This is a genomic window from Flavobacterium notoginsengisoli (genome assembly GCF_014207905.1).
GTDB lineage: Bacteria > Bacteroidota > Bacteroidia > Flavobacteriales > Flavobacteriaceae > Flavobacterium > Flavobacterium notoginsengisoli_A.
Window position 1 is genome coordinate 1 of record NZ_JACHLB010000010.1, and the last position, 57,671, is coordinate 57,671.

49 protein-coding genes and 1 tRNA gene (1 of these 50 running past the window's edge) are annotated in these 57,671 nt (G+C 32.8%); 22 read left to right on the forward strand and 28 right to left on the reverse strand.

Features of this window, described 5'->3' with window-relative positions; translation table 11 throughout:
* Positions 1–136: 136 nt before the first annotated feature.
* A complete protein-coding gene (locus HNP35_RS22070) occupies positions 137–1,012 on the forward strand; it encodes a TlpA family protein disulfide reductase (protein WP_184167805.1) in 876 nt (291 codons plus the stop codon).
* Between the two features lie 48 nt (positions 1,013–1,060).
* On the opposite strand, the gene HNP35_RS22075 is transcribed toward HNP35_RS22070, so the two are convergent.
* The 5 genes from HNP35_RS22075 to HNP35_RS22095 all read right to left on the reverse strand — a co-directional run bounded on the left by HNP35_RS22075 (position 1,061) and on the right by HNP35_RS22095 (position 4,846).
* Positions 1,061–2,326 carry a MutS-related protein gene (locus HNP35_RS22075; protein ID WP_184167803.1) on the reverse strand — a complete coding sequence of 422 codons (1,266 nt, stop codon included), beginning with the start codon at positions 2,324–2,326 and terminating at the stop codon, positions 1,061–1,063.
* Positions 2,327–2,632: 306 nt separating this feature from the next.
* A complete protein-coding gene (locus HNP35_RS22080) occupies positions 2,633–2,809 on the reverse strand; it encodes a histone H1 (RefSeq protein WP_184167801.1) in 177 nt (58 codons plus the stop codon).
* Positions 2,810–2,885: 76 nt separating this feature from the next.
* Complete coding sequence (locus HNP35_RS22085) at positions 2,886–3,332, reverse strand: hypothetical protein (protein WP_184167799.1); 447 nt, start codon at positions 3,330–3,332, stop codon at positions 2,886–2,888.
* Positions 3,333–3,536: 204 nt separating this feature from the next.
* Positions 3,537–3,926 (reverse strand): secretion protein, encoded by a 390-nt coding sequence (locus tag HNP35_RS22090; protein ID WP_184167797.1) that lies wholly within the window; start codon positions 3,924–3,926, stop codon positions 3,537–3,539.
* Positions 3,927–4,516: 590 nt separating this feature from the next.
* Complete coding sequence (locus HNP35_RS22095; RefSeq protein WP_184167795.1) at positions 4,517–4,846, reverse strand: hypothetical protein; 330 nt, start codon at positions 4,844–4,846, stop codon at positions 4,517–4,519.
* A 524-nt stretch (positions 4,847–5,370) separates the two neighbouring features.
* Here HNP35_RS22095 and HNP35_RS22100 point away from each other — a divergent pair.
* Positions 5,371–6,942, forward strand: a complete 1,572-nt coding sequence (locus HNP35_RS22100) for a recombinase family protein (RefSeq protein ID WP_184167811.1) — start codon at positions 5,371–5,373, stop codon at positions 6,940–6,942.
* Here the strand turns inward: HNP35_RS22100 and HNP35_RS22105 are convergent.
* Positions 6,902–6,974: transfer RNA gene (locus tag HNP35_RS22105), tRNA-Met, on the reverse strand. The two genes, HNP35_RS22100 and HNP35_RS22105, sit on opposite strands and share 41 nt — an antisense overlap.
* Positions 6,975–7,091: 117 nt before the next feature.
* Between HNP35_RS22105 and era the strand changes: the two genes are divergently transcribed.
* The 3 genes from era to HNP35_RS22120 all read left to right on the forward strand — a co-directional run bounded on the left by era (position 7,092) and on the right by HNP35_RS22120 (position 12,487).
* Complete coding sequence (gene era, locus HNP35_RS22110) at positions 7,092–7,973, forward strand: GTPase Era (RefSeq protein ID WP_184167793.1); 882 nt, start codon at positions 7,092–7,094, stop codon at positions 7,971–7,973.
* A 280-nt stretch (positions 7,974–8,253) separates the two neighbouring features.
* Positions 8,254–9,567, forward strand: coding sequence for a ribosome biogenesis GTPase Der (gene der, locus HNP35_RS22115; RefSeq protein WP_184167791.1), 1,314 nt, complete (start codon positions 8,254–8,256; stop codon positions 9,565–9,567).
* Positions 9,568–9,736: 169 nt separating this feature from the next.
* Complete coding sequence (locus tag HNP35_RS22120) at positions 9,737–12,487, forward strand: outer membrane beta-barrel protein (RefSeq protein WP_184167789.1); 2,751 nt, start codon at positions 9,737–9,739, stop codon at positions 12,485–12,487.
* A 190-nt stretch (positions 12,488–12,677) separates the two neighbouring features.
* Here the strand turns inward: HNP35_RS22120 and HNP35_RS22125 are convergent, their stop codons facing one another.
* The 9 genes from HNP35_RS22125 to HNP35_RS22165 form a co-directional block, all read right to left on the reverse strand.
* Positions 12,678–13,418 (reverse strand): DUF2490 domain-containing protein, encoded by a 741-nt coding sequence (locus HNP35_RS22125; protein ID WP_221433488.1) that lies wholly within the window; start codon positions 13,416–13,418, stop codon positions 12,678–12,680.
* A gap of 149 nt (positions 13,419–13,567) precedes the next feature.
* Positions 13,568–16,114, reverse strand: coding sequence for a TonB-dependent receptor (locus HNP35_RS22130; protein WP_184167788.1), 2,547 nt, complete (start codon positions 16,112–16,114; stop codon positions 13,568–13,570).
* 251 nt (positions 16,115–16,365) lie between these two features.
* Positions 16,366–16,779 carry an RrF2 family transcriptional regulator gene (locus tag HNP35_RS22135; protein ID WP_026730483.1) on the reverse strand — a complete coding sequence of 138 codons (414 nt, stop codon included), beginning with the start codon at positions 16,777–16,779 and terminating at the stop codon, positions 16,366–16,368.
* A 10-nt stretch (positions 16,780–16,789) separates the two neighbouring features.
* Positions 16,790–17,569: a tetratricopeptide repeat protein gene (locus HNP35_RS22140; RefSeq protein WP_184167785.1), complete on the reverse strand. Its 780-nt coding sequence runs from the start codon at positions 17,567–17,569 to the stop codon at positions 16,790–16,792.
* Positions 17,570–17,604: 35 nt separating this feature from the next.
* Positions 17,605–18,438 (reverse strand): TPM domain-containing protein, encoded by an 834-nt coding sequence (locus tag HNP35_RS22145; protein WP_184167782.1) that lies wholly within the window; start codon positions 18,436–18,438, stop codon positions 17,605–17,607.
* Positions 18,439–18,441: 3 nt separating this feature from the next.
* Positions 18,442–18,879: a TPM domain-containing protein gene (locus HNP35_RS22150; protein WP_184167779.1), complete on the reverse strand. Its 438-nt coding sequence runs from the start codon at positions 18,877–18,879 to the stop codon at positions 18,442–18,444.
* Between the two features lie 54 nt (positions 18,880–18,933).
* Positions 18,934–19,518 (reverse strand): LemA family protein, encoded by a 585-nt coding sequence (locus HNP35_RS22155; RefSeq protein WP_184167775.1) that lies wholly within the window; start codon positions 19,516–19,518, stop codon positions 18,934–18,936.
* A 34-nt stretch (positions 19,519–19,552) separates the two neighbouring features.
* Positions 19,553–19,885: a MerR family transcriptional regulator gene (locus tag HNP35_RS22160; RefSeq protein ID WP_125722513.1), complete on the reverse strand. Its 333-nt coding sequence runs from the start codon at positions 19,883–19,885 to the stop codon at positions 19,553–19,555.
* 50 nt (positions 19,886–19,935) lie between these two features.
* Positions 19,936–20,913: a M23 family metallopeptidase gene (locus tag HNP35_RS22165; RefSeq protein ID WP_184167773.1), complete on the reverse strand. Its 978-nt coding sequence runs from the start codon at positions 20,911–20,913 to the stop codon at positions 19,936–19,938.
* Between the two features lie 277 nt (positions 20,914–21,190).
* Between HNP35_RS22165 and alaS the strand changes: the two genes are divergently transcribed.
* Complete coding sequence (gene alaS, locus HNP35_RS22170) at positions 21,191–23,830, forward strand: alanine--tRNA ligase (protein WP_184167770.1); 2,640 nt, start codon at positions 21,191–21,193, stop codon at positions 23,828–23,830.
* Positions 23,831–24,013: 183 nt separating this feature from the next.
* On the opposite strand, the gene HNP35_RS22175 is transcribed toward alaS, so the two are convergent.
* Positions 24,014–25,759, reverse strand: coding sequence for an ABC transporter ATP-binding protein (locus HNP35_RS22175; protein ID WP_184167767.1), 1,746 nt, complete (start codon positions 25,757–25,759; stop codon positions 24,014–24,016).
* A 378-nt stretch (positions 25,760–26,137) separates the two neighbouring features.
* Between HNP35_RS22175 and HNP35_RS22180 the strand changes: the two genes are divergently transcribed.
* Both HNP35_RS22180 and HNP35_RS22185 read left to right on the forward strand, forming a co-directional pair.
* Positions 26,138–26,920 (forward strand): hypothetical protein, encoded by a 783-nt coding sequence (locus HNP35_RS22180; protein WP_184167765.1) that lies wholly within the window; start codon positions 26,138–26,140, stop codon positions 26,918–26,920.
* Between the two features lie 188 nt (positions 26,921–27,108).
* Complete coding sequence (locus HNP35_RS22185) at positions 27,109–27,882, forward strand: hypothetical protein (protein ID WP_184167763.1); 774 nt, start codon at positions 27,109–27,111, stop codon at positions 27,880–27,882.
* Positions 27,883–27,919: 37 nt separating this feature from the next.
* Here HNP35_RS22185 and HNP35_RS22190 read toward each other — a convergent pair whose 3' ends face one another.
* Entirely contained in the window at positions 27,920–29,050 is a 1,131-nt protein-coding gene (locus HNP35_RS22190) for a matrixin family metalloprotease (protein ID WP_184167760.1), read from the reverse strand.
* A 250-nt stretch (positions 29,051–29,300) separates the two neighbouring features.
* Between HNP35_RS22190 and HNP35_RS22195 the strand changes: the two genes are divergently transcribed.
* The 5 genes from HNP35_RS22195 (at position 29,301) to HNP35_RS22215 (ending at position 39,531) form a co-directional block, all read left to right on the forward strand.
* Complete coding sequence (locus tag HNP35_RS22195) at positions 29,301–30,080, forward strand: hypothetical protein (RefSeq protein WP_184167757.1); 780 nt, start codon at positions 29,301–29,303, stop codon at positions 30,078–30,080.
* A gap of 87 nt (positions 30,081–30,167) precedes the next feature.
* Positions 30,168–31,118 (forward strand): GSCFA domain-containing protein, encoded by a 951-nt coding sequence (locus HNP35_RS22200; protein ID WP_184167754.1) that lies wholly within the window; start codon positions 30,168–30,170, stop codon positions 31,116–31,118.
* Positions 31,119–31,283: 165 nt separating this feature from the next.
* A complete protein-coding gene (locus HNP35_RS22205; protein ID WP_184167751.1) occupies positions 31,284–36,395 on the forward strand; it encodes a translocation/assembly module TamB domain-containing protein in 5,112 nt (1,703 codons plus the stop codon).
* On the forward strand, positions 36,379–38,694 hold the full coding sequence (locus tag HNP35_RS22210) for a BamA/TamA family outer membrane protein (RefSeq protein ID WP_184167737.1): 2,316 nt from the start codon (positions 36,379–36,381) through the stop codon (positions 38,692–38,694). Before HNP35_RS22205 ends, HNP35_RS22210 begins: the two co-directional genes overlap by 17 nt.
* A gap of 207 nt (positions 38,695–38,901) precedes the next feature.
* On the forward strand, positions 38,902–39,531 hold the full coding sequence (locus tag HNP35_RS22215; protein ID WP_184167735.1) for a DUF4230 domain-containing protein: 630 nt from the start codon (positions 38,902–38,904) through the stop codon (positions 39,529–39,531).
* A 119-nt stretch (positions 39,532–39,650) separates the two neighbouring features.
* Here the strand turns inward: HNP35_RS22215 and HNP35_RS22220 are convergent, their stop codons facing one another.
* Positions 39,651–41,414, reverse strand: a complete 1,764-nt coding sequence (locus tag HNP35_RS22220) for an aromatic amino acid hydroxylase (RefSeq protein ID WP_184167733.1) — start codon at positions 41,412–41,414, stop codon at positions 39,651–39,653.
* Positions 41,415–41,533: 119 nt separating this feature from the next.
* Complete coding sequence (locus tag HNP35_RS22225) at positions 41,534–41,944, reverse strand: group III truncated hemoglobin (protein ID WP_184167731.1); 411 nt, start codon at positions 41,942–41,944, stop codon at positions 41,534–41,536.
* Between the two features lie 379 nt (positions 41,945–42,323).
* Between HNP35_RS22225 and HNP35_RS22230 the strand changes: the two genes are divergently transcribed.
* Together HNP35_RS22230 and HNP35_RS24005 are read left to right on the forward strand one after the other, a co-directional pair.
* Positions 42,324–43,739, forward strand: a complete 1,416-nt coding sequence (locus HNP35_RS22230) for a glycoside hydrolase family 30 protein (RefSeq protein WP_246453647.1) — start codon at positions 42,324–42,326, stop codon at positions 43,737–43,739.
* Between the two features lie 48 nt (positions 43,740–43,787).
* The gene (locus tag HNP35_RS24005) at positions 43,788–44,738 is read left to right on the forward strand and encodes an RICIN domain-containing protein (RefSeq protein ID WP_411268082.1); all 951 of its coding nucleotides are present in this window, start codon (positions 43,788–43,790) and stop codon (positions 44,736–44,738) included.
* A gap of 81 nt (positions 44,739–44,819) precedes the next feature.
* Here the strand turns inward: HNP35_RS24005 and ilvA are convergent, their stop codons facing one another.
* The 5 genes from ilvA to HNP35_RS22260 all read right to left on the reverse strand — a co-directional run bounded on the left by ilvA (position 44,820) and on the right by HNP35_RS22260 (position 50,614).
* Complete coding sequence (gene ilvA / locus HNP35_RS22240) at positions 44,820–46,064, reverse strand: threonine ammonia-lyase IlvA (protein ID WP_184167729.1); 1,245 nt, start codon at positions 46,062–46,064, stop codon at positions 44,820–44,822.
* Between the two features lie 258 nt (positions 46,065–46,322).
* Entirely contained in the window at positions 46,323–46,862 is a 540-nt protein-coding gene (locus HNP35_RS22245) for a DUF4136 domain-containing protein (protein ID WP_184167727.1), read from the reverse strand.
* A gap of 23 nt (positions 46,863–46,885) precedes the next feature.
* Positions 46,886–48,865, reverse strand: coding sequence for a urocanate hydratase (locus tag HNP35_RS22250; RefSeq protein ID WP_184167724.1), 1,980 nt, complete (start codon positions 48,863–48,865; stop codon positions 46,886–46,888).
* Positions 48,866–49,437: 572 nt separating this feature from the next.
* Positions 49,438–50,415 (reverse strand): 2-hydroxyacid dehydrogenase, encoded by a 978-nt coding sequence (locus HNP35_RS22255; protein WP_184167721.1) that lies wholly within the window; start codon positions 50,413–50,415, stop codon positions 49,438–49,440.
* Between the two features lie 16 nt (positions 50,416–50,431).
* Complete coding sequence (locus HNP35_RS22260) at positions 50,432–50,614, reverse strand: DUF5522 domain-containing protein (RefSeq protein WP_184167718.1); 183 nt, start codon at positions 50,612–50,614, stop codon at positions 50,432–50,434.
* A gap of 114 nt (positions 50,615–50,728) precedes the next feature.
* On the opposite strand from HNP35_RS22260, the gene HNP35_RS22265 reads away from it, so the two are divergent.
* Genes HNP35_RS22265 through hemL form a run of 5 tightly spaced genes read left to right on the forward strand, consistent with a single transcriptional unit; the run spans position 50,729 to position 54,463 of the window.
* The gene (locus tag HNP35_RS22265; protein WP_184167714.1) at positions 50,729–51,064 is read left to right on the forward strand and encodes a hypothetical protein; all 336 of its coding nucleotides are present in this window, start codon (positions 50,729–50,731) and stop codon (positions 51,062–51,064) included.
* Positions 51,061–51,969 (forward strand): 1-aminocyclopropane-1-carboxylate deaminase/D-cysteine desulfhydrase, encoded by a 909-nt coding sequence (locus HNP35_RS22270; RefSeq protein WP_184167711.1) that lies wholly within the window; start codon positions 51,061–51,063, stop codon positions 51,967–51,969. Before HNP35_RS22265 ends, HNP35_RS22270 begins: the two co-directional genes overlap by 4 nt.
* Positions 51,962–52,861 (forward strand): glucosaminidase domain-containing protein, encoded by a 900-nt coding sequence (locus HNP35_RS22275; RefSeq protein WP_184167709.1) that lies wholly within the window; start codon positions 51,962–51,964, stop codon positions 52,859–52,861. The genes HNP35_RS22270 and HNP35_RS22275 overlap by 8 nt, the downstream gene beginning before the upstream one ends.
* A 23-nt stretch (positions 52,862–52,884) precedes the next feature.
* Entirely contained in the window at positions 52,885–53,136 is a 252-nt protein-coding gene (locus tag HNP35_RS22280) for a hypothetical protein (RefSeq protein WP_184167706.1), read from the forward strand.
* Positions 53,137–53,176: 40 nt separating this feature from the next.
* The gene (gene hemL / locus HNP35_RS22285) at positions 53,177–54,463 is read left to right on the forward strand and encodes a glutamate-1-semialdehyde 2,1-aminomutase (protein ID WP_184167703.1); all 1,287 of its coding nucleotides are present in this window, start codon (positions 53,177–53,179) and stop codon (positions 54,461–54,463) included.
* A 44-nt stretch (positions 54,464–54,507) separates the two neighbouring features.
* On the opposite strand, the gene HNP35_RS22290 is transcribed toward hemL, so the two are convergent.
* Positions 54,508–54,948, reverse strand: coding sequence for a hypothetical protein (locus tag HNP35_RS22290; protein WP_184167700.1), 441 nt, complete (start codon positions 54,946–54,948; stop codon positions 54,508–54,510).
* A 189-nt stretch (positions 54,949–55,137) separates the two neighbouring features.
* Between HNP35_RS22290 and HNP35_RS22295 the strand changes: the two genes are divergently transcribed.
* Positions 55,138–56,163 (forward strand): 2-hydroxyacid dehydrogenase, encoded by a 1,026-nt coding sequence (locus HNP35_RS22295; RefSeq protein ID WP_184167697.1) that lies wholly within the window; start codon positions 55,138–55,140, stop codon positions 56,161–56,163.
* Between the two features lie 15 nt (positions 56,164–56,178).
* Positions 56,179–56,775, forward strand: coding sequence for a hypothetical protein (locus HNP35_RS22300; RefSeq protein ID WP_184167694.1), 597 nt, complete (start codon positions 56,179–56,181; stop codon positions 56,773–56,775).
* A gap of 240 nt (positions 56,776–57,015) precedes the next feature.
* Here HNP35_RS22300 and HNP35_RS22305 read toward each other — a convergent pair whose 3' ends face one another.
* The 3 genes from HNP35_RS22305 to lysS all read right to left on the reverse strand — a co-directional run.
* The gene (locus HNP35_RS22305; RefSeq protein ID WP_184167691.1) at positions 57,016–57,321 is read right to left on the reverse strand and encodes a type II toxin-antitoxin system RelE/ParE family toxin; all 306 of its coding nucleotides are present in this window, start codon (positions 57,319–57,321) and stop codon (positions 57,016–57,018) included.
* Positions 57,306–57,539, reverse strand: a complete 234-nt coding sequence (locus tag HNP35_RS22310) for a hypothetical protein (RefSeq protein ID WP_184167688.1) — start codon at positions 57,537–57,539, stop codon at positions 57,306–57,308. Before HNP35_RS22310 ends, HNP35_RS22305 begins: the two co-directional genes overlap by 16 nt.
* A 99-nt stretch (positions 57,540–57,638) precedes the next feature.
* On the reverse strand, positions 57,639–57,671 hold the 3' portion of the coding sequence (gene lysS, locus HNP35_RS22315) for a lysine--tRNA ligase (protein WP_184167685.1). The gene runs 1,671 nt beyond the window's last position; the window shows 33 of its 1,704 coding nt (coding positions 1,672–1,704); its start codon lies off the right edge, out of view; it ends in the stop codon at positions 57,639–57,641.

Below are 57,671 nucleotides of genomic sequence, written 5' to 3' on the forward strand. Positions count from 1 at the left end.
GGTCAGTTTAAATTGAAAAGGAGTGGTCAGTTTGACCCGAAATCGGTGGTCACTTTATGCTGAAAAAGCGTGGTCAATTTGACCGCTTTTTCCAACCAATAACCTTAAACCTTCAAAAGGCAATACTTAAATCATCATGGCAAAATCTTGGAATAAAACAAATATAGCAGTCCAATATTTAATGTGGTCAAGTCTACTGATATTTACTTACTTTGTATCAGGAATTATCTTTGGTGGAAACCACATCTGGATGAGCTTAACAATACAGCTTTCCACAATTTTAGCAACGTACTGCTTCATTTATATTACAAAATGCAAAAAAATAGGTGTCGGTTTTCTATACGTCATTTTCCCTCTACTGGTTCTACTTATAATGCCTTTATTTTTCTTTAATGATGCGCTAAAATTTACCTGGATTTATCTTCTTACAGTTCCCTTTTTTTTTATGCTTACCTGGTTTTTATATCCGAGAAAAAAAATAGCACATTTAATTATATTTGTGTTACCAGTGATTTTTTCTTTTTATTTATTCCCAAATGTATTGACCTACATCAATAATTTAAATCCAAAAACAGGCAGTGAGTTTCCGGAAATAAAATTTACAGATATCAATAAAAGATCATTTAAGGTAGATCGTGACAAAATTGTGCTTTTAGATTTCTGGTCAACGAAATGTGGTATATGTTATAAAAAATTTCCAGATTTAGAAAAACTCTTTCTTAAATATCATGGGAATAAAAATGTTCAAATATATTCAGTACATGTACCATATCCTTACGATGATTTTCAAAAAACAAAATCTATGGTTATAAATTTAGGTTATAAATTTCCAACCATTTTTGCAGTTTCCAAAAATGAAACACTCAATAAATTGAACTTTAATGCTTTCCCTCATTATGTGATAATCAAAAACAACAAAATAGAGTATTCCGGATTTTTACAAATTCAGGATAATTTAATAGTGGGTAATGCAGAAAAAGAAATAGACAAGCTGTTGCTTATGAAAAACTAGATATAAAAAAAGAATTTCCAGTCATTTCAAATCAAATTGCACCATTGACTAAATTTTAGATTTTAATAATTTATTTAAACCGACTTTTTCAAATAAAATTCTTCCAACCTTAATATCTGACCAACCTTCTTTCAGTTTATAGGTAAAGGCAGGTGCATTATCAATTAATTCACAATCCAAATAGTAGGTTGAAACAGCAGTACTGGTAAGATCCTTTAGTCCCTGAATATGAGTAGATATAAAAAAATATGAATTAGGGTACAAAGTAAGCCCATTTATGGTAGTTAAACATATTTCGAAGGCATCTTCAATATTTGTTCCGCTAAAAAGTTCATCAAAAACTGCAAAACATCTTTTTCCTTCGGACGCTTTCAAAACAACATTTTTTAGGTTCATAATTTCTGTCATAAAATGACTGTAACCATTTAAAATATTATCACGCTTATTAATTCCTATCGAAAAATTAGTGCAAAATGGAATTTCCCCCTTTGATGCTGGAATTCCAAAACCAAGATTTCCCAAATACACACATAGACTAACCGACTTCAAGAAAGTTGATTTACCCGACATGTTTGGCCCATTCAATATAATAACGTTGGTAGAGGCAGCAAAGCTATTTTTGACCGGATTTTCAACTAATGGGTGGTAAAAATCAACAAGAGTTAAAGCTTTTTTTTCAAAAGTAGGAAAAACAAAATTTTTATCGACGATAGCTCTGCTAATAGACAAATAACTTTCAAACAAAAAAAGATCCTCCCAAAAAGGCTGGATCATATTATCTGACTTTAGTTTTAAAATTATAGCAATTAAATCTTTACTATCCTTATTTCTTAACTGCTTCTCTCTAATTATTTTTTCATATTTTTTTAATTGAAAACAAGAAAGGAAAGTTATAATTCTCTTTAAATCGGATCTATATGTCTCAGGGAAATCTCTTAAGTTAAGTCTTAAAAAGCAAATAGATTCAAGCCTGTGAAAAAATAATATTAATTGATTGATTTTATTATTCAAAAGTATTTCATCAGTACTAGGACCAAAAAAGAAATGGCGTTTGCTTTCAACTTGTTCTGATTTAAAATTATTTAGAAAGAAATGAACTTCATTTAAATATAGAACAGTATAGGAATATTTTTTTAGTATTTCTATATTGGAAATGAAGCCTTTTAAAATATACTGTCGCTCAATAATTTGACTTTCACTTTTTAGAGATGTTTCTAATATACTAAGGATTTTATTTCTGGTAAATGAATTTAAAGAATAATCAAAAATAGGTAATACTTCTTTTTTTATATTTAAATCCTCAATATTACTCATACTTACCCTTTTACAATTTTACTGCACTAAATATTTGAAATCACTTGGTAACATTATAGCTATGTCAATTAAATTGTAATTTATGTAAAATATTTTTATAAAGCAATATTGTTTTTTCCTAATACGAGCAATATTGTTATGATGGTACCAACATCCCCGAACTAGAAAAGATACTGAGCGACATTTTAGAAATATAATATTTCTAAAATCAGAAACGGCAGATATTTCCAATACACCAAATAACAGGTATGCAAAAGAAAACCCTCTTAAAATTTAAGAGGGCCTCCAACCAAAAAATAAAGCAAATTATTTTTTCGATTCCTCGATAGAAACTTTTCTGAACTCTTTTAATAATTTTTCAAGTTCTAAAGTAGATTTGCGTGCTCTTGGCCCGGCAGCTTTAATACCTTTCTCAATTAATGATTCAGATTCGCTTTTGAATGTTTCAAATTCTGCATTAATTTTTTCCAGCAAATTTTTCATAAAAAGTGTTTAATTAATTAAGCCGCAAAAGTATAAATTTTGATATTACATCTCCACAAAATATAAAAAACATACATTAACATTCAGCACAAAAAGAAATCTTGCGTGATAACTGATAAAAGGGATAAATAGAGGCCAGACCGATAATTAGTATCGGTTGAGCTGCTAGGCGAAACCCTTCATTCCAAACATTTTCGTAAGTATCCCATGCTGTTTCCCTATCTATAAATATTTCCATGTCTATTATTAAGCAGGAGGACATAAGAACAAATGCTGTTGTTGCGGTGCTCAAAATCCTATTAGAAGTTATTGCAAAGAATACAATATTCATTAGACATATAAAAGCCATAGACGGTATTGCAAAAAGAAACAAATCAATAAATATATCATAATCTAGCCATGCATAAGTCCCCTTTGACCGGTAATCCCATAAAGCCCATCCTCCCTGTATTAAAATAACAAGGGTTGTAAAAAGAAAAAGAAAAGATAGTTGCCAGATACTTTTAGGGAATCTTTTTTTCATATGATATACTGAAGTGAGTTTTTATTAGTTATAAATTATATTAGGATTACGAATAGCTAAATTTTGATCCGACAAATAATGGGAAAAAAATAATCTGCCATGCCTTATAAAAATAAAAAAGAAAAAGATAAAAAAAGCAGCTCATTGCAGAGCTGCTATTAGTCAACCCGGTTTTGAGCTGTTCTTAATTGTGGGGGCAAAAAATTAACGACGGAAAGACGGACTCTCGTTTACAGATTCGTCTATCCTAAGAGTTTTTATTTTTTTAGCAGGAACTTTAATTTCATGTTTGGCAATGCTGCCATTTTCCTTCACTTCTAAAAAGTAAGTTCCGGCTGCATAGCCCTCTAAACTTATTGTTTTTGAAACCTCTAATTTATTTATTGTTGATTCATAAATTAGATGGTGCTGGTGATCGTAAATGAATAAAGACGCTTCTTCGGCAGAACTTAGAATAATGCTGACTGTTTTTCCATTTCCAGTTTCAATTTTTAAGGTGCGGTCAGCTTTTCTGTTAGAGGCATATGTAAAAGATACCAGCATTAGAAAAACGGTAAGTAAAGTTTTTTTAGTTGTATTTATTTTTTTTGTCATTGGGCAATATTTTATTCTCTAGTTAAATTTGGAGTGCAAAATTATAAATAAATTATTGCTTTTTTTAACACAATTAGCTGAATTGCAAATAGTTCAACATTTCCTCCAAAACACAAATGCAAAATTTAATATTTATATATGTTTTTACGCATTTTTATCACAAAAACCACTTATTTCACTGATTATTAATATGGTAAAAAAGCATCGCTTACATTTTATTTCGTTAGAAAATCAACAAGATCATTACTAAAAAATCTGTATAACTCTATTTTGCCAATCAAATAAAATTATTTAAATTGCAGTTATCAATTCATCAATAAAATTTAATTTATGAATGATAAAATATATAAATACCGTGGTTGGTATTTATATAATACGCAGTCCTGTCACTCTCATGCAGGACTGCATTAAAATTATCATCTTAACTTGTATATATTTTAATTAAATTTTAACTTAACATTTAATTCTGTTTTTAAAATCCCTGCAAGAGACTGCAGGGATTTTTTTTGATTCCTTAATCCTAAAAACTCATTTGGATTCTATTCCAATAAATAAAGTCAGGCTTAACCAGCTATCTGTAATTCCGATCTTCATTCATATAAAAATGCAATAAAAATCAAATTAATCTTTACAAGATAGTGCAGATAATATTTATTGACATCCTCGGTTTCGGGAATAAAATCATTAAGCTTTCCTAAAAAATAATTACCCTGATCAAATTCTAGAAACATCAATTCCATTTGAGATCTGATGTTTTCTAGTTCAGACATAAGTGTAAAAAAATCCTCGTGCCATTTTTCAAGAGATTCCATATAGAAATCATCCTTAAAATCCCTACTTTGAATGGGAACCAATTCAACTGCGGAAAGCTCTTCTAAAAAGGATTCTGATTTTTGAATAAAAAAATCGGTTGCTTTCATAATTGATGTGGCTTATTAATAATTATATAATCTTTTTCCTGTTTAAAATAAGAATAATACGTCGTTAGTCTAAGATAATAATATTTTTCATCCGTGCTGTATAATGCATACATCTATAATCTTAATATTCGATTAAAATTAAAATGATATCCAAAAAAAACTAATAAACCAATTCTATTTTGGAAGGGGAGAGAAAGCCACTTAATGCCAAAAAAGTCTTAGGAGAGCCATGCGGATAGTTTTGAAGTGATACTGCAATAAATTCGACAATTGATCTATGTCGAACTATTAATATGCAGAGTGATGAATGAATTTGAATTAGAAAAGATTACGGTAGAAGATGCTTTTCAGAGATTGAAAGATGCAGGAATAGACGTAACACATGAAGACGTAGTGTTAATAATGGAATTCTTACACTATTTAACGTATTTTGTCATAAAAAAACACTTTAAACTTCCTTAAATGTTTTACCTTTATCTTCTTAAAATCCTATGTTTACAGTACTTTAACAAAATTTTGATGCTATGAAAAGCGCAATTTTATACATCCGCGTGTCAACTGATGAACAGGCGGACAAAGGATATTCACAGCGTGATCAGGATGAGCGCCTGCGAAGATACTGCAGCACACAAAATATGCAGGTTGACAAAGTTATTTTTGAGGACCATTCTGCAAAATCTTTTAAACGTCCGGAGTGGCAGCGACTTCTTGCTGGATTAAAAAAAAGTAAGGCAAGAGCTGACTATATTCTATTTACTAAGTGGGATCGTTTCAGTAGAAATGCGGGAGATGCTTATCAGATGATAAATATCCTTAATGGTTTGGGGGTTGAACCACAGGCGGTAGAACAGCCGCTTGATCTAACCATCCCAGAGAATAAAATGATGCTTGCAATTTATCTTGCTGCCCCGGAAGTTGAAAATGACAGGCGAGCCTTGAATACGTTTTACGGTATGCGGCGTGCAAGAAAAGAAGGAAGGGTTTTGGGACTGGCGCCATATGGCTATATAAACCGCACAAAAGAAAATGGTAAAAAGTACATTGCCGTTAAAGAACCTGAAGCGGGCAATATACAATGGGCATTTGAGGAAATTGCTAAAGGGATTCGTTCTGCGGATCAAGTCCGTCTTGCTGTCAATAAAAGAGGGGGACGAAAAATAAGCAAGAGCGCTTTTCACGTATCGCTCCGTAATGCTGTTTATTGTGGAAAGGTTTTCATCAGAAAATTCAAAGATGAGGAAGCTCATTTTGTACCTGGTCTGCACGAACCATTGATTTCAGAAGCAATGTTCTATAAAGTACAAAGTATAATAGATGGAAATGTAAGGCATGCTCGCCCTAAGGCAAAAATATTATCAGATGATAACTTACCATTGAGAGGATTTCTTGAATGTCCTGACTGCGGTAGAAATTTGACGGGAAGTGCTTCAAAAGGATCAAAAGGAGGATACTACTACTATTATCATTGTATCCCTAAGTGTGGATTTAGAAAAAGTGCTGTTAAAGCAAACGCAATATTTGAGAAAGATTTAGAAAAATATGAATTTCCTACCGTCATTCAAGAGATATTACATGACGTTATGATGCTTAATTATAAAAACTTTGGTTCAGTATTTGAAAATAGGAGAAGCAAAATTGTTGCAGAAATTGATCGCTTCACAATTAAACTGACAAAGGCAAGGGAGTTGCTTTTAGCTGAAAAAATTGATGCAGAGGACTATAAAGAAATAAAGGAAGAATGTAAAAAGAATATTGAGGGTTTAGAAGATGAATTATCAACTTATATGGCTGAACAAAAAAATCGTAATATAAAGAGAAGTCTTGATGACGCTTTAACTTGTCTTTCAAAGCTCTCAAACCTATATAAACAGGGTGATATCGAGATAAAGAGAAGAGTAATAAGTTCGATATACCCCGAAAAATTGGTTTTTGACGGAACCACATATCGAACCCCAAGAATCAACACTATTGCTGAGAGCATTTTACTGATTAACAACAGTTTACTGGATAAAAAAAACCGAACAAGTAAGTCGTTTTCTTACTTGTCCGGTCTAGTAGCGGGAACAGGACTCGAACCTGTGACCTTCGGGTTATGAGCCCGACGAGCTGCCTACTGCTCTATCCCGCGATGTTTCGGGTGCAAAGATACGTCGATTTTTTAGATTTCCAACGAAAACTTTAAAAAATGTTTTATTTTCTGTATTAACTTGATATGACTACCTTTGCAGAATAAATAAAACAAAAAATGTCACATAAAGCAGGTTTCGTAAACATTATCGGAAATCCAAATGTTGGAAAATCAACATTGATGAACGCTTTCGTAGGAGAGCGATTATCTATTATTACATCAAAAGCACAAACTACACGTCATAGAATTTTAGGAATCGTAAACGGAGAAGACTTTCAATTGGTTTTGTCTGATACTCCTGGAATTATCAAACCAGCGTACGAAATGCAGGAATCGATGATGAACTTTGTAAAATCGGCTTTTGAAGATGCTGATATTTTAGTTTATATGGTCGAAATAGGAGAACAGAATTTAAAAGATGAAGATTTCTTCAAGAAAATTATTCATGCTAAAATCCCTGTTTTATTACTTCTAAACAAAATAGATAACTCGAATCAAGAACAATTAGAAACTCAAGTTTCTTTCTGGAAAGAAAAAGTGCCAAATGCAGAAATTTTCCCAATTTCGGCTTTGCAGAATTTCAATGTTCCAGAAGTATTCGGAAGAATTATCGAATTATTGCCAGAATCTCCGGCCTATTATCCAAAAGATCAATTAACAGATAAGCCAGAGCGTTTCTTCGTGAATGAAACAATCCGTGAGAAAATCTTGTTGAATTACGCTAAAGAAATTCCATACGCTGTAGAAATCGTAACAGAGGAGTTTATTGAGACAGATCAAATTATCAGAATTCGTTCTGTAATTATGGTAGAACGCGACACGCAAAAAGGAATTATCATTGGACATAAAGGTGCCGCACTTAAAAAAGTAGGAACCGATGCTCGCGCTGATTTAGAGAAATTCTTCGGAAAACAAATTCACATTGAACTTTACGTAAAAGTGAACAAAAACTGGAGAAGCAATGCAAATATGTTGAAGCGATTCGGATATAATCAGTAAAAGAGTTTTCAGTCGCAGTTTTCAGTCTCAGTCTGAAAACTGTGACTGCGACAGAGAACTAAGAAGGCATTAAGAAATAATGGCTGAAAATGTAATAAGTCTTTAGTTTATAGTCTCATTTTTACCAGTTTTTTACTGAATACTTAAAACTGTGACTGCAAACTAAAAAAAAGACTACCTTTGCAAAAAATTTAAACAAGGCATTTTGGATAATAAGTGATTGGATTTTTAGGAAGCTAAGGATCTGAAATCTAAAGTCTAAAATCTAAAATTCAAAAAAATGAGTAATAACATTGTTGCGATAGTAGGAAGACCTAATGTGGGGAAATCAACCCTTTTCAATAGGCTGATACAAAGAAGAGAAGCTATTGTAGATTCAGTATCTGGGGTTACCCGCGATAGAAACTATGGTAAAAGCGAGTGGAACGGAAAAGAGTTTTCTGTCATTGATACAGGTGGATACGTGCGCGGAAGCGATGACGTATTTGAAGGTGAAATCCGTAAACAAGTAGAACTTGCTATCGACGAAGCCGATGTTATTATTTTTGTGGTTGATGTTGAAGAAGGAATTACGCCAATGGATGAAACCGTTGCAAAATTACTTCGTAAAGTAACAAAACCAGTTTTATTGGCTGTAAATAAGGTTGATAATGCTATGCGTGAGAAAGATGCAGTGGAGTTTTATAATCTTGGTTTAGGAGATTATTACACTTTTGCAAGTATCTCAGGAAGTGGAACTGGAGATTTATTAGATGCTTTAATTGAAGCGTTTCCTGAAAAACCAGAACCAGTACAGGCAGCTGAAGAATTACCTCGTTTTGCTGTTGTAGGTCGTCCGAATGCTGGAAAATCTAGCTTTATCAATGCTTTAATTGGTAAAGATCGTTATATAGTTACTGATATTGCAGGAACAACACGTGATGCAATTGATACTAAATTTGACCGTTTTGGTTTCGAATTTAATCTGGTAGATACTGCCGGAATTCGTCGTAAAGCAAAAGTAAAAGAAGATTTAGAGTTTTACTCTGTAATGCGTTCTGTACGTGCTATTGAACACGCAGATATTTGTATCTTGGTTATCGACGCAACTCGCGGATTTGAAGGGCAAGATCAGAGTATTTTCTGGTTAGCAGAGAAAAACCGTAAAGGCGTTGTAATCTTGGTAAACAAATGGGATTTGGTAGAAAAAGATACCATGTCGACTCGTGATTACGAAGAGAAAATCAAAAAAGAATTGATGCCTTTTACAGATGTGCCAATTTTATTCGTTTCGGCTTTGACAAAACAACGTTTATTAAAAGCACTTGAAGCTACAGTTCAAGTTTTCGAAAACAGAAAACAAAGAATCTCAACTTCAAAATTCAACGAATATATGTTGAAAGTAATTGAAGCTTACCCACCGCCAGCAATGAAAGGAAAGTATGTGAAAATTAAATATTGTATGCAATTGCCAACTCAAACGCCTCAGTTTGTATTTTTTGCTAATTTGCCACAATACGTTAAAGAACCTTATAAAAGGTATTTAGAAAATAAAATTAGAGAGAAATGGGATTTTGCAGGAGTTCCAATCGATATTTATATTAGAGAAAAATAAAATAAAAATTAGAGAAAAAAGTCCCCGTAAATAGGGGACTTTTTTGTTTTTCGTTACTATATAATTACGAGATCAATTTTTTATTGGCACTATATTTGAATAAATGTAAAAAATACAATTAAACCTTTTACAATTATTTAAGTCTTACTGATCTAACTAACCTAATTTTATGACCAAAATTTATTCATTTTTATTGTTTTTAGCTTTTGCTTACTCGGCAAATGCCCAAAATAATATCGTTGTTAAAGGAACTGTTGTTGATATCAACACACAGCTTCCGCTCGAACTTGCTACCGTTTATTTTACAACCGTTAAAGATTCTACGATGATAGAATATGCTACAACAGATAAAAACGGAAATTTTATTATTAATACTAAAAAGTTTGAAAAACCAGTCTTTTTAAAAGTCAGCTACACAGGTTACCAAACTTACTTTGAAGAACAAAAGGGACTTACAGAAAGTAAAGACTTTGGAAAATTGTATATGATTGAAAATGCAAATGTTCTAAATGAAGTTGTAGTAAAGTCTGAAGCGCCGCCAATTACGATTAAAAAAGACACTTTAGAATTTAATGCTCCTTCCTATAAAGTTCGTCCGGACGCGAATGTGGAAACTTTATTGAAGCAATTACCTGGATTTGATGTTGATAATTCAGGAAAAATTACAGTTAATGGGCGAGAAGTCAATCAAGTTTTGGTTAACGGAAAAGCATTTTTTGATAAAGATGGAGCCATTGCAATTAAAAATCTTCCGGCTGATATTATAAAGAAGGTTCAGGTTTCTGATTTTAAAACCAAAAAAGAAGAACTGGCAAAACAAGAATCGACTTCAGATTATTCGAGCATCAATATTACAATTGACGAAAAGAAAAATAAAGGATATTTTGGAAAAGTACTCGGAGGATATGGCTCAGACGAACATTACGAAAGCAGTTTAATGATGAACTTTTTCAAAAACAAACAAAAAATCAGTGTTTTAGCCTCTTCAAATAACATCAACTCAACTGGATTTTCTATGGATGAGGTTTTTGATAATATGGGAGGCGGAAGAAATGCAAAAGGAGGCCAAGGCGCAGGAAATGGCGGAAAAGGAATTACGCAATCTACTTTGGCTGGAATTAATTATTCTGATGATTGGACTAACGATTTGGAGTTTATGAGCAGTTACAATTTTACGAATGCGGTAACTAAAAATGATAGCAAATCGAACCAAGTTAGTTTTTTGCCGACAGGAAATATTATAACAGAGGCTGATTCTAAAACTAAAAATGAAAATACGGGAAATAACGCCAATTTTCAATTGGAGTACAAAATCGATCCGACAATGCGTCTTGTTGTGGCTCCAAATTTAAATCAGTCTAATTCAACTAATAATAATTCTTCATTTACTTCTTCTGTAGATGAAAATGGCGAAGCATTAAACGAAAGTACATCAACATCTCATACTACAGGATCTAATACTAATTTTGCGAACAGTATTAATTTCAATAAAGTATTCGAAAAGAAGTCACGAAATCTGAGCATTGTTTTTAATAACAATAACTCTAAAAATGACTCGAACGGAATTAATATTTCTGAAACCATCTTTCATCAAGACGGAAAACCGAATGATGAAAGAAATCAGAACGCAAAAAATAATTCTAAAAGTGATTCTTATGCTTTTGATTTTGAGTATACGGAACCAATTACAGATTCACTTCGTGTTCGTTTCGGAACTGATTTAAATTGGCAAAACTCGGTAAACGATCAAAAAACTTTTGATTATGATGAAACAACCGATCAGTATTCTAATTTGAATACATCTTTGACAAATTATACTTCATCAAAGCAAAACTCGATTACGCCAAAGGTTGGAATCACGTTGCAGAAAAATAAATTCACATTAAATTTAAATTCAAGAACTTCAATTGTAGAATTCGATAATCATTCTTTTTATTTGAATCAAGCAACTGATTTAAACAAAAGATACATGCTTCCGTATGGAAATGCGCAACTTAGATACAAATTCAATCGTTCAAAGAATCTGACTGTTAAGTATGATTATTCAAACGCGCTTCCTTCTGCAACACAGTTAATGCCGGTTGCCAATTTAAACAATCCATTAAATAGTGTAATTGGAAATCCAGATTTAAATCCGATTGAAAAAAATAGCGCAGGTATCGATTTCAAGAATTTTGATTTTAGATCGCGTTCTGGCTACAGTGTTTATTTACGAGGAGATTATTATAATAATGATGTTGTTTCGACTTCAATTTACGATGATAGCGGAAAACGAAATACAACATATGTAAATATTTCTGGAACTTACTCGGCTTCTATTGGAGGAAACTGGAATCAGCAAATTAAAAAAGACGCTCATACATTAAGATATGGTTTGCGTTTGAGCGGTAATTACAATTTTGATAAAGGATTTACAAATGCTATTTTATATTATGCAAAATCTGTTGTAGTAACGCCAAGTATTTATGCTTCTTATGATTATGGTGAAGTACTTTCGATTGCACCATCTTACAGCTTGTCATACAATGAAACACGATATGAGAATTATTCTAGAGATGCAACTTCAAATGTAATTCATAGAATTAATTTACAAACAACATCGTATTGGCCAGCAAATTTGATTTTTGGAAATGATTTTGGATACACGTATAATTCAAATATTTCAGACGATTTTAAAAAGGATTTCTTCCTTTGGAATACTAGTTTGTCTTATGGTTTTATGGATAAAAAATTATACGCAAAAGTGAAGGTGTATGATGTTTTAAATCAAAATCAAAGCGCAACAAGAACTATTTCGTCAACTTCGATTCGCGATGAAGAAAATACAGTTTTAAAACGCTACGTGATGTTTTCTCTAGCGTATAAAATTGGAAACTTTTCTGAGGGTAAAAAAGGAGGAAAAAGACAAAGAGGGTCATGATTTTTTGAAAGGGGCTAAGGTTCTGAGAAGCTAAGGAGCTAAGGTTTTTAAAAGCCAAGACTAATAAAAAAACGGCAAATCAAATTTGATTTGGCGTTTTTTTATTAGAAAATCTAAAATCTAAAATCTAAAATCTAAAATCTAAAATCTAAAATCTAAAATCTAAAATCTAAAATCTAAAATCTAAAATCTAAAATTTTCTATTAATTCTATGATAAATAGTAAATCTAATAATATCACGATCGTAGAAATCTACACCGCTGGCGCGTCTTTGAAAGTTCTTTAGATATCCCAATTCTAAACCAATATTTGGATTAAAATGATAACGCAAAGCGAAATAAATTCTATTTTGATCGAAAGTGTTATTGCGGTTATCTTTTCCTTGATTGAATAAAATTTCGTCAGAAATAGTTCCTTTTATGCTACGTTTTTCTTTTTCCCAAATCGTAAACATAGCTTGTAAACGATATCTAAATCGAAAGGCAAAAGAAAATTCATTTAGAAGTCCTGTTTTATCTGCTTTCTGTATAAAACGTTCTTCTACTTGAAAACGATTATGGAAAGTAATCTTAGCAATATCATTAATAAATGTAAGATCTTGCTGTGCTCGATATTCGGGAACAGAAAAATCTGGATCTATTTTTTCGCTTTGTGTGTTGACATTAAAATAGGCAAATCCAGCTCCGAAATCCATTATTTTGTTGGCGCGATAGCGAGCTTGAGATCTTATCACAAAAAGATTTTCGTGAATTGGATTAACAAAACTTCGATTGTCAAATTCGGAATGAATCGCCCATTTTTCAGATAATGGAAAAATATTGTAGTATCGAATCCAGGTTAAGGTTTGCTGGTCGATATTTTTTTGATTTTGTCCCGTAATGCACTGACAGACAAAAGTTAAAATGAAAAGTAATCTAAACGGTTTGTTCAATTGCGATAAATTCAGGCTGCGAATTTATACAAATGATCTTGTTTCTATTAATTTAAAAATTTGTTTTTTTATTTTTTTTGTGATTTGAATGAAAAAACGAGATACACTTTTACATACATCTCGTTTTTTAAACTAAAACTTATTAAAGCTTATAATGAATACTTAAGCGTAACACCATAAGTTCTTTGATCGCCTAAGACTCCAGCATATTGTCCTGTATTTCCTCCTGCAGGCAATAATTGCTCATAGTAATCTTTGTTTAAAAGGTTACGTCCCCAGAAGTGAACAGATAAACCTTGTGAAGCACGGAAACCTAAACGAGCATTGAAAATAGCATAACCCTGAACTACTAAATATTTTGAAGCTGATGGACTTGATGAAAATTCAGAACGAGCATAAGAATCAACAGCCAAGAAAATTTTTCCTGCATTTCCGAAGAATTTGGCGCGATCAGAAAGTTCTCCTCCTAAAGATCCTGCCCATCTTGAAGCTCCTGGCAAAGCAGTTCCCGAAACATCTTTAAAAGATACCGGCGCACCAGTTTCTTCTAGCGGAAGAGGCGCATTTGTAAACTTAACATATTTTCCATCTGTATAAGTTGCTGCTCCATTTATTGTTAAGTGTTCGCTAAATACAAAGCTTGCATCAATTTCAACACCTTGTACACGTACTTTATCAGCATTTGCAAGATATCCACGGTTTACACCCAATTCTGCTGCTTGAACGTTTGTTTGGAAATCGTTAATGTCTGTTTGAAATAAAGCTAAGTTGAAAATAGAGTTTCTAAAAGGAGAAGTTTTTACTCCCACTTCATAGTGATACACTTTTTCAGGCTTTATAACTGCAAGATCTAGTAAAGGTTGTCCAGCAGAGTTTGTTGGAAGTCCCGCTACGTTAACACCAACTGGTTTGTAGCTTTTTGCAAAAGTTCCATAAGCGTTAATTTTGTCAGTTGCTTTAAAAGTAACTGTAATATTTCCAGAAAAATCGGTATTATCTATTGCTGAATCAAATGCTTGATCAGAGTAAACTGATTTTTTTAAAGCCAATAATGCAGGATCTGTTGTTTGTAAACCTCCATAAGTTGTACGGGCATAATGAGCATCTTTTTTGTCAAAATTATATCTTAAACCTGGTAAAACATGAAGACGGTCTGTAATTGCCCAGTCAATTTGTCCAAATACTGCAGCACTAGAAGCTCTAATTCTCGCATCTGTTTTGATTCCGTAACCTTCAAATAATCCCGGAGTTTTCCATAAAGCACTTGTTGAACTTTGAGCAAATCTCCACTGTGCATTTCCAGACTCTTCTGTACCGTCAGTTTGCGATGTCTGATCGATAAAGAATACACCAGCAACACCGCTAATTTTCGATGTTAATTGTCCAGCGTAACGAACTTCTTGTGTAATTTGAGTTTGTCTTGTTGGGTTTTGAGATTTAGCCAAAACTTGTAATCCTGTAAAATCTCTATCATTTGATGGATCCCAGTTCCAGAATCTCCACGCAGTTGTAGAAGTTAATGTTCCTCCGCCAATTTTAGTGTCAACATTTAAAGAGAAACCTCCCATATCTTGATTAGAACGCCAAGGAGTATCATGATCAATTTTACGGTCAAAAGCATTTAAACTTGGCAGTTGATAATTTAGATCAGCAATGATAGCATCAAATTGACGATAAGCGGCTCTTTGAGTTGGCGCTACACCTGCAACAACTTGTGCATATCCATCAGGGCGTTGAGTTGTAATATCGGCTGCAAAAATAACATTTGTATTTACGGTTGGAGTCCAAAGTAACTGACCTCTAATTCCTTGATTATTTAAAGTATTTGTAGCTCTTCCAGTTGCAACATTATCAACTAAACCATCTCTTGAAGTTCCAGAGAAAGAGATTCTTCCTGCTACTTTATTTCCTAATGCTCCAGTTAAAGAAGCTTTAGCTTGCAAGAAAGAGTAATTTCCGTAGCTCACTTCAAAGTCAGCACCAGAAGTAAAACTTGGTTTACGAGTTGTAATGTTAAAAGCACCAGAAGTAGTGTTTTTTCCAAATAAAGAACCTTGGGGACCACGTAAAACCTCAATTTGTTCTACATCGATAAAATCTAGAGTTGTAGCAGCTGGACGTGCGTAATAAACACCATCAACATAAAATCCCACACCTGGATCAATTCCGTCATTTGTTAATCCGAAAGGAGAACCTAAACTACGAATATTGATACCTGTATTTCTTGGGTTAGAAGAATAAAGCTGAACTGAAGGCACTAATTCTTTAATACGGTTCACATTGAAAGCTCCAGTTTGCTCTGCTTGTTTTCCTGTAATAACAGAAATTGCAATTGGCACATCTTGAACTTTTTCGATACGGCGTCTTGAAGAAACTACAACTTCTACAAGTTCGTTTTCTTCTTTAAGTGCCACTTGAATAGGATTTACAGGAATTGAAGTTAAATCAAGTTCTACAGTTTTGTATCCAACATATTGAATTAAAAGTGTTAAAGGCAATCTTCCTTCTGAATCTATAGTAAATTTTCCGCTGTTGTCTGTTATAGCACTTTTAGTAGTTCCTTTAATTACAACATTTACAGCCTCTAAAGGGATATTCTCAGGTGTTGTTACTACACCTTCAATGTTTTGTGCAAATGAAATTGAAAAAGTTAAAAAGAATAATATTGTAAGTATATTTTGTATTGATGTTTTCATTTTTATATTAAGTATATATGATTAGTAGAGTTTAAAAATAAATTTTTTTAACAGCACATACACATCATACAAGAATTGCCTGAAGCAGTTCTGAAAAGCTTAGTTTTTTTGTTTTGAAAAAGATTTGTTACGCCCGAAGGATAAAAATTTACTTTCATGTGTTAGAATTTTTGTAATTGGTTAGTTGATTATTTTTTGGCAAATATATATAATTAATTCTATAGATTTACTAGGAATTAAAAAATATTTTTTTATTTCTTCACCAATGAAGCGATTGTGATGCCTTCCATTGCCTTCAAAGTTTTGTCTCTAATAAGCATTAAACCGTGGCGTAGACTGCACTCAGACTCTGTTTTGCAATCTGAACAAGGCTCATAAAAATTTAAAGAAGCACATGGCAAAAGAGCAATTGCACCATCAAATAATCGGTGAATTTCTGCCAAAGTAATGTCGTTTTTGGATTTTATCAGATAATAACCGCCAAACTTTCCTTGTTTACTACTCACAAAACGACCACGTTTTAGATCCAATAAAATCTGTTCTAAAAACTTTTTAGGAATATTAGCGCCATCAGCAATTTCTATAGTTCTAGAAATGTGATTTTCGTCTTGTTCTGCTAAATAAAGTAAGGCCTTAAGGGCGTATTTTGCTTTATGTGATAACATTTATTCCTTGTTAAATTTTACAATAATCTATTAGTAATTCTTGTGCCGGTAAATACCCAAAATTAAACGCTTTTTTTAAATCTGCACAATAATTTCCTTTTATTTTGAAATTAATGAAATAAAGTGCTCTATTAAAATAAGTTTCAGCATTTTCTGGTGCTAAATTTACTGCTGTGTCAAAATCTGATAAAGCATCTTTGGCATGAATCATCGCTTTGCAAACAGCTCTATTTTGAAACGCATCAACAGATTTTGGATCGATTCTAATTACTTGATCAAAGTCTGAAATAGCTTCTTTATGCAAATTTAATTCTTTTCTCAATAACCCACGATTTTGATAAGCTGCTAGATTATCTGGTTTTAGCGCAATGCTTTTAGAGTAATCTTCAATTGCGCCTGTACGATTAAAAATTTTTCTTTCGGCAAAAGCTCTATTAAAATAAGCTTTCTGCGAATTAGCATCTAATGAAATACAGGTCGAAAAATCATTAATAGCATTTTGATAATCTTTTAACTTTAGAAATAAATTTCCTCTGCTAAAATAAATATTAAAATCATTTGGGTTTAATGAAACCGCTTTGTCATAATCAGAAATGGCATCGACCAAATTATCGTTTAGGAAATGATAATATCCTCTGTAATAATAATTTTCAGCACTTGGATCGATAGCTATAGAAGCATTTAAATCTTCAATTACCTTATCGTTTTGAACTTTATCAGTATCAAAATATTCTTGAGAATAGGAAGTGAAATAAGAACAAAGTACAAACAAATAAAAACTAATTTTCATAAGATTTAAAGCCTAAAATGTGAAACAAATTAATTTTACCAGCTTCCGCTAGAGCCTCCTCCAGAGAATCCGCCGCCGCCAAATCCTCCACCGAAGCCACCGCCTCCGCCAAAACCACCACCAGATGATCCTCCGCCGAAACCTCCAAATCCGCCGCCACCGCCGCTTCTTCCGAGATTACTTAAGATAATGACATCTAATAAACTTGGGCCTCCACCGCTGTTGCCAGAATTACCACCTCCGCCTCTTTTATTTCGAGAAAGAAGTATTAAAACAATTACGACAATTATTATGAAAGGAAGTATAGGGAAATCTTTTTGTTTGTTTTGTTTGCGTTCACCTTTGTATTTTCCTGTAAAAACATCAAACAGTGCATCGGCTCCTTTGTCTAGTCCTTTATAATAACTTCCGGCCTTAAATTCTGGGATTATAATATTACGAATTATGGTTCCGCCAATACCAGCGGTCAATCTGTCTTCTAAACCATATCCAGGATTAATGGCAATTTTTCTTTCATTTTTTGCTAATAAAATAATAACACCATTATCTTCATTTTTTTGACCAAATCCCCAAGTTTGACCCCATTTTGTAGCCAATTGACTTACATCTTCGCCTTTTAAGCTTTCTATAGTAATAACAACAATTTGAGTTGAAGTTGAATCAGAATAGCGAATTAATTTTTCTTCTAATTGCGTTTTTTCAGAAGCACTTAAAACATTCGCATAATCGTAAACAGAAGTTTGAAAATCAGGTTTTTTAGGAATATCAAATTGTGCAAAAATGATATTGCAGGTAAAAAATGTGATAAACAATAAGGTAAACTGAAAAATCCTTTTGGAATTTAAGATTTTATTTTTGGAATTTTTCATCATTTATCCTTTTGAGATTTCGTTTGATAATTCGTTTGTATCATCCTCTAGAGATGGGAAGTATTTTTTGAGTTGCTGTCCGGCATTTAAAATTCCGTCAACAATTCCCTGCTTAAAATTTCCGGATTTAAAATGATTCATCATCACATCCTTGGTGCAATCCCAAAAATCATCTGATACTAAATCATTAATTCCTTTGTCTCCACAAATCACGAAGTTTTTGTCTTCAACGGCAAAATAGAGTAGAACCCCATTTTGTAATTTCGTCTCGTCCATTCGTAATTCATGAAAAACTTCTAAAGCTCTATCATAATGAGCTTTAGAAGTTGTTTTTTCTATATGAACTCTAATTTCGCCAGAAGTATTATTTTCAGCCATACGAATAGCTTCAACAATTTCATGCTCTTCTTCTTTGGTTAAAAAATCTTCTACTTTTGACATGGAAATGATTTTAGAGTTAAGGTTGTAGATTTTAGATTTTGGTCTAAAACTTTATTAGAATTTTACTTCAACTGGTTTATCTGCACCTGTAGAAGCTTCAAAGTATGGTTTCTCTTTATACTCGCTTAAGAACCAGTTGTTAGGAATCTTTAGAACATATCCATTGTATGTTTGTACCGATTCGTTGAAACGAGTTCTAGCCGTTAGGATTTGATTTTCAGTACTAGCTAATTCATCCTGTAATTTCAAAAAGTTTTCATTAGTTTTTAAAGTCGGATATTGCTCAACAGAAACCAATAATCTTGATAAAGATGATGATACACCGCTTTGTGCCTGATTAAATGCTGCCAATTGTTCCGGAGTTACATTACTAGGATCAATTGTTACAGAAGTAGCTTTTGCGCGTGCTTCGATTACAGCTGTTAAAGTACCTTTTTCAAAGTCAGCAGCACCTTTTACAGTGTTTACTAAGTTCCCGATAAGATCATTACGTCTTTGGTAAGCCGTTTGAACATTTCCCCATTCTTTGTTTACAGCTTGACTGTGTTGTAAAGCAGTATTTTTAATACCAATCGACCAAAATGCGATAATAGCAATAAGTGCTATAATAATTCCTACAGGGATTAACCACTTTTTCATATTTGTTTTGATTTAAGTTTATTTCAATTTTTAATTACAATTCGTTTTTGATGTCGTTCAATTGCGTTTTTATCGACTCTAATTTACGTATTATTTCGAATTTATCTAACGTTTTCTTCTGACCTTCTTTTAAGTGTATTTTAGCGCCATCAAGTGTAAAACCTCTTTCTTTTACCAGATGATAAATCAATTGCAGATTGGTAATATCTTCTGGTGTGAACATTCTGTTTCCCTTTGCGTTTTTTTTGGGTTTCAAGATATCAAATTCACTGTCCCAAAATCGTATCAAAGAGGCATTGACATTAAAAGCTTTGGCAACTTCGCCAATACTATAATATCTTTTGTCTTTAGAAAGTTCAATATGCATGATTTGTTTTTTTTCTTTATTTATACCAAAAATACTATTTTTTTGGAATATTAATCTAATGATTGATTTTCTTGATTAGCCATTTGCGAAATCGCTACATATTCTACAGCCGAAATATTTCCATAGTAAAAATTCAACGGATTGACCACTTTTCCATCTTTATGAACTTCATAATGACAATGCGGGCCTTCGGATCTTCCAGTGCTTCCAACAAAACCAATTACATCGCCACGTTTTACGCGCTGCCCAGGTTTACAATTGTATTTGCTCAAATGCGCATACAAACTTTCATATCCAAAACCATGCCTGATCACGATATGATTTCCGTAGCCAGAAGCGGTATTGTCAGCTCTTTCTACCACGCCGTCTCCCGTTGCGTAAATGGGAGCGCCTGTATTAGCGGTGAAATCCATTCCGTTATGCATTTTTCTCACTTTCGTGAAAGGATCGATTCGATATCCAAAACCTGACGCAACACGTTTTAAATTTTCGTTTCGAACTGGCTGAATGGCAGGAATTGCTAATAATAAACTTTCTTTTGCTCCAGCCAACTTCAAAATGTCATCCAAAGATTTAGACTGAATTGCCAATTGTTTAGCTAGTTTGTCTACTCTTTTTGTGGTATTCAAAACCAATTGCGAATTGTTGTAACCTTCTAATGCCTTATATTTTTCTGAATTTCTAAAACCCGCTTTTCTAATAGAGTCTGGAATTTCAGCTTTATTAAAATAAACTCTATAAATGTTATTGTCACGTTCTTCTAAAGCATCTGCGGCTTCATCTATTTCGTCCAATTTTTTATTTAAAATGGCATATTGAAGCTTTAAATTTTCAATTTCACGTGCTTGTAAACGATCTTTTGGGGTTTCAAAATACGGTGTGTTTATTAAAAGAACGAAAACCAGAAAACCAAACAGTGCCGAAGCCATTAAAAACAGTAATGCGTAACCAATTTTTATTCTTTTTCTGGTTTTTATTTTCGTATAAGCCAGATTTTCTGAGTCGTAATAATATTTTACTTTCGCCATATTTTAAAATACGCTATTTTTGCACCCTGTAAAATAAGTTAGTCGAACAAAACGAAAAAATGTTTCAGCAGTTCGATACTTTTTTTACAAGAATTAATGATTAGATATTGGGGCTATTTTATCATTAGATAATGCGCAAAATAGACAATTTATTGTTTATAACAGAAGTTTTTTGAATTCATTATAAAAAACTTAACGCATCATCAAATGAATGAATTATCTAATTGTCTAATTTTCAAATTGACACATTAAACAGACACATTTTTCTAATTTAAATATGAAATCACAAGACGTACGTAAACAATTTTTAGATTTTTTTGAGAGTAAAGGGCATACTATTGTTCCTTCAGCTCCTATTGTACTTAAAGACGACCCAACCTTAATGTTCAACAACTCGGGAATGGCCCAGTTTAAAGAATTTTTCTTAGGAAACGGAACTCCAAAAAGTCCAAGAATAGCCGATACGCAAAAATGTCTTCGTGTTTCAGGAAAACATAATGATCTTGAAGAGGTTGGTATTGATACGTACCACCACACAATGTTTGAAATGTTAGGAAACTGGTCTTTTGGAGATTATTTCAAAAAAGAAGCAATCAATTGGGCTTGGGAATTGTTGACAGAAGTGTACAAAATCCCTAAAGAAAATCTTTATGTTTCTGTTTTTGAGGGAAGCAAAGAAGATAATGTTCCATTTGATCAGGAAGCTTGGGATATCTGGAAAACTTTAATCGACGAAGACCGAATCATTTTAGGAAATAAAAAAGATAATTTCTGGGAAATGGGAGATCAAGGACCATGCGGACCTTGTTCTGAAATTCACGTTGATTTACGTTCTGAAGAAGAAAAAGCTTTGGTTTCAGGAAAAAGCCTTGTAAATAATGATCATCCGCAAGTAGTTGAAATCTGGAATAATGTATTCATGGAATTCAACCGTAAAGCTGATGGTTCATTAGAAAAACTTCCAGCACAGCACGTAGATACCGGAATGGGATTTGAGCGTTTGTGTATGGCTTTACAAGGAAAAACATCAAACTATGACACTGATGTTTTCATGCCTTTAATTAGAGAAATTGAAACCATTGCTGGAGCAAAATACACAACTAATGATGTAACAGGCATTAGTGAAGAACAAAATAAAATGAATATTGCTATTCGTGTAGTGGCAGATCACGTTCGTGCGGTAGCTTTTGCTATTGCTGATGGTCAGTTGCCTTCTAACACGGGTGCAGGATATGTAATCCGTAGAATTTTACGTCGTGCAATTCGTTACGGATTTACGTTCTTAAATACTAAAGAGCCATTTATCTATAAATTGGTTGAAACTTTAAGCGAGCAAATGGGAGATTCTTTCCCAGAAATCAGAACGCAAAAAGCACTTTGTTCGAATGTTATTCGTGAAGAAGAAAATTCATTCTTGAAAACTTTAGATCAAGGATTAATTCTTTTAGATGCTGTAATTTTAAATAATACGGGAGATACTGTTGATGGTAAAAAAGCATTTGAATTATATGATACTTACGGATTCCCAATCGATTTAACAGCTTTAATTCTTTCTGAAAAAGGATTAAAATTGGACGAAGAAGGATTTAAAGAACAATTGCAATTGCAAAAAGAAAGATCTCGTGCTGCATCAAAAGTAACGGCTGGTGACTGGAATGTACTTGTTGAAGATGATATTCAGGAATTTGTTGGGTATGATCGTTTATCTCATCAGGTGAAAATTACGAAATACAGAAGAGTGGAAAGCGCTAAAGATGGTGAGATTTTCCAGTTGGTTTTCAACGCGACTCCTTTTTACGGAGAAAGCGGAGGGCAAACTGGAGACAAAGGATATCTTGAAGCTCAAAATGGTGATATTGTTTACATCATTGATACTAAGAAAGAAAATAACCAAACGATACATTTAGCAAAATCGTTACCAGAAAATATTACAGGAACTTTTAACGCTGTTGTAGATGCTTTACAAAGAGCTAAAACTTCGTCAAACCACTCGGCTACACACTTGTTGCACCAGGGTTTACGTAAGATTTTAGGAACTCACATTGAGCAAAAAGGTTCGATGGTAAGAAATGCTTCGTTGCGTTTTGACTTTTCTCATTTCTCTAAAGTTACGGATGAAGAATTAGTAGAAGTAGAGAACTTTGTTAATGCAAGAATCCGTGAGAGTTTACCTTTAGTAGAAAAAAGAGCAATTCCGAAAGAGCAGGCGCTTGAAGATGGTGCAATTGCATTATTTGGTGAGAAATACGGAGATTTAGTTCGTACAATTAAATTCGGTGATTCTGTTGAGTTATGCGGAGGAACACACGTTGCTAATACATCTGATATCTGGCACTTTAAAATTGTTTCGGAAGGAGCAGTTGCAGCTGGAATTAGAAGGATTGAAGCGATTACAAGTGAAGCAGCAAAAGAATATTTTGAATCTCAGGCTGTTTCTCTAAACGAAATTAAAGAAGCGCTTAAAAATGCTCAAGATCCTGTAAAATCAATCTTGGCGTTACAAGATGAAAATGCTCAGTTGAAAAAGCAATTAGAGGCTTTGTTGAAAGATAAAGCTAAAAATATGAAGGCTGATTTGGCTAAAGAATTACAAGAAATCAACGGAGTTCAGTTCTTAGCAAAACAAGTAGATTTAAATCCAGAAGGAGCAAAAGATTTGGCTTACGAATTGGGTGGTTCTTATAACAACTTATTTGTAGTTTTCGCCACAGCTCACGAAGGAAAACCAATGTTGACATGTTACATTTCTAAAGAAATCGTAGCGGAGAAAAACCTAAACGCAGGACAAGTGGTTCGCGAATTAGGGAAATACATCCAAGGTGGAGGAGGAGGTCAGCCTTTCTTTGCTACTGCTGGAGGTAAAAATGTTGAGGGAATTGCTGAGGCTTTAGCGAAAGCGGTGGAATTCGTTAAATAATTTTAAGGCGCTAAGAATCTAAGATACTAAGGTTCTAAGTTTTTATAAAAATAACCCCGATAGTTTTTAAAATCTATCGGGGTTTGTATTTAATATGGATTGCATAGCGTCCAGCTAAAGCTGGACGCTATTGATAAAAAATCTTAGAACCTTAGTCCCTTAGCATCTTAGCATCTCAAAAAACTACTTACGTTCTCCAATTTGCTGGCGCCACATAGCGTAATAAAGACCTTTTTCTACAATTAAATCTTCATGTTTACCTTGCTCAATAATCTTACCTTGTTCCAAAACAAAGATTCTATCGGCATGCATTACAGTTGATAAACGGTGCGCAATTAAAACTGTAATTCTGTTTTTATCTGAAATATTTCTGATTGTTGCATTAATTTCTTCTTCCGTAATCGAATCCAAAGCAGAAGTTGCTTCATCAAAAATCAATAAATTCGGATTTCTTAGAATCGCTCTTGCAATAGATAAACGTTGTTTTTCTCCACCAGAAACTTTAATTCCGCCTTCACCAATTGTAGTGTTTAGGCCATCTTCGGCACGTCTTAGCAATTTGTCGCAACTTGCTCTTTTTAAGGCATCGTACAAATCTTCGTCGGTTGCATTAGGTTTTACGAATAACAAGTTTTCACGAATGGTTCCAGAAAACAATTGCGCATCTTGAGTTACAAATCCTAATTGTTTTCTTAGATCTAATAAATCAATATCGGTTGAGTCAATATCATTATAGAAAACCTGTCCTTCTTGAGGAGAATATAAACCAACTAATAATTTAACTAAAGTAGTTTTTCCAGATCCAGACGGACCAACAAATGCAACGGTTTGTCCTTGTTTGATTTCGAAATTGATATTTTCGACTGCTTTAAATTTAGCCGTTTTATGCTGAAAGCTAACATTTTCAAAAAGCAGTTTCTGAATAGCTCCAACATGTTTTGGTGTTTTCGGACGAAATTCTTTTGGAGCGTTTAATAAATTTTTAAAGTTCTCCATAGAAACTTTCGTTTCATTCAAAGCAATGATAAAGTTTCCTAATTCTTGTAAAGGTCCAAAAATGAAGAAAGTGAAAAATACCATTGTCAATAAATCTCCAACAATAATTTTTCCTCCAAAAAGAAAATAATACAAAGCAAAAACTACACAAGTTCTTAAAAAGTGAACCGTCGTTCCTTGAATAAAACTCAAACTTCTGATGAAACGGATTTTCTCCAATTCAAGCTGTAAAATTTTGAACGTATTCAAGTTCAAACGTTTTTCTTCTTGATACGTTAAACCAAGACTTTTTACTAATTCAATATTTCGTAAACTTTCTGTTGTAGAACCCGCAAGTGCATTGGTTTGATTGACAATTTTTCTTGAAACAATCTTAATCTTTTTTCCTAAATACAAACTTACCAAAGCAATAATTGGAGCTGTAATTAAAAAGATAATCGAAATTCTAAAATCAATTCGGGCTACATAAACGATTACGAATATAAAACCGATAATCGTTTGGAAAATTAGAGAAATTGAAAGTGTAATTAATTTTTCAGAATCAATTCTAACTTTTGTCAATTTGCTTAAAGTTTCACCGCTTCGCTGATCTTCAAATTCTGCAAAAGGAAGATCAAGAGATTTTTTAATTCCATCAGTATACATTTGAGCACCAGTTCTCTGAATGACAACATTGGTAAAATAATCCTGAAAGTTTTTTGTAATTCTCGAAACCATTGCTGCGGCTAGAGAAAGTCCAAGCCAGAAAGACAATGATTTAATAAAACCCATTTCGTTTCCTTTATATTTTGCCAGACCAACACCGCAATCCTGCATTAGTTTTCCGGTAATTACTGAATCTGATAAACTGAAACAAATGTTGATAGAAGCCATTATCAAAGCAAAAAATAAAAGCATTTTATGTTTGATGATGTAAGTATATAATAATTTCATATGGTAATTTAAAAAAATGGAAGATGCAAAAGTAAGGAATTGTTTTAGTTTGTAGAGATGCTTTTTGTTATTAAAAATGTAAATTTTTTTATGGATCAAAGACAGAACTTATTTTTCTAGGTCTTAAATGTTTTTGGTTTTTTGTAAAATATTTTTAAATGAAAATAATAATTTTAAAGAAAGAAAAAGACTACGTAAAAATACGGTATTTTGTTTTTTATAAGTTTTTACTCGAAAAAAAATATTTTCTTATTTTACTTACTTTTAGAGCATTAAGAAATACTAAATTATATTCTAATGTTTTGATGCGGAATCACGTAAGGTTTTGGTTTTGGGTTGTTTTAGGTTTGTGCCAATAACAAATTTAACCAAATCAAAATGAAAAAAATTTTATGCCTTTTTAGCGCTTTATCAATGGTGCTAATTTCTTCTTGTTCAAGTGATGATTCTTCTTCAGAATCTGAGAATGCAGTATTATTGCCAAAAAAAATTACTGAAACACTTGTAGAAAACGGAAAATCAGGAAGTCTTACTTACACTTTTTCGTATGACGGAAACAAATTGAAAGAAATTGCTCTTTCGGATGCTTCAAAATCGGTTTACACCTATACAGGGGATTTAATCACGAAAGTAGAATTGTATTATTCAGGTATTTTACAATCAACAGATGTTTACGCTTACGAAGGCGGAAAGTTAGTTTCTAAAATTACTACAAGAGAATCTAACAAGAATTATCAAGATAAATTGACTTTTGTTTATAATGCAAACGGAACTGTTAATGTTAACGAATCTGACATTATCAATAAACAAGAAATTAAATACGATACAACTACACTTTATACTTTTTCAAACGGAAATATAGTTTCTTCTGAGCTTATAGATGGAACGCCAATGGAAAAAATAACAAGTACTTTTGATAATAAGAAAAGCCCATTTATAAACATTACAGGAGTGAAGCAGTTATTAGATTTAGATAACGACTTTGACTTTTATTCAGTTAACAATACAGTAAAAAATGTTACAGTAACTTATGACTATAAAGGTGCTGTCACACAAACTGCAACAGTTGAGACTGCTTATAAATACAATGCTAGCAATTACGCTACTGAAGTATCTGCTGGAGATGCGAAAAATTCTTATAAATTAGAAATTGCTTATTAATTAGTTTTTCGTTATAAAAAAGAATCCTCAATTGACACTAAGTTGATTGGGGATTTTTTTTGATTTTTAAATTAGTTTATAATGTGTTTTTTGAATAAAAAATATGTATGCAAATCTCAAAAGACAATTTGCTAATAGATTAAAAATGTAAATTATTCTATATTTGAATACCAAAAACATCAAAGTTTATGAAACAATTTTTACTGCTTTTTATTTCTTTCGGTTTATTAACATCTTGTTCTAATGATGATAATTCTTCTCAAGACAAAACGATTTTGCCTAAAGGAATTGAGTTTATTTTTCCTAATGAACAAATAGGGACAAATAGTTTTGGCGCTATAGTTTATGATGGAAATAAAATTGTAAGCCTAACTAGAGAATATTCAAAATTTGTATACACTTATGAAGGAAATAGGATAATTAAGCAGACAGAATTTGATTTGGATACGAAAGGGAAAGAGTATAAAAACAAAGAACTTGTCTATACTTATGAAAATGGGAAGTTGAAGACCAGAATATTTAAAGAAGGATTTGCAGATAATAATGCAGAAGCTCTAACGACAAACACAAATATCTACACACACGTTTCTAACGGATTGATTACTTACGTCAATTATTCGAGTTCGAATGTAAAACAAGCAGAAGGCAGTCTGGAACTGAAGGACGGAAATATAATAAAAGAAACTAAAACCTTCGGAGAAACTAAAACAGTAAACACTTATGAATATGACACCAAATCTAATCCATTAAAGAATATTTTAGGATTTGATCTTTTATTAGATGAAGTAAGCGGATTTGGAAAAAATAATATTGTAAAAACCACCAGAACATCAACAGAATTTCCTAATCCAGCTGTTTATACAAAAAGTTATACTTATAATGAAAATGGTTATCCGATAAGAGCATTTTCATACGATAGTAGTGGTGCTTCAATTGAATATGAAACACGATATGCGTACTAATTCTTGAGATTTAAAAATGTAATTGCATTGCTTACTTTTAGATTTTTCCTAACTTAGAAGACCATTTTACAGCTCCATTATAAATTAATTGAAGATCACCATCATCTTGTAAAGATAAGGTTGCTCCAGAATAGCCAGCAGTATTAGATGTCCAAATGGTTTGTTCAGGAGCGGTAAAACCAGAAGAATGCGCTTTGATTACCAAATTTCCGTCTGGCTGTAAAAAACAGGAAGAACGATAATGATATTTTGGATTTCCTACCTGCCAGATTATCATTGCATCTTCAAGATTTGTTATGGTTAATATTCCAGAATCAAATTCTAAGACAAATAAGCCATTTGGAGATTTGATTGCTTGTGTCCAAGGAATAAAATCTATCCTTTCTTCAGATTCTATTACAGATCGAATTGGAAAAGGATACCACTTATTAATAGATTTAATGTCAATAATTGATAAATCGCTCATTTCATTTACTGCAACTCCATTAGTTGTAAGAGCGGCAGGAACATAATAATGCATAATAGAAAGAGGGTCGTATTGACTGTAATTCGTAGATTCAGGGCTCTTTATAACAAATTCATCCACTTCCTCTTCAGACCATCCATTTAAATCATTATAGTATTTGTAGACTTTTGGCAAATCCCAATTTATGGTTGATGCTGGACTGGCATTTTCATGAATGAGACCTAAAGCGTGGCCAAATTCGTGTAAAATGGTTCTTCTTATTGAAGTTTCATTACTGGTGAGAGGACCAAGACGCATAGATTGTTCGTTGGTGTCTCCATAAGCAGATCTCATTCCTAAAACTGACCATGCTCCATAACTTCCAATATTAAAACCGATTCTGATATCGGCATACTCATTTGTGGCAACATATTCAAATTTCAGGTTAGCGTATTTTGTCCATTCGCTAGCAATTCTTTTCACTTTTTCCTGTGCATCGGCGTCTCCATCCAAAAACTTGATTTTAATAGTTTGTCCTGGTTGCCATCTTGGCCAATTTATAATTGCAGCATTCGATTTTGTAGTTGGGTCAGATTTTGAATCAATAAAATTAAAACTGCAAAATGATAGCTCTTCACCTTTAGAAATTTGATTTTCTTCATTATTGCAGGAAATAAGCAGTAAAAAGGAAGAAATAATTAAGAGTTTACAAATTCTTTGCATAATAATTTTTTAGTAAGAAATGTAAATGTAAAATAAGAGTAAATATCTTTTTTAGTGATAATGTAATTGTGTCTTATAATATTATAATTATGTCTTTTAGAGGAGATTAAGGATTGATTGGACTTTGTTTTTGTGTTTTAAAAGCCTTTGAAAGTTTTTTTTATATTAAAATAAGGTAAGATTTTATTGCATTTTTAGATAGGTTTGATTTAATTTGATACAACAAATCTGATCTTAACCTAATTAAAGAATGAAAAAACTGCTTATCATTTTTACTGCATTGTCTTTATTTGCAATTTCTTGCACTAGTGAAGACAGTAATGCTTCTGAAGACAAATCGATATTGCCAAAAACAATTTCCTATGTATATCCGAATATATATCTAGGAACAAATACGAAAAGCACATTGAGTTATAATGGAAATAAAATTGTGAGCAGTACCGACGAAAATTCTAAAACCATATTTACTTATACCGGAGATGTTATTACCAAGCAAGAAGTTTTTGATGTCGACCAGCAAGGTAAAGAAACCAAAACTGATGAAGCAGTTTATACATATGAAAACGGAAAACTAAAAACCAGAATTTTCAGAGAAGGTATTACCGCTCAATATCCTGATGGAGAGTATATCGCAAAGACGGTTTATAATCATGCATCGAACGGAACAATTTCATATATAAATTATCAAGTTGATAATAAAACGAAGGCAGAAACGAAAGATAGTGAAGGCATTTTGACATATGAAAACGGCAATCTTGTAAAGCATCAACTAGGAAACTCAACTTATGTTTATGAATATGACACCAAGAATAATCCTCTTAAAAATATTTTAAGTTTCGATTTGCTTCTAAACGAAATCAGTGAAATTGGAAAAAATAATGTTGTAAAAACAACTTTCAATTCATCTCTAAATTCCAATACAGCTACTTATTTAACAAATTATATTTATAACGAAAAAGATTATCCAACAAGACAAACTTCTTATAGCGGCGGAGGATCAATCGAGTATGAAATAGAATTTACTTATTGATTATGAATTTATAAAAACCAAATACTTTCGGTATTTGGTTTTTTTATTGATGAAAATTGGTGAAATTCGTGTTCAAATTAAATAACAATGCAATTCAGAACTCAAATTCCAATTTCAAAAAGTAATTTGCCAATCGATTATAATTCGAAAATACTTTCTGTTGGTTCTTGTTTTGCAGAAAATATGGCGGAGAAATTCGATTATTTTAAATTTCAAAATGAAACGAATCCGTTTGGAATTATTTTTAATCCAGTTTCTATCGAAAAGTTATTTCGCAGAATTTGCAAGCAAGAATTGTTTGGAGAAAAAGATGTTTTTTTCCATAATGAACGCTGGCATAGTTACGAAGTACATTCTGATTTAAGCAATTCCGATCGACAAGAATTATTGGAAACGCTCAATAAAGCGATTACTGAAACTCATAAACAATTAAAAGAAGCCACTCATATCATCATTACTTTTGGAACTTCTTGGATTTATAGAAATATTGAAAGTGAAGAAGTTGTTGCCAATTGCCATAAAGTACCTCAAAAGCAATTTTCTAAAGAATTATTAGCAGTAGAAATAATTCAGCAAAGCATTCAAAATACAATTGACTTAGTTCAGGCTTTAAATCCAAACATTAATTTCATTTTTACAATTTCTCCTGTACGTCATATAAAAGATGGTTTCATCGAAAATCAATTAAGCAAATCGCATTTATTTACGGCTTTACATCGAACTTTTGACTTTCGACTTTCAACTTTCGACTACTTTCCTTCTTACGAAATCATGATGGACGAACTTCGTGATTATCGTTTTTATGGAGAAGATATGCTGCATCCAAACCAAATTGCAATTGATTATATATGGAAGCTTTTCAGCGAAAATTATATTTCTCAAGATACTTTTCCGATAATGCAGGAAGTAGACGAAATCCAGAAAAGTCTGCGTCACAGAAGTTTCAATCCAGAATCAGAACAGCATCAAAAATTCTTGGCAAAACTCCAGCAGAAAATAAGTGTTTTAGAAAATAAGATTTCTCACATCAAATTCTAAAAAAAAACTTCGCGTCTTAGTGCCTTCGTGGCAAAACAACAATAAAATTTTAGAATAATTCCTCATAATTATGTAAATTGTTAAGGTTTAAATTTTACATTTTTGTAAAATGACCAATTCGTGCTTTTTTCAAAAGTACTTTAATCTTAACGATTTTACTGACGTATGAGTAATAAGCCCATTCATTATCTTAAAAAAACACTTCGAATACTGCTTTGGTGTGTGGGTTCTGTGGTTACGCTTTTATTACTTTTAATTATATTAATTCAGGTTCCATCGGTTCAGAATTTCGTAAAAGACAAAGCGATTACGTATCTTCAAGGTAAGATTAAAACCAAAGTTTCTTTAGATAAAATCTTGATTAAATTTCCAAAAGATGTAGTTCTGGAAGGTTTCTATTTTGAAGATCAAAAGAAAGATACTTTGCTGGCTGGTAAACGATTAGAAGTTGATGTTGATCTTTTTAAACTTGTTAGCAGCGAATTGGAAATCAATTCGGTTTCATTAGAAAATGTCAAGGCAAATATCTCAAGAAATAAAGACGGGGCTTTCAACTTCGATTACATTATAAAAGCATTCGAATCGAAAGAACCAAAAGTAGAAGATCCAAATGCAAAACCTTTTAAAATTTCTGTTGTAAAAGTAAATCTAGATAATGTCAAATTTAATTTTAAAGATGATTTTTCTAAAAATGACATTCGCGTAAATCTGACGCATTTTGATACCAAATTCAAGAAATTCGATTTAGATCAAATGGATTTTAATATTCCTACCATTAATTTAAACGGATTAAAAGTCGTTTTAGATCAAGACGTTGTAGAAAAAATTGCTGAAGTTTCTGTTAAAACGGTCGATACCATTTCAAAACAGCCAGATTTCAAATTAGCATTAAATAAAATTACACTTTCTAAGATTGATATTTTATACGATAATAAAGATTCAAAGCTAAATTCAGGCATTCGTTTAGAAAATTTAAATTTGGCTGTAAACGAAATCGATTTGAATAAACAGCTTTTAGATTTCGATACTTTCGAAGTAAAAAATCTTAGCGGAAATCTTAGATTAGGAGCAAAAGACAAACAAATTCAAACGCCAAATTTAGATACAACAGCCATAAAACAAGCAGGTTGGAAAGCAAAATTAAATAAAGTTGACATTCAAAATGTGGCTTTCAAATTTGATGATATGCAGTCGAAACCTAAAACAAAAGGTTTAGATTATGCGCATTTAGATTTGAGTAAATTCAATTTCCAAGCCGAAGAATTATATTATGGAAATGATACTATTTCAGGAAATATTAAAAAACTTACTGTAAACGAAAAAAGCGGTTTGCAGATTCAAAGTTTTAAAACAGATTTCTTTTACGGACCTAAAAATGCTTCTTTAGAAAATCTGTATTTAAAAACGCCACAAACCCTCGTTCAAGATAAAGTTAAGGCTGAATATAAATTGCTAGAATCACTTCAAAAAGATTTAGGAAATCTTGCTATAGATGCCAATTTAAAACAGTCTAAAATTGGATTCAAAGACATTTTGCTGTTTGTTCCAGATCTTCAAAATACAAATCCGTTTAAGAGTAATCCGAATGCTATTTTATATGTGGATAGCCGTGTAAGCGGAAAAGTAAAAGATCTGAATATTTCGAAATTTGAAATGAGCGGAATCGGTACTACAAAAGTTTCCCTTTCGGGAAAAATTACCGGATTGCCCGATGTACAAAAAGCGTATTACGATCTGAATATTAAAAAGATTTCGAGCACAGCAAAAGACATTAATATGTTTGTGCCAGCGGGAACAATTCCTAAAAATATCCAAATTCCTTCACAATTAAGTTTGCAGGGAAAATTTAAAGGATCGGTACAAAATTTCAAAACCAATTTGGCATTAAACAGCAGTTTCGGAAATGCAAAAGTCGATGCTTTATTTGATCAGCGCATTAAAAAAAGAGAAAAATACGATGCAGAAGTTTATCTGCTAGATTTCGATTTAGGTCGATTAATCAAAAACGATTCGATCGGGAAAATTACGCTTAAAGCGAAAGTTAAAGGAACTGGTTTGGACCCAAAAACAGCAAATGCCGCAATTGATGGTTTAGTGCAAAAAGCCGTTTTTAATCGATATGCTTACAAGGATTTAGCTTTAAAAGGAAATATCGAAAATGGATCTTTTGCCGTTAAATCTGGAATGAAAGACCCAAATCTGAATTTTGATTTAACTGCTTCTGGCGATACAAAAGATAAATATCCGACTGTAAAATTGAAACTCAATCTGGATATTGCCGATTTAGAAAAACTAAATCTGCATGCTGGACCAATGAAATTGCGCGGAAATGTCGATGCCGATATTACAAGTAGTAATCCAGATTTCTTAAACGGAAAAATAGCGCTTTCAAATGTTCAGATTTTACAGGATAAAGAACCAATTGTTTTAGATTCGGTTCGTGTAATTGCGTTTTCAGACAATACTCGAAATAATATTAAAATATCTTCTCAGTTTTTAAAAGCTGAAGTCGACGGAAAATATAAATTGACGACTCTTGCTGCGGCAATGAAAAAATCGTTGTCGAAATATATTGATTTGAAAACTCCAAAAGCTAATGGTGAATCAGACGAGCAAAGATTAGCTTTTACGCTTACTGTAGACAATGACCCGATTTTGTTTAAATTGATTCCGAAACTAACAGGTTTAGAGCCAATTAAAATTACCGGAAAATACAATAACGTAACAGATTCTCTGGAAGTTAGAGGAACAATTCCGAGAATTACTTACGCAGATAATACAATTTCTGACGGAAAAATAAATATTGAAGCAAAAGAAAATGCGTTAGAATATTCTATCTCAATCGCTACAATTGAAAGCGGTTCTTTAAAAATTCCGTTTACGAGTTTAAAAGGACAAGTTCAAAACAATATTTTAGATTATGCACTTGAAGTTCAAGATGCTAAACAAAAACAGCAATATTTTATTGCAGGAGAATTTAAAGCAGAAGATTCTAAAAATATCTTGAAATTAGACGCTGAAAACTTTGTTCTAAATTACGATAAATGGAATGTTGATCCAGAAAATGCAATCGAATTTGGAGAAAATCGACTTTATGTCAACAAATTTAATCTTAATAATAACGGAAATGAATTAAAAGTTCAATCGCAAGGAAATCAGAATAATGCGCCTCTTCAAGTAGATTTTGTAAACTTCAAAATCGAGACCATTATGAATATGGTCAAAAAAGATGAATTGTTAATGCAAGGTTTAATCAACGGAAATGCCTTAGTTGAAAATGTAATGACAAATCCAACTTTTACATCCGATTTAAAAATTGATGATTTTACTTTTAAAGGAGAAAAAGTTGGTGATTTAGAAATAAAAGTAGACAATAAAACGGCGAACACTTTAGCAGCAAATGTAAGTTTAAGCGATGAAGGAAATGATCTTAAACTGACTGGAGATTACCAAATTGATGCTGGAACTTTTGATTTTGATGTCGATATCAATAAGCTGAATATTAAAAGTATTCAAGGTTTTAGTATGGGCAATATTACAGAAGGAAAAGGAGATTTATCAGGGAATTTCAAAATTACAGGAAATACCGAGGCGCCAAAAATTAACGGAGAACTTAATTTTAATGATGCTGCATTCAGAGTCACTCAGTTGAATTCTTATTTTAAAATTGGAAAAGAAAAAATCACGTTTAATAATGAAACCATTTCATTTGATAAATTCTCTCTTTTTGATGAAAATGACAATGAATTGTATGTAAATGGGAATATAAAATCGGCTGATTTTAGAAAATACAATTTCGATTTATTGGTTGAAGCCAATGATTTTAGAGCAATAAATTCGAAAGCAAAAGATAATGATTTGTTCTACGGAGATTTATTTTTAGATACAAAACTAAACATCAAAGGCGATTTGGATAGTCCTGCAATCGATGGAACACTTAAAATAAATAAAGAAACCAAATTTACGGTTGTAATGCCACAATCAGATCCTTCAATTGCTGATCGCGAAGGAATTGTAGAATTTGTAGATGAAGATAATGCATATCTCAAACAAACGGTTGATATGCAAAATAAACTGAATCAATCGGAATTGAAAGGAATGAATGTAAATGTGGCGATTTCAATTGACAAGGAAGCGGAATTGACTTTATTGATTGATAAATCAAATGGCGATTATTTGAATTTGAAAGGAGAAGCCGAATTAGTCGGCGGAATCGATCAATCTGGAAAAACAACTTTGACTGGGAAATATGAATTTTCAGATGGTTCTTATCAAATGAATTTCAATGGAATTAAAAGAAAATTCGATATTCAGAAAGGAAGTTTTATTACCTGGAATGGCGAGCCGACAATGGCAACTTTAAATATTACGGCAATTTATAAGGTGAATACGGCTCCGATTGATTTGTTAGGAAATCAATTGAAAGGAGAATCTCAGACGGTGCAAAATACTTATAAGCAGAAACTTCCTTTTCAGACTTTACTGAAAATGAATGGCGAATTATTGAAACCAGAAATCTCTTTTGGAATCGTACTTCCGGAAGGGAATTACAATGTTTCTTCGGATGTTGTGGAATTGACTCAGGCGAAATTAAAACAGTTGGAACAAGATCCAACCGAGTTGAATAAACAGGTTTTTGCACTTTTATTATTGAACAGATTTGTTGGGGAAAATCCGTTTTCGAGTGAAAGTGGCGGTACAAATGCAGAATCTTTTGCAAGACAAAGTGTGAGTAAAATACTTTCGCAACAGCTAAATAATCTTGCTGGAGATTTAATTACAGGCTTTGAGGTGAATTTCGATCTAGAATCGACAGAAGATTACACAACAGGAACCATGCAAAATAGAACAGATTTGAATGTTGAGGTTTCTAAAAAATTATTGGATGACAGGCTGAAAGTTACAGTTGGAAGCAGTTTTGGTGTTGAAGGACAAGAACGTGCTAATGAAGAAAGTACAAATATCGCAGGAGATGTAGCATTAGATTATCAATTGACAAAAGACGGTCGTTATATGGTTCGTGCCTATCGTAAAAACCAATATCAAGTTGCTGTCGAAGGTCAAGTTATTGAAACCGGTGTTGCGTTTGTTATTACGATGAGTTACAATAAATTTAGAGAACTTTTTCATCGTACAGAAGAAGAAAAACAATTGATAAAAGAAGAAAAAATTCGCAAGGAGAAAGAAAAGCAGAAAAAGAAAGCGGATAAGGAAAAAGAAAAACTTCAGGAAAACGAAGATGAAAATCAAATTAAAGGAAATGAGCAAAAAACATAATCATATAAAAGCCTATTTTATAAAGTGTATCGCGCTTCTTACCTTGTTTTTCGTTGTGGGATGCAGTAATACAAAATATCTTGCAGAAGGCGATTTGCTTTATACAGGACGTTCTGTTATTATTAAAGATTCGATTATGAAAAAGAAAGATCGAAAAGCTTTAAAAACAGAATTGGAAGGTTTATTGCGCCCAAAACCAAACAAACAGATTTTTGGTTTGCGTCCAAAATTATTGATTTACAATCTTGCTGGAGAACCTAAAAAAGAGAAAGGAATTAGATATTGGCTGCGCAACAAAGTTGGAGAAGCACCAGTTCTTTTCAGTCAAGTAGATTTAGATTATAATGCTTCGGTTTTACGAAACTTTACGGAAAATAGAGGTTATTTTAAAACACGAGTTAGTGCCGATTCTACCGTTCGAAACAAAAGAGTTACAGCAGAATATACCGTTACACCTAGAAAACAATACATTATAAAAAGTGTGACCTTTCCAGATGATTCTTTGAAAATGTCAAAGATTATTGCAAAAAGCCACAGAAGAAGTTTGCTGAAAGTAGGAAATCCGTACGATTTGGATGTTATCAAAGCTGAAAGAGAAAGAATCGATGCGCGATTAAAAGAAAAAGGATATTTTTATTTTAATCCAGATTATATTTTGGCAAAAGTAGACAGCAGCAAAGGCGATCATGAAGTAAAAATCAGATTGGTCATAAAAGACGATACACCAGTAAAAGCAATGACTTCATATAAAATTGATAAAATCTTTGTTTATCCAAATTATTCACTTACAAATGATAGTGCGGTTTATCGAAAAAGAAATATTACACAATATAAAGATTATACAATAATTGACACCGCAGATACTTTTAAACCAAGAATCTACGATAGAACAATCTATTTCAAAAAAGGTGATTTATACAACAGAAAAGACCATAATTTAACTTTAAATCGATTTGTAAATCTTGGAACTTTCAGTTTTGTAAAAAACGAATTTAAACCGTCAGATTCGATTCCAAATGCGTTAGATTCTTACTATTATCTGACATTATTGCCTAAAAAATTTATACGTGTTGAAGTAATCGGAAAGACCAATTCTGCAAGTTATACGGGAACAGAATTAAATCTAAATTGGAACAATCGTAATTTTTTAAAAGGAGCAGAATTATTTACAGCATCGGTTTTTGGAGGGGCGGATTTTCAGTTAGGAGGAGCAAACAAAGGGAAAAATATTTATAAACTAGGAGGTGAAGTTAGTTTGACTTGGCCACGATTTATTACGCCATTTCATATTGAAGGAAATAGCGAATTTGTACCAAGAACCAAAGCGACACTTCGTTACGAATATCAAAAAAGAACACAATTATATGCTCTGAATTCTTTTAATACTTCATTTGGTTATTTGTGGAAAGAGAACATTCGTAAAGAACACCAATTGAATGTAATTGATGTGACGTATGTAAGTCCAAATCATGTTACAGAAGAATATTTAGCAGATATGAAAGAAGATCCTGCATTAGAAAAAGTAATCGAAAAACAACTGATTTTTGGTCCAACTTATAGCTACACATATACAAATACAATGCAGAAACGCCGAAAAAATACCATTTATTTTAATGGCGAATTAGATTTGGCTGGAAATATTACGGGTTTGGTTACGGGAGCAGATTATCCAGATAAAGTAAAAACAATATTTGATGTTCCGTTTAGTCAATATGTGAAAATTAGAACCGATTTTAGACATTATTTAAAACTAGGAAAAGAAAGTGAATTAGCTAGCAGATTGATTCTCGGAGCTGGATTTGCTTACGGAAATTCGAATACACTTCCAACTTCAAAGCAATTTGTTGTTGGAGGAACAAATAGTATTCGAGCTTTTAGAGCAAGAACTTTAGGGCCGGGTAGTTATGTTATTCCGCCTCCAACAAATAATAATTTTACACCAGATCAATCAGCCGATTTGAAATTGGAATTTAATACAGAATATCGAGCTAAGCTTTTTAGTATTGTAAGAGGTGCAGTCTTTTTAGACGCTGGAAATATTTGGCTTTTACACGCAGATCCGAATAAACCTGGCGCTGAGATTTCTAAAGATTTTATGAAGGAACTTGCGGTTGGAGCAGGAGCTGGTTTGCGTTTCGATTTGTCATTCTTAATTTTAAGAACCGATTTAGCCATTCCACTTCGCAATCCTGCATTGCCAGATGGACAAAGATGGGTTATTGATGATATTAATTTCGGAAGCAGTACTTGGAGAAAAGACAACCTAATTCTGAATATCGCTATTGGATATCCGTTCTAAGTTTTATTAGCCACGACCCGAGCGGTAGCGAACCGGCGAAGCAATTCACGAATTTTTACCAATTTCTTTGTCAACCGATTTTTTTTAATTTCGCAAATCAAAATTTGTGAAATTCAATTATAAGTTTCCGCATAGATTAGCGAAAATTCGTGAATTCGTGGCAGAAAAAAATAAAAAGAAGTAAATTCGTCTAAATAATTTATCGGAATGCAAAACTTAATCAAAAGAATTATAGGTATTGGTGTCATTGTGTTATTAATTGTTCTGGGGTTTAAATATTGCCAGTTCAAAAAAGAAGACGATTCAGATGTTCAATATAATACCAATTTAATTCAGCAGCAGATTCTTAATGTTGGAAAATTGGTTGTAACCGAAGGACACTTTTCGGAAGTCATCACTTATAAAAATCAGCAGAAATATTTGATGGATATGGTTTCTTTCGAGAAGAAAGCATTAGTAGTTGTAAATGCAAATGTAACAGTTGCCTACGATTTGCATCAGATGAAATATGATATCGACGAAAAAAACAAAACAATTACAATTCTAAACATTCCGAAAGAGGAAATCACTATAAATCCAGATATTCAGTTTTATGATGTGGAGCAAAGCAAATTGAATCCGTTTACGGGAGATGACTATAATAAAATCAATAAATCGGTAAAGGCAAACTTAGCCAAGAAAATTGAAAAATCAACTCTAAAAACAAACGCCCAAAACAGACTAATAAGTGAATTGTCTAAGATTTTAATCATGACCAATTCAATGGGTTGGAAACTGCAATACAATGGTAAAACTATTGAATCTGAAACTGAGCTAACTCAGGATTTGAAGTTATAATTAAAAAAAGAATCTCGCAAAGAGGCAGAGGCTCAAAGAAAACGTTTTTAAGTAAACACTTTGCGACTCTGCGTCTTTGCGAGATTAAAAAATTATCAAAAGAATAAAAACTTTGTATCTTAGTGCCTTTGTGGCAAATTATCAAAAATCAAATCCAAACCACCCGAAATTAAATGAGCAATTTCAGGGCGTTTAATTTTCAATTGATCTAGATGAACCAACACTTCCTGTAAAAGCTGTTTTTCATCAGAATCTTTCAAAAGTTCTGTAATTTCAACAGACAATAACCAATCGTTTGAATGATTGCTTTTTAGTTTTTCAAAAACTTCTTTCAATTCTGTTTTTGACTCTTTATTATTTCTAATATTTCGAACTGAGGCATATAAAATCTCCAATTCATCGCGCTCATCCGTATGTTTTGCCTTGATTGTTTTGGTTGAAGGAACAATATTGATTAAGTCAAAACTATTAACATCAGCAGGACCAGAGAAAGCAGAAATGACTTTTTTACCAATTGCCATATCGTAATTCCCCCAATCAGGCTGAAACAAAACAGTTTCGCCATGAGTTACGGTACAATTTTTAAAACTAATTAAAATAATTTCTCCATGAAGATTTCTAGAACCCGTAATAATTTCACCTTCTACAATAATATTACCTTCAAATTCTAACGTTATCTTTTCGCCCTCAACAATGCTATAAGCTTGTAAATCCTTTGGACTCATATCTTCAATCGCTAGATTAAAACCTTTCAGTTTCCCAATCGGACTTCCAAATCCGTGCGGGTGTGTTAGAGTTCCATGACCGACTAATTCTTTTTCGCGATACGCCAAAGCTGTTTTTCCAGTAGTCTGGATGTAAACTGGTTTTCCTTCTTCTTCAATAACATTGGTAAAAACTCCTGAAATTTGTAAACCTGTACTCAATTCAATTGTTCCCAAAGCATTCGATTGAATCAGTTTTTGAATTCCCGAAAGCCCTCCAGTTCGTAAAGCCATTTTGTTCGCAAATTCTTCCAAGATCAAACTCAAATGAGAAAAAGTCGGTGTTACATAAAGTTGAGGTTGTAACTGTGTAATATCAAAATTCTGATTGGCAGCCGAAATATCATATGGAATTTTCTTCACATTATCTGTCATACAGTGCGCGCTTTCTCCAATAGAAGAAAGTAATCCAGCGCCATATATTTTAGGGTTTTCGACTGTTCCAATTAATCCATATTCGACAGTCCACCAATGTAGGTTTCGAATTTGAGCCATTTCTGACAATTCGCCCATATTATTTTGTAAATCGGCAACTGCTTTTTCTGCTTCGTCAATTTTTTCTTGGGGTGTATCTTCGGCTTCTTTTAAGATAGAAAGCAGACGAATCGCCTCGTACATTTGATAATCTTTATGAGAAGAAATCGCTTTACAGCCAATTTCACCAAATCGTCTTAAATATTCAGCATATTCGGGATTTGCAATAATAGGAGCGTGGCCAGCACCTTCGTGAATAATATCTGGAGCAGGAGTATATTCGATATGTTCCAATTGACGAATATCTGAAGCGATAACTAAAACATTATAAGCCTGAAATTCCATAAAAGCATTTGGCGGAATAAAACCGTCAACAGCAACAGCTGCCCAGCCGATTTCGCTGAGGATTCGGTTCATGCCGTACATGCTCGGAATAGAATCAATTTCGATTCCTGTTTTGCGTAAACCTTCCAAATAAGAATGATGTGCTACTTTAGAAAGATAATCTACATTCTTACGCATAACATATCGCCAAACCGCCTGATTAATAGGAGTGTAATCGCTATAATCCTGAGGTTTAATAAATTGCTGTAAATGTTTAGGCAATCTTTCTAATAACGGATTGGTTTCAATATTTGGATTCATTTCGAAAACTTTCAAGGTTAAAATGTAAAATTACGAATTTAACCTGCTTTTTTTGTGATAATAATCACAAAAGTTTTGTTCGAAAGAATGTTTATTGCGTTTTTGTGAGTTTTTGGCTTTTAAGATTTGTTAGTGGAATTTTTCAATTCATTTTCAGCATTTCTAAAATACTCAATTTTATGACTGAACATAAAGGCCATATTTGTAGCACGCATTTTTGCTTCTTCAGTAATTGGGCCAGCAAACTGAGCATCTATTGTAGTATTAAAAATGGCAATCCAACGATCAAAATGAGTTTTATCAACTGGTAATTGTTTATGCGGAGGAAAGGGTGTACCAGAATAAGCACGAACGTCAAAAAGAATGGTTTGCCAGAAATTATACATTTTTTGCAAATGCGGTTCCCAACGATCTTGTAATTTATCATTGAAGATTGGACCAATCAAATCGTCCTTTCTAACATTCGCATAAAAGCTGTTTACCATTTGCTGAATGTCTTCTATTGTCGAAATATCTTTTAAAACTGCCATTTTTTCTATTTAAAAGTAAAATACAAAAATACGATTTAAGTTCTTTTTACTTTCCTGATAATTGTCATTAATCCTTATGAATACTAATAAAGAGAGCAATTGTAAAGGATTTGTACGATTTTTTGCTTTAATGATGAGTTTTATTAGTTTTATTAAGTAAGTTTTTTATGATTTTTTGTTTTTTAAAATATTGTTTTTCAGAATATTGAAAAACAATTAGATAAGTTTTTGTTGTACGTTTTTTTTTAATTTGATGTGTATTTGTAAAGTATGAAAAATGAGAATGTTGTAAAAAACATCATAATATTGTGCTGTTTTAGTAAAATAAAACTGAATAAATAAGAAAATGCTAATTATCTAAACCAAAAAACCAAAAAAAATGCACAAAACTACTCATGCACCTACGTATGGGGTAAGTAGAGCATTCAAACTACTACTTTGTGGTATGCTTTTATTTGCCTCGAGCTCAAAAGCTCAGACGGTAACTCCCTGGATGACCACTGGAGATCAGACCAAATTATTACAACAGCAATCTACTGTCAGTTTTGGAACCAATTCAGGAACCAATCCTTCTACTGTAACGGTAAATGCCGGAACTACTTACCAAACTATGGATGGTTTTGGTTACACACTTACCGAAGGAAGCTGCGAAGTGATCAGCGGTATGGCTGCGACACAACAAAATCAGTTATTGAACGATTTGTACAATCCAACAACTGGGTTGAATGCAAGTGTCGTTCGTATTAGTATTGGAGCTTCAGATTTGAGCAGCTCTTCTTACAGTTACAATGAAACTTCAGGAGATACTAATATGAACAATTTTAGTTTGAATGGACCTGACTTAACTTATTTAATTCCAATTATTAAAAAAATCCAGCTAATTAATCCTAATATCAAGATTTTGGCAACTCCTTGGTCTGCGCCAAGATGGATGAAAACCAATGGTTCTTGGGTTGGAGGTTCATTGCAAACACAATATTATGCAGCTTACGCCAAATACTTTGTGAAGTATTTTGATGCAATGAAAGCACAAGGTATTAATATTTGGGGAATTACACCACAAAATGAGCCTGAAAATCCAAACAATGAGCCAAGTATGCTGATGAATTCTACAGAGCAAAAGAATTTTATTAATCAACAACTTGGGCCACAAATGGCTGCAGCAGGTTACGGAAATATCAAAATTATTGCTTTTGATCACAATTGCGATAACACTGCTTATCCAATTGATGTCTTAAATAACAGTTCTTATGTTGATGGAGCTGCATTTCATTTGTATTTAGGAAATATTTCGGCAATGTCAACGGTTAAAACTCAAACTAATAAGAATGTTTATTTCACAGAACAATACACAGGTTCTGGCGGAAGTTTTGGCGGTGATTTTGGCTGGCATATGCAAAACGTTGTAATCGGAAGTACAACTAACTGGTCGAAGACAGTTTTAGAATGGAACGCAGCAAATAACCCAAGTTTAGGCCCACGTACTCCTGGCGGATGTACGACTTGTTTAGGAGCGGTTACAGTCAATAATAGTACAAGTTATACCAAAAATGTTGCGTATTATATTATTGGACAAATCTCAAAATTTGTTAAGCCAGGAGCAGTCAGAATATCATCTTCAAGTTCAAGCGGAAGTATTGTTTCAGTTGGATTTAAGAATCCTGACGGATCTATTGCACTTTTAGTTTACAATACTTCCGGATCATCGAATACTATAAAAGTGGTTTCAGGATCCTCAGCATTTAATTATGCAATTCCGGGATCATCGGCGGTTACTTTTAATTGGGGAGCTTAAAATCCGGTTGCGGTTACAGGAGTTAGTGTTAGTCCAACTTCGGCAACGATTACTGCAGGTCAGACACAGCAATTGACTGCGACAGTTTCTCCAAGTAATGCTACAAATACAGCTGTAAACTGGAGTTCAAGTAACACTTCAGTTGCAACTGTAAACTCAAGCGGATTGGTTTCTGCAATTGCTGCTGGAAATGCAACTATAACAGCAACTACAGTTGACGGAGCGAAAACAGCAACAAGTGCCATTACAGTTAATGCAGGTACAACAGGTTTTCCAGGTTTTTACAATATCATTTCAAGAAATAGTAATAAAGGATTAGATGTTGCCGATAATTCAACCTCAAGTGGAGGAAGAATTCAGCAGTATGATATTACAAATGGAGGAGGAAGCAATCAGCGTTGGAAATTTGTTTCTGACGGAAGCGGAAATTATTACATCATTGTAAAATCTACAGGAATGTATCTAGCTGTAGAAAATAATGGAACAGCTGACGGACTAAAAGTACAGCAAAAAACATTTTCATCATCTAATGAATTTAAGTGGACTGTAACAAGTCTTGGAACAGGATATTATAAAATTATAAATGTAAATAGCGGAAAGTCTTTGGATGTTGAAAACGTATCTACTGCAAATGGAGCAAATATTCAGGTTTGGGCATATACTGGAGGATTGAACCAGCAATGGCAATTTGTTCAAGTGGAATCTTCTACAGCTAAAACTTTAGCTGTACAGACAATTGCGACAGAAAATGAAAGTCCAAACGATATGGCCATTTTTGTTGATGAACACAGTAATAATTTAAAGATCGATACCAATCATGAAGGAAATGCTGACGTGCAAATCTTTAATATTACTGGGCAGCCAGTTTTAAAGAAGAATGTAAATTTTGTAAAAGGAAATCAGTCAGCAATTGAGATTTCAAGATTGCCAAAAGGCGTTTACGTAGTTAGAATAAACGATAGTAAAGGCTCTTATTCTAAGAAAATATTAAAACAATAAAACACAAATCCAAATATTCAATTAGTAATTTGATTTGATTTGAAAAGGCTGTCGTCCCATCTGACAGCCTTTTGCTTTTTGCTATCCAATTAATTGTGTGAATAAATCCTGATTATCATTCAGATATTGAAACTCAAAACCATTTTCAGTCATTTTTAGTTTAATTGGCATAATATCATTTTTGTTTTTTAATTCTAAACCAACCACTACAGAACCTTTTTCTCGGCTATTTTTCTTGGCAAACTGAAAATAAGTAATGTCATCATCTGGCCCTAAAATATTATTTACGAATTCTTTTAAAGCTCCGGGACGCTGTGGAAACTGAATCATAAAATAATGCATCAAGCCTTCATATAATAAAGAACGTTCTTTTATCTCGGCAGTTCTTTCTATATCATTATTACTTCCGCTAACTATACAGACTACATTTTTACCTTTAATTTTATCTTTATAAAAGTCCAAAGCAGCAATTGTTAATGCTCCCGCAGGCTCTACAACCATAGCTTCTTCATTGTACAATCGTAAAATGGTTGTACAGACTTTTCCTTCTGGAACTAAAATAATATCTTCCAGATTGTAACGGCAGATTTCAAAAGTTTTATCTCCGACTTGCTTCACTGCTGCACCATCCACAAATTTGTCGATTGTTTTTAAAGTTGTATTCTGGTTTTCTTCAATTGAAGTTTTCATCGAAGGAGCGCCTTTCGGTTCAACACCGATTATTTTCGTAGTTGGACTTAAATGTCTAAAGACCTCAGATAAACCAGATGCTAGCCCGCCGCCGCCAATTGGAACAAAAACATAATCGATTGGTTCTGTAAAACTTTCTAAAATTTCCAATCCGACTGTTCCTTGTCCTGCGATTACTTTTTCGTCATCAAAAGGATGAATAAAAGTTTTATGATTTTTGATGGCATCTGCAGTTGCAGAAGCGTAAGCATCATCAAAAGTATCGCCAGTAAGAACAATTTCAACAAACTGTTTTCCGAACAATTGTACTTGCTTTACTTTTTGTTTCGGAGTTGTTTTTGGCATATAGATTTTGCCGTTTATTTTAAGAAGATTACAGGAATAAGCAACTCCTTGTGCATGGTTTCCAGCGCTGGCACAGACAATTCCGTTTGCGCTTTCTTTTTCGTTTAATGAAGAAATCTTATTGTAAGCTCCTCTAATTTTATACGACCGAACAATTTGTAAATCTTCTCTTTTTAGTAAAATAGTCGATTCGAATTCGTCTGAAAGATTTAAATTTTGGGTAAGAGGAGTTGCTGCAACTACACTTTCAAGTTGCTTTTTGGCATTAAGTATTTCGTTAAATAAACTCATGAGAATTTGTTTTTTTTCGCCACGAATTCACGAATTATTTTTTATAATTGTTGAATATAGATTCGTGAATTCGTGGCTGTTTAAAATTGTTTTTAAAATAAAAAACCTCCCGATGTGGGAGGTTTTTATAAATTATATTTTACAAACTTATATAACACCTCGCCATTACTGCTGAATTGCAATAATGCTAATAATAGCGATAATAATGTTGTTAAAGTTTTTCATTTTTTTTGCTGATTGAGTAGCAAAAGTAAATAATTATTTTTTTACTGGCGGATATTGAGCTAAAATTTTGTTTACAAACTCAGCAATTTTTTGATCTTTTTTATCAATATTTCTTGTCAAAGTTCCTTGACCTTCACCTTGCCAGATCATTTCTTTCTTTTTAGCATCAATCAAATCGATGTATAAAGTACCTTCTGTAGAAGTAGAAACAGTGGTTTGGTTTCCTCCGTACATCATCCACGGATTCCAGCCCCAACCCCAGCCGTAACCCCAACCAGCACTAAATTGATTTACATTTACCTGTTCTCTCGATTTGGTAAAAATGTTAACCAATAAATCTGGATTTTCGCTTTTCGTAAGACCTTTGGCTTGCATTTCAGCATCAATTGCGTGTAGAATACGTCTTTTATCCAAATCAGAAATCTCTACTTTATCAATTCCGGGCTTAAAGAAAGCATAAGTCTTATAAGGCGCAAAATCGACAGTTTTGTCGTAATCAGAATATACAGTAACACTGCTGCAAGATGAAAGAATCAAAAGCAGTAAAATCGGAATTAATTTAAGTGTCTTCATATTTTTAGGAATTAAATGTTCTATTAATTTAGTAAATTTTCATCAACTATATTCGGTAAAGTTACTTTAAGTAATGGCTCAACTTCCATAGCTCTTTTTATAGCAAAAACAGCACCTTCATTTCGTGCCCAGCTTCGTCTTGAAATTCCGTTATTCACATCCCAGAAAAGCATTGATGCTAAACGCTTTGAAGCTTCATTAGAACCATCAAGAACCATACCAAATCCACCGTTTATAACCTCTCCCCAGCCAACGCCACCGCCGTTATGGATGGATACCCAGGTCGCTCCTCTAAAGCTATCGCCAATTACGTTGTGAATCGCCATATCGGCTGTAAAACGAGAACCGTCATAGATGTTTGAAGTTTCTCTGTATGGAGAATCTGTTCCAGAAACATCGTGGTGATCACGTCCTAAAACCACCGCGCCAATTTCCCCTTTTGCAATCGCCTGATTAAATGCTTCTGCAATTTTAATTCTTCCTTCAGCATCAGCATAAAGTATTCTGGCTTGCGAACCTACGACCAGTTTGTTTTCTTGAGCACCTTTAATCCATTTGATGTTATCTTGCATTTGCTGCTGAATTTCGTTTGGAGCTGTTTTAGCCATTTCTTCTAAAACTTCGCAAGCAATTGCATCTGTTTTTAATAAATCTTCAGGTTTTCCTGAGGTACAAACCCAACGGAAAGGGCCAAATCCGTAATCAAAACACATTGGTCCCATAATGTCCTGAACGTAGCTTGGATATTTGAAATCGATATTATTTTCAGCCATTACATCTGCACCAGCACGTGAAGCTTCAAGTAAAAAGGCATTTCCGTAATCAAAAAAGTAAGTTCCTTTTGCGGTGTGTTTGTTAATTGCTGCTGCATGACGACGTAACGTTTCCTGAACTTTTTCTTTAAATAATTCTGGATTATTAGCCATTAAATCATTTGCTTCTTCAAAAGAAATTCCAACCGGATAATAACCTCCAGCCCACGGATTATGAAGTGAGGTCTGATCTGAACCTAGATCAATTTTGATATTTTCCTGATCAAAACGTTCCCAAACATCGACCACATTTCCTAAATAAGCAATCGAAACGGTTTCTTTATTCGCTTTTGCTAAAGCTACTCTGGCAACCAGTTCATCTGTAGAAGTTACGACTTCGTTAATCCATCCTTGTTCGTGACGGATTTTAGTAATTTTCGGATTTACTTCGGCGCAGACCGTGATACAACCTGCAATATTTCCTGCTTTTGGCTGAGCGCCTGACATTCCGCCAAGACCAGAAGTTACAAATAAACTCCCTTCTGGATTTTGTTTTATTTTTCTAAAACCGTTTAAAACTGTAATTGTAGTTCCGTGTACAATTCCCTGCGGACCAATATACATATAACTTCCCGCCGTCATTTGACCGTATTGCGAAACTCCTAAAGCATTCATTTTTTCCCAATCGTCCGGTTTTGAATAATTCGGGATTACCATTCCGTTTGTTACAACTACTCTTGGAGCTTCTTTATGAGAAGGAAATAATCCCATCGGGTGTCCTGAATACATCGTTAAAGTCTGCTCATCTGTCATTTCAGACAAGTATTGCATGGTCAATAAATATTGCGCCCAGTTTTGGAAAACGGCGCCGTTTCCGCCATACGTAATCAATTCATGCGGATGTTGTGCTACGGCATAATCAAGATTATTCTGAATCATGTGCATAATTGCTTTTGCCTGCAATGATTTTCCAGGATATTCATCAATTGGACGAGCATACATTTTATAATCTGGACGAAGACGATACATATATATACGTCCGTATTTTTCTAATTCTTCTGAAAACTCAGGAATTAATTCAGCATGATGTTTTGGATCGAAATAACGCAAAGCATTTTTAAGAGCTAGCTTTTTCTCTTCTGTCGAAAGAATTTCTTTTCGCTTCGGAGCATGATTAATTGCTGGATCGTATGTCGCCTTTGGAGGTAATATAGAAGGAATTCCTTGTTGTATTTGTTCTTTGAAAGTCATTTTTTTTAAGATTCTAAGGTGCTGAGGATCTAAGATGCTAAGATATTGCGGTTAGATTAACAACAGATTAATTTTTGTTTTTTTTGATTATGTCGCTCCTCTGGAGCTTAATGTGACAAACGGTTGAATTATCTTTATAAATATTTCGCTCCTCGCGGAGCTTATGAAATGTACAATTTGCTAAATAAAGATTTAGAGCCTTGCAATCATAAAATGCTAATGAATAAATTTAACCTTTATAAAATTTATTAAACTCAGATTGTCAAGCCTTGGAAAGGCGTAATATTTATAGAAAACAATAATCACCCAATACAAAGGCTCCAGCGGAGCTAAACATTAATCGATACAATTAGAGTTTCAATTGGAATTTGGAATTTAAAATTTGTAATTTATTCAAATTATCTAATTACCCAATTCGTCACATTTTCTAATTAAAAAAACTATGGATAACGGATATCCGACCTATGATACGATTTATGAATCGTAATCCTGAATTTTCGTGAATGGATATCCATATATGATATTTTAGATTGTTGATTTTAGATTGGAATTTGGAATTTTAAAATTGAAATTTAAAAATACACTTCTTCATTAACACAAAACGGCATTTTTTTATTCTCAAAAAGGGCTATTATATTTTGTGCGGCACAAATAGCCATTCCGTTTCTCGCTTCATAAGTTGCCGAACCAATGTGTGGTAAAATACAGCAATTTGGCAGAGACAATAGCGGATTACTAGATTTCATAGGCTCTGGATTGGTAACATCCAGTCCGGCTCCCCAGATTATATTTTTCGTTAGAGCATCAAACAAATCGTCTTCATTTTGAAATTTTCCTCTTGCTGTATTGATGAAAATCGAATTCGGTTTCATTTTTGCAAAAGTATTTTTATTGAAGAGTTCGTTATTTTCTGCTGTGTAATTAGCATGAACGCTTAAAATATCGCTTTCGGCAAGTAAGGTTTCAAAATCTACGTATTTGGCGTCGAGTTCTTTTTCTGCATCTTCTTTTCGGGAACGATTATGGTAAATAATATTCATTCCAAATGCGGCTTTGCATTTTTGAGCCATTTCAAAACCAATTCTTCCCAAACCAAATATTCCGAGTGTTTTTCCATACAATTCCTGCCCTAAATTGGCCAATGGATTAAAACTTCCCCATTCATCATTTAAAATTCTTTTATTATTGAAAAATGATTTTCTTGCAACGCTTTGCATCAATAAAAAAGCAACATCAGAAGTGGCTCTGCTTAAAACATCAGGCGTATTTCCAACTGGAATTTTTCTGCTGTTTGCCGAAGGAATATGAACAGAATCAAATCCCACAGAAAATAAAGCAATTCCTTTTAAATTTGGGCATTTTTTGAAAAAATCTTCGTCTAAAAGAGTCGCAGTTCCAACACTTAAAAGAGCGTCATTTTGCTGACAGATTTTTATAAATTCTTCTCTAGATAATACATTCTCTGTTGGATTTATAGTTAGATTAATTCCTTTTTTCTGAAGCAATTTTATGCCGGCTTCTGGTATATTTTTATTGATAAAAACGTTCATTGTATTGTTGTAATTTTTATAAAGGCTTATTTAGTCTTCCTGTTTTTTTATCATATCCGTACGGACAATGACGGCATCCGCTTTTACAGCAATAACCGCGTTTTAGATGATGTTTTTCAGTAAAGCATTTATAACCTTCGGGCGTATAGTAAAAATCTTCTCCTTCGATTAATTTATTTTCATTACTTTGCTCTTTCATAAATCTGCTTCGTGTTCTTTTTCGAATAATTAAAATCAAAAATATAAATATTTGATTGTGATTTTATTGAAATCGAACAATTTTATAGCTACAAATTTATAAATTTTACAGCCAATGTTTCTGATTGTTGCCAAATATTTAATTCCAAAAGGTTATCGCGGAATGGCTGTATTTCCTTTCGTAATTGTAAAATATGATTTTGATAAGACGAATGAAGTTTTTGTTAATCATGAAAAAATTCATTTAAGACAGCAATTGGAACTTTTAGTGATTCCGTTTTATGTATGGTATTTTCTGGAATATCTAATTCGTTTAATTCAGTACAAAAATGCTGCTTTAGCCTATCGAAATATTAGTTTTGAAAGAGAAGCTTACGCTAAAGAAAGAGAATTAAATTATCTTAAAAACCGATCATTCTTTCAGTTTCTGAATTACATTAAATTAAAATGAACTTAGTTTTTAATCAACATATTTCTATTGATTTTCCGAATAATATTTCTTTGACTATTAAACGTGAAGATTTAATTCATCCGTTTGTTTCGGGAAATAAATTCAGAAAGCTGAAATATAATTTACTTCAAGCGAAAGCTGAAAATAAAAATACCCTTTTGACTTTTGGCGGAGCATTTTCCAATCATATTGCGGCCGTCGCTTATGCCGGAAAAGAGCAGGGATTTAAGACAATTGGAATCATTCGCGGAGATGAGCTTTTTGATAAAATCGAAGAAAACCCAACTTTGAAATTTGCTCAGGAAAACGGAATGCAGTTTGAGTTTGTTTCAAGAGAGGATTACCGGTTAAAAAGTGAAGAATCTTTTATTGAAAAGTTGAAAGACAAGTTTGGCGATTTTTATTTAGTGCCCGAAGGTGGTACAAATAAACTAGCTGTAAAAGGATGTGAAGAGATTTTAACGGAAGAAGATTCGGTTTTTAATTACGTATGCTGTGCAGTTGGAACAGGCGGTACGATTTCTGGATTAATTAATAGTGCATTGCCAAATCAGAAGATTTTGGGCTTTCCAGCGTTAAAAGGTGACTTTTTAAACGATGAAATTCGTATTTTTGCAAAAAAAGATAACTGGAATTTAGTTTCTGACTATCATTTTGGAGGTTATGGCAAGATAAATTTAGAATTAATTGAATTTGTTAATTCTTTTTTCGAAAATACAAAAGTGCCCTTAGATCCAATTTATACAGGAAAGATGGTTTTTGGCGTTATAGATTTAATCAGCAAAAATTATTTTCCTGCACATTCAAAAATTTTACTCATTCACACTGGCGGATTACAGGGAATTGAAGGGATGAATATAAAATTGAAGCAGAAGAAATTACCAATACTCAAAACCAATGATTAAAAAAATTGTATTACTTGTCGTAATATTAGCTTTAGCAAGTTGCTCTTCCAGTAAGCCTGCTATCGCGACGACTAAAAAAGCGGCAGCAGTTCAAACGCGAACGGCGGCGGCAAAAAAAACAGCTCCAGTAAAACCAATCGGTAAAAATTACCCTTCTACAAATAATACAACTGAGGTTATTCAATCTACTTCAAAAACAGTTGTAACCAGCGATTTAATCAATAATTATGTTTTGCAATACAAAGACATTGCAATGGGAAACATGAAAACTTACGGAATTCCAGCGAGTATTATTCTGGCTCAAGGAATTTTAGAATCGGGAGCAGGTCGAGGAGATTTAGCGCTTGAAGCGAATAATCATTTCGGAATTAAATGCCATAAAGACTGGTTGGGAGAAAGTGTTCGCCATGATGATGATTCTGCTCAAGAATGTTTTAGGAAATATCCTCAAGCTTCAGAATCTTATAGAGATCATGCTTTGTTTTTGGTTGGGAAGAAGAGATACGAGTCTTTGTTTACTTATGAAAAAGACGATTACAAAGCTTGGGCAAAAGGACTTAGAGCCTGTGGATATGCAACAGATCCGAAATATCCAGATAAATTAATTAGCTATATAGAGCGATATAATCTGCATCAGTATGATTGCCAGGTTACGGGACGAAACTATGTGCCAATTAATACTTCGTCTCCAACAAGAAGTGCTTCTTCGGTTGCAAATTCTGATCCGAAAATCAATATGAACACTTACGATCCAAATTTATACGAAGTTCAAAAAGGAGATACTTTGTACTCAATTTCAAAGAAATTTAATTTGTTAGTTGAAGATTTGAAGAAAAAGAACAATCTGACTGATAATGCTATTTCGATTGGGCAAAGGCTTAAGGTTAAGTAATAATGTTCAATTATAAATTATTAATGAAAAGAAAAATCGTAATTGGAATTTTTATTTTTTCAATAGCTATAACAATCAGGTTTTTCTGCGGAGTATACCATCATGATGAGTTTCCAGAAGAACATTTTTTTATAAAGCACAGACCAATCTGGAAATGGACTTTTTATTCTCCAATTAAAATGTCTGATACAAAGATTGAAGAACTTTCGAAAGAAGAACAAATAGAACAAAAATATTTCAATGAGTTTATAAGAGATCAAGGTTTAAGTAGATAAATTAAATCTAAAATCTGAACTCAAAAATCTAAAATAAAAAATGTTATATAAAAGAAGTAGTCAGCTTTTTGCTGAAGCAGAAAAAGTAATTCCGGGAGGAGTAAATTCACCAGTAAGAGCATTTAAAGCGGTTGGCGGAACTCCGATTTTTGTAAAAAGTGCTAAAGGCGCTTATTTGTACGATGAAGACGGAAATAAATTAATTGATTACATCAACTCATGGGGACCAATGGTTTTAGGTCATGCTTATCAGCCGGTTGTTGATGCAGTAATCGAAAAAGCAAAACTGGGAACTTCATTTGGAATGCCTACAGAATTGGAAACTGAAATCGCTGCTTTGGCCGTTTCTATGGTTCCAAATATTGATAAAATACGTTTTGTAAATTCTGGTACAGAAGCTTGTATGAGTGCGATTCGTCTGGCTCGTGGATTTACAAAAAGAGATAAAATCATCAAATTTGCAGGTTGTTACCACGGACATTCTGATTCATTTTTGATTCAGGCAGGAAGTGGAGCTGTAACTTTCGGTTCGCCAAATAGCCCAGGTGTTACAGAAGGAACTGCAAAAGATACTTTATTAGCAAAATACAATGATTTAGAAAATGTAAAAACATTAGTTGAAGCTAACAAAGGAGAAATCGCAGCAATTATTATCGAAGCAGTTGCTGGAAATATGGGTTGTATTCCGCCTCAAAAAGGTTTCCTAGAAGGCTTAAGAGAATTATGTACAGCAAATGGAATATTATTGATCTTTGATGAGGTAATGACAGGTTTCCGTTTAGCTCGCGGAGGAGTTCAGGAATTATATGGTATTGATGCTGATATCGTAACTTTTGGTAAAGTAATTGGTGGCGGACTTCCAGTTGGAGCTTTTGCTGCTCGTGAAGAAATCATGAATCATTTAGCACCACTTGGACCAGTTTATCAGGCAGGAACATTGTCTGGAAATCCTTTGGCAATGGCTGCAGGATTAGCAATGCTAAAAGCTCTTGATAATGACAGAACAATTTTTGCTCGTTTAGAAGAAAAAACAGCTTATTTAGAAGCGGGAATCGATAGAGTTTTAAAAGCAAATAATGTAGTGTTTACAATCAATAGAGTTGGTTCTATGATTTCGGTTCATTTTGATGCAGATCCAGTTACAGATTTTCAAACTGCTGCAAAAGGAGATAATGAAACGTTTAAAAAATTCTTCCACGGATTATTGCAAGAAGGTGTTTATATTGCACCATCGGCTTACGAAACTTGGTTTATAACAGATGCTTTAACTTACGAAGATCTAGACTTTACAATTAATGCAATCGACAAGGTGTCGAAAACATTCTAAATAACAAAAAAGAGGCTTTTAAAGCCTCTTTTTTTATGCGTCAATTAGATTTTATCTTCTCTTCGCTCTTTCATTTTTTCCTTCATTTTGTCTTTTTTCTCTTCTTGCAATGCTTTCCATTTAGTGTATTGGTCAGCTTTTAAGATTGATTTCATTTTGGCATCGTTTGCAGCAACTTCGTCTTCCATTTGTTTTTTGAAATCGGCTTTTTCTGCAGCAGTTGGTTTCGTGTTACTGTCTTTTTGATCTTTTCTTGCTTCTTTGAATTTTTCAGCTTTAGCACTTCTTTCTGCTAACAGTTGTTTTACTTGGGCTTGTTGATTAGCATCTAAACTCAATTCAGAAGTTAATTTTTGAAGTTGTTTTTCGTTACGTTGTTCCGGTGTCATTCTTTCCTTGTGTTCACGCGCCGGTTTTTGATCTGCGTCTTGTGCAAAACTTGCTATTCCAACCAATAGCATAGCAGCAATTAATAATTTTTTCATCGTTAAGTTTTTTTAATTGTTTATAGTGATTAGACTTTTCAAAATTCTTTAGGTTTAATCTGGTTATCAGATTTATAGTTTATTTAACAAATTGTGTAAAAATGTCATTAGAATCTTTATTCTTACAGAATTTAATTTTTATTGCTTATTTTTAAGGTATTAACCAGAAATAAACCAATAACAAAGATTATGAGTTTGAATACTGTATTGCACAAAAATAAAATAGCCTTTTTCTCGACACAGCCTTACGATAAAGAATTCTTTAACAAATACAATGCTGATTTTGGTTTTGAATTGGATTTCTTTGAAACACAGCTTAATCCGCAAACCGTAATTCTAATCGAAAATGCAGAGATTGTCTGCGTTTTTGTAAATGATATTGTAAACGAAACGGTCATCAAACAATTAGCAGAAAAGAATGTAAAAATCATTGCTTTGCGTTGCGCTGGTTTTAACAATGTTGATTTGGAAGCGGCCAAAAACCATGGCATAAAAGTTTGCCGCGTTCCTGCTTATTCGCCACAGGCAGTTGCAGAACATGCTATGGCGATGATTTTGACTTTAAACAGAAAAACTCATAAAGCATACAATCGAGTTCGAGAACAGAATTTTTCTTTAAACGGATTATTAGGTTTTGATTTATTTGGAAAAACAATTGGCATTATCGGAACAGGAAATATCGGAAAAGCATTTTCTAAAATAGCACTTGGTTTTGGCTGTAAAGTCTTGGCTTATGATATTGTAGAAAGTGATGAGATGAAAAATGACGGTGTTTCTTTTGTTGGTTTAGAAGAGATATTTAAAACAAGCGATATTATCTCACTTCATTGTCCGCTAAACGATCAAACTAAACATATAATTAATAAAACTTCGCTTTCTTTTATGAAACAAAGTGTAATGATTATCAATACAAGCCGTGGCGGATTAATTGAAACAGCATCGGTTATTGAAGGTTTAAAAGAAGGAAAAATTGGTTATTTAGGAATTGATGTTTATGAACAAGAGGAAAAGCTCTTTTTTAGAGATTTATCGGCAGATATTATTCAGGATGATGCAATCCAACGTTTAATGAGTTTTCCGAATGTTTTAGTAACTGCACATCAGGCATTTTTTACTAATGAAGCTTTGACACAGATTGCTTTGGTGACTTTTAATAACATCAAATCATTATTAGCGAAAAACGATATTGAAAATAAGGCTGCATTATTAGTGTAATTTAAATATTAGATTATGAAAAATAAAATCTTAATTCTAATCGGAATTCTGATATTAAATTCATGTCAGAATAAAAACGAATCAAAAAATATTGTCAAAAGTATTATTCAGGATACTTTATCCAAAACAATTGGAGGAACAGCAGATTTAAGCGATGCGCCACCAAGAGATGATAAAGCGGTAGAATTGATTCGCAAACAATTGAATGTTCTGCTGAAAAAAGATCTGCCAGCAATGTCAAAAGACGACCGATACTTTTATTATGAAGCTTTTGATTTAAATAATGATCATAAAAACGAATATTTCGTCGGGTTCTCCAATTCCTATTTCTGCGGAAGCGGAGGCTGTTCGGGCTATATTTTGAATAACGACGGAAGTGTAATTAACAAATTCACGGTAACCGATTTTCCTATTTACGCAACAACTTCTTCAACTGAAAAATTTTATGATTTGATTTTTGAAAGCGGAGGAAAGTTTCATCTTTTAAAAATGAAAAGTGGAAAATACCCGTCCAATCCATCTGTTCAGGAAGTTATAAATGGAGAAGTACCAAAAGAAAGCACAAAGGTTTTAGATGTTAATTCTAAGAAATTGGAAAAATATTCTTTTTAATTAGAGATATAAATCATTCCGTAGGAATGTCTGCTTGGTAGAAATTAAATTTTAATTACGATTATACATTCCATAGGAACGTTTGATTCATGTGTGATATTTATTTCATATAAAAAACAGGTGTACTTAGAGGACGCAATGCAAAACGATATGATTTTTTTCTACCGATGAGATATTTCTAGCGCAATATTAAATGAACAAACCCGACAGATTTTTTAAAATCTGTCGGGTTTGTTAGAATTACTTTTTCAATATTTTTGAAAGCACTTTTGGATTTCGCCGATTATCCCAAAATGCTATGACTATTAATTCTGTAGGTGTTGTTTTGTAAAATATATTGTAATGACCTAGTGTTGATGTTCTAACATCCGGAAAGTTTGTCTTTATGTAGATTTCAGGATTATTAATTAAAAAATTAATTCTTTGCGTAATTTCTAAAACTAATTTTCTTGAATAAGTTTTTGATTTATTTCTTTTATTCCAATAATTCAATATTTTTCTTCTTTGATTAACTGCAGTATTGGTCCAAATTATTCTGACAGCCATTCTAGATCTTCTTTGTCTAAATCTTCTTGAGAAATAACTCTACCATATTTTATGTCTTCTTCGCTTTCTTTAAGCATATCTAATTCATATTGTTCAAACTGATAAACATCGGTAGGATCTGCATTTTTTAAAAGATTTCTTATTTTTTCTAAAAGACGTACATCTTCAATGTTTTTTAGTTTATCAAATATTTCTAATTTTATTTCTAAAGCGCTCATAATAATGCATTTTATTAATCAAAGTTATGTAAATAAAACGAAAAACCCGATAAGCTATAAACTTATCGGGTTGTATTTATAATAAAATAAGGCAAAAATTTACCCCACCAATTCCACAAATTTAAACTCACC

Bases quoted from the DNA above. Each gene is read 5' to 3' on its own strand.
- HNP35_RS22070 (WP_184167805.1), top strand. From the start codon at position 137: ATGGCAAAATCTTGGAATAAAACAAATATAGCAGTCCAATATTTAATG.
- HNP35_RS22075 (WP_184167803.1), bottom strand. From the start codon at position 2,326: ATGAGTAATATTGAGGATTTAAATATAAAAAAAGAAGTATTACCTATT.
- HNP35_RS22080 (WP_184167801.1), bottom strand. From the start codon at position 2,809: ATGAAAAATTTGCTGGAAAAAATTAATGCAGAATTTGAAACATTCAAA.
- HNP35_RS22085 (WP_184167799.1), bottom strand. From the start codon at position 3,332: ATGAAAAAAAGATTCCCTAAAAGTATCTGGCAACTATCTTTTCTTTTT.
- HNP35_RS22090 (WP_184167797.1), bottom strand. From the start codon at position 3,926: ATGACAAAAAAAATAAATACAACTAAAAAAACTTTACTTACCGTTTTT.
- HNP35_RS22095 (WP_184167795.1), bottom strand. From the start codon at position 4,846: ATGAAAGCAACCGATTTTTTTATTCAAAAATCAGAATCCTTTTTAGAA.
- HNP35_RS22100 (WP_184167811.1), top strand. From the start codon at position 5,371: ATGAAAAGCGCAATTTTATACATCCGCGTGTCAACTGATGAACAGGCG.
- era (WP_184167793.1), top strand. From the start codon at position 7,092: ATGTCACATAAAGCAGGTTTCGTAAACATTATCGGAAATCCAAATGTT.
- der (WP_184167791.1), top strand. From the start codon at position 8,254: ATGAGTAATAACATTGTTGCGATAGTAGGAAGACCTAATGTGGGGAAA.
- HNP35_RS22120 (WP_184167789.1), top strand. From the start codon at position 9,737: ATGACCAAAATTTATTCATTTTTATTGTTTTTAGCTTTTGCTTACTCG.
- HNP35_RS22130 (WP_184167788.1), bottom strand. From the start codon at position 16,114: ATGAAAACATCAATACAAAATATACTTACAATATTATTCTTTTTAACT.
- HNP35_RS22135 (WP_026730483.1), bottom strand. From the start codon at position 16,779: ATGTTATCACATAAAGCAAAATACGCCCTTAAGGCCTTACTTTATTTA.
- HNP35_RS22140 (WP_184167785.1), bottom strand. From the start codon at position 17,569: ATGAAAATTAGTTTTTATTTGTTTGTACTTTGTTCTTATTTCACTTCC.
- HNP35_RS22145 (WP_184167782.1), bottom strand. From the start codon at position 18,438: ATGAAAAATTCCAAAAATAAAATCTTAAATTCCAAAAGGATTTTTCAG.
- HNP35_RS22150 (WP_184167779.1), bottom strand. From the start codon at position 18,879: ATGTCAAAAGTAGAAGATTTTTTAACCAAAGAAGAAGAGCATGAAATT.
- HNP35_RS22155 (WP_184167775.1), bottom strand. From the start codon at position 19,518: ATGAAAAAGTGGTTAATCCCTGTAGGAATTATTATAGCACTTATTGCT.
- HNP35_RS22160 (WP_125722513.1), bottom strand. From the start codon at position 19,885: ATGCATATTGAACTTTCTAAAGACAAAAGATATTATAGTATTGGCGAA.
- HNP35_RS22165 (WP_184167773.1), bottom strand. From the start codon at position 20,913: ATGGCGAAAGTAAAATATTATTACGACTCAGAAAATCTGGCTTATACG.
- alaS (WP_184167770.1), top strand. From the start codon at position 21,191: ATGAAATCACAAGACGTACGTAAACAATTTTTAGATTTTTTTGAGAGT.
- HNP35_RS22175 (WP_184167767.1), bottom strand. From the start codon at position 25,759: ATGAAATTATTATATACTTACATCATCAAACATAAAATGCTTTTATTT.
- HNP35_RS22180 (WP_184167765.1), top strand. From the start codon at position 26,138: ATGAAAAAAATTTTATGCCTTTTTAGCGCTTTATCAATGGTGCTAATT.
- HNP35_RS22185 (WP_184167763.1), top strand. From the start codon at position 27,109: ATGAAACAATTTTTACTGCTTTTTATTTCTTTCGGTTTATTAACATCT.
- HNP35_RS22190 (WP_184167760.1), bottom strand. From the start codon at position 29,050: ATGCAAAGAATTTGTAAACTCTTAATTATTTCTTCCTTTTTACTGCTT.
- HNP35_RS22195 (WP_184167757.1), top strand. From the start codon at position 29,301: ATGAAAAAACTGCTTATCATTTTTACTGCATTGTCTTTATTTGCAATT.
- HNP35_RS22200 (WP_184167754.1), top strand. From the start codon at position 30,168: ATGCAATTCAGAACTCAAATTCCAATTTCAAAAAGTAATTTGCCAATC.
- HNP35_RS22205 (WP_184167751.1), top strand. From the start codon at position 31,284: ATGAGTAATAAGCCCATTCATTATCTTAAAAAAACACTTCGAATACTG.
- HNP35_RS22210 (WP_184167737.1), top strand. From the start codon at position 36,379: ATGAGCAAAAAACATAATCATATAAAAGCCTATTTTATAAAGTGTATC.
- HNP35_RS22215 (WP_184167735.1), top strand. From the start codon at position 38,902: ATGCAAAACTTAATCAAAAGAATTATAGGTATTGGTGTCATTGTGTTA.
- HNP35_RS22220 (WP_184167733.1), bottom strand. From the start codon at position 41,414: ATGAATCCAAATATTGAAACCAATCCGTTATTAGAAAGATTGCCTAAA.
- HNP35_RS22225 (WP_184167731.1), bottom strand. From the start codon at position 41,944: ATGGCAGTTTTAAAAGATATTTCGACAATAGAAGACATTCAGCAAATG.
- HNP35_RS22230 (WP_246453647.1), top strand. From the start codon at position 42,324: ATGCACAAAACTACTCATGCACCTACGTATGGGGTAAGTAGAGCATTC.
- ilvA (WP_184167729.1), bottom strand. From the start codon at position 46,064: ATGAGTTTATTTAACGAAATACTTAATGCCAAAAAGCAACTTGAAAGT.
- HNP35_RS22245 (WP_184167727.1), bottom strand. From the start codon at position 46,862: ATGAAGACACTTAAATTAATTCCGATTTTACTGCTTTTGATTCTTTCA.
- HNP35_RS22250 (WP_184167724.1), bottom strand. From the start codon at position 48,865: ATGACTTTCAAAGAACAAATACAACAAGGAATTCCTTCTATATTACCT.
- HNP35_RS22255 (WP_184167721.1), bottom strand. From the start codon at position 50,415: ATGAACGTTTTTATCAATAAAAATATACCAGAAGCCGGCATAAAATTG.
- HNP35_RS22260 (WP_184167718.1), bottom strand. From the start codon at position 50,614: ATGAAAGAGCAAAGTAATGAAAATAAATTAATCGAAGGAGAAGATTTT.
- HNP35_RS22265 (WP_184167714.1), top strand. From the start codon at position 50,729: ATGTTTCTGATTGTTGCCAAATATTTAATTCCAAAAGGTTATCGCGGA.
- HNP35_RS22270 (WP_184167711.1), top strand. From the start codon at position 51,061: ATGAACTTAGTTTTTAATCAACATATTTCTATTGATTTTCCGAATAAT.
- HNP35_RS22275 (WP_184167709.1), top strand. From the start codon at position 51,962: ATGATTAAAAAAATTGTATTACTTGTCGTAATATTAGCTTTAGCAAGT.
- HNP35_RS22280 (WP_184167706.1), top strand. From the start codon at position 52,885: ATGAAAAGAAAAATCGTAATTGGAATTTTTATTTTTTCAATAGCTATA.
- hemL (WP_184167703.1), top strand. From the start codon at position 53,177: ATGTTATATAAAAGAAGTAGTCAGCTTTTTGCTGAAGCAGAAAAAGTA.
- HNP35_RS22290 (WP_184167700.1), bottom strand. From the start codon at position 54,948: ATGAAAAAATTATTAATTGCTGCTATGCTATTGGTTGGAATAGCAAGT.
- HNP35_RS22295 (WP_184167697.1), top strand. From the start codon at position 55,138: ATGAGTTTGAATACTGTATTGCACAAAAATAAAATAGCCTTTTTCTCG.
- HNP35_RS22300 (WP_184167694.1), top strand. From the start codon at position 56,179: ATGAAAAATAAAATCTTAATTCTAATCGGAATTCTGATATTAAATTCA.
- HNP35_RS22305 (WP_184167691.1), bottom strand. From the start codon at position 57,321: ATGGCTGTCAGAATAATTTGGACCAATACTGCAGTTAATCAAAGAAGA.
- HNP35_RS22310 (WP_184167688.1), bottom strand. From the start codon at position 57,539: ATGAGCGCTTTAGAAATAAAATTAGAAATATTTGATAAACTAAAAAAC.